This is a genomic window from Actinomadura meyerae, from assembly GCF_900188445.1.
Taxonomy (GTDB): domain Bacteria; phylum Actinomycetota; class Actinomycetes; order Streptosporangiales; family Streptosporangiaceae; genus Spirillospora; species Spirillospora meyerae.
This window is the reverse complement of sequence record NZ_FZOR01000040.1, coordinates 1-55436: the sequence shown is the minus strand read 5'-3', so window position 1 is coordinate 55436 and position 55436 is coordinate 1. Positions and strand designations below refer to the sequence as shown.

At 71.5% G+C, this 55436-nt stretch carries 56 protein-coding genes (1 of these 56 running past the window's edge); 20 read left to right on the top strand and 36 right to left on the bottom strand.

The window, feature by feature from the left end; genetic code table 11:
* Both CHF16_RS31195 and CHF16_RS31190 read left to right on the top strand, forming a co-directional pair.
* Positions 1 to 502 carry the 3' portion of an HAD-IIIC family phosphatase gene (locus CHF16_RS31195; RefSeq protein WP_089329744.1) on the top strand. It extends 1400 nt beyond the left edge of the window, so only the last 502 of its 1902 coding nucleotides appear in the window; the start codon falls outside the window, past its left edge; its stop codon occupies positions 500 to 502.
* The gene (locus CHF16_RS31190) at positions 499 to 1008 is read left to right on the top strand and encodes a flavin reductase family protein (protein WP_089329743.1); all 510 of its coding nucleotides are present in this window, start codon (positions 499 to 501) and stop codon (positions 1006 to 1008) included. Before CHF16_RS31195 ends, CHF16_RS31190 begins: the two co-directional genes overlap by 4 nt.
* A gap of 35 nt (positions 1009 to 1043) precedes the next feature.
* On the opposite strand, the gene CHF16_RS31185 is transcribed toward CHF16_RS31190, so the two are convergent.
* Positions 1044 to 2501 (bottom strand): MFS transporter, encoded by a 1458-nt coding sequence (locus tag CHF16_RS31185; RefSeq protein WP_089329742.1) that lies wholly within the window; start codon positions 2499 to 2501, stop codon positions 1044 to 1046.
* A 145-nt stretch (positions 2502 to 2646) separates the two neighbouring features.
* Positions 2647 to 3132 (bottom strand): carboxymuconolactone decarboxylase family protein, encoded by a 486-nt coding sequence (locus CHF16_RS31180; protein ID WP_089329768.1) that lies wholly within the window; start codon positions 3130 to 3132, stop codon positions 2647 to 2649.
* A gap of 48 nt (positions 3133 to 3180) precedes the next feature.
* On the opposite strand from CHF16_RS31180, the gene pdxR reads away from it, so the two are divergent.
* The 3 genes from pdxR to CHF16_RS31165 all read left to right on the top strand — a co-directional run bounded on the left by pdxR (position 3181) and on the right by CHF16_RS31165 (position 6321).
* Complete coding sequence (gene pdxR, locus CHF16_RS31175) at positions 3181 to 4611, top strand: MocR-like pyridoxine biosynthesis transcription factor PdxR (protein ID WP_089329741.1); 1431 nt, start codon at positions 3181 to 3183, stop codon at positions 4609 to 4611.
* Between the two features lie 258 nt (positions 4612 to 4869).
* Positions 4870 to 5529 (top strand): SMI1/KNR4 family protein, encoded by a 660-nt coding sequence (locus tag CHF16_RS31170; protein ID WP_089329740.1) that lies wholly within the window; start codon positions 4870 to 4872, stop codon positions 5527 to 5529.
* A gap of 141 nt (positions 5530 to 5670) precedes the next feature.
* Positions 5671 to 6321, top strand: coding sequence for a hypothetical protein (locus tag CHF16_RS31165; RefSeq protein ID WP_089329739.1), 651 nt, complete (start codon positions 5671 to 5673; stop codon positions 6319 to 6321).
* Positions 6322 to 6432: 111 nt separating this feature from the next.
* Here the strand turns inward: CHF16_RS31165 and purU are convergent, their stop codons facing one another.
* From purU to CHF16_RS31135, 6 genes are all read right to left on the bottom strand, one after another.
* On the bottom strand, positions 6433 to 7293 hold the full coding sequence (purU, locus tag CHF16_RS31160; RefSeq protein ID WP_089329767.1) for a formyltetrahydrofolate deformylase: 861 nt from the start codon (positions 7291 to 7293) through the stop codon (positions 6433 to 6435).
* 26 nt (positions 7294 to 7319) lie between these two features.
* Positions 7320 to 8234: a bifunctional 5,10-methylenetetrahydrofolate dehydrogenase/5,10-methenyltetrahydrofolate cyclohydrolase gene (locus CHF16_RS31155; protein WP_089329738.1), complete on the bottom strand. Its 915-nt coding sequence runs from the start codon at positions 8232 to 8234 to the stop codon at positions 7320 to 7322.
* Between the two features lie 57 nt (positions 8235 to 8291).
* Positions 8292 to 9641, bottom strand: coding sequence for an aminomethyltransferase family protein (locus CHF16_RS31150; protein ID WP_089329737.1), 1350 nt, complete (start codon positions 9639 to 9641; stop codon positions 8292 to 8294).
* Between the two features lie 90 nt (positions 9642 to 9731).
* Positions 9732 to 10571, bottom strand: a complete 840-nt coding sequence (locus CHF16_RS31145; protein WP_089329736.1) for a methylenetetrahydrofolate reductase — start codon at positions 10569 to 10571, stop codon at positions 9732 to 9734.
* Positions 10564 to 11532 (bottom strand): thioredoxin-disulfide reductase, encoded by a 969-nt coding sequence (gene trxB / locus CHF16_RS31140; protein WP_089329735.1) that lies wholly within the window; start codon positions 11530 to 11532, stop codon positions 10564 to 10566. Before trxB ends, CHF16_RS31145 begins: the two co-directional genes overlap by 8 nt.
* Positions 11522 to 12724 carry a homogentisate 1,2-dioxygenase gene (locus tag CHF16_RS31135; protein WP_089329734.1) on the bottom strand — a complete coding sequence of 401 codons (1203 nt, stop codon included), beginning with the start codon at positions 12722 to 12724 and terminating at the stop codon, positions 11522 to 11524. The genes trxB and CHF16_RS31135 overlap by 11 nt, the downstream gene beginning before the upstream one ends.
* A gap of 171 nt (positions 12725 to 12895) precedes the next feature.
* On the opposite strand from CHF16_RS31135, the gene CHF16_RS31130 reads away from it, so the two are divergent.
* Genes CHF16_RS31130 through CHF16_RS31120 form a run of 3 tightly spaced genes read left to right on the top strand, consistent with a single transcriptional unit; the run spans position 12896 to position 17186 of the window.
* Entirely contained in the window at positions 12896 to 14032 is a 1137-nt protein-coding gene (locus tag CHF16_RS31130) for an alpha/beta hydrolase (protein ID WP_089329733.1), read from the top strand.
* A complete protein-coding gene (locus CHF16_RS31125) occupies positions 14029 to 15105 on the top strand; it encodes a mandelate racemase/muconate lactonizing enzyme family protein (RefSeq protein WP_089329732.1) in 1077 nt (358 codons plus the stop codon). The genes CHF16_RS31130 and CHF16_RS31125 overlap by 4 nt, the downstream gene beginning before the upstream one ends.
* Positions 15106 to 15158: 53 nt before the next feature.
* The gene (locus CHF16_RS31120) at positions 15159 to 17186 is read left to right on the top strand and encodes an aminodeoxychorismate synthase component I (RefSeq protein WP_143228182.1); all 2028 of its coding nucleotides are present in this window, start codon (positions 15159 to 15161) and stop codon (positions 17184 to 17186) included.
* A 57-nt stretch (positions 17187 to 17243) separates the two neighbouring features.
* Here the strand turns inward: CHF16_RS31120 and CHF16_RS31115 are convergent, their stop codons facing one another.
* From CHF16_RS31115 to CHF16_RS31085, 7 genes are all read right to left on the bottom strand, one after another.
* Positions 17244 to 18257, bottom strand: a complete 1014-nt coding sequence (locus tag CHF16_RS31115; RefSeq protein WP_089329730.1) for a branched-chain amino acid ABC transporter permease — start codon at positions 18255 to 18257, stop codon at positions 17244 to 17246.
* 136 nt (positions 18258 to 18393) lie between these two features.
* A complete protein-coding gene (locus CHF16_RS31110) occupies positions 18394 to 19293 on the bottom strand; it encodes a branched-chain amino acid ABC transporter permease (protein WP_089329729.1) in 900 nt (299 codons plus the stop codon).
* Positions 19290 to 20096, bottom strand: a complete 807-nt coding sequence (locus tag CHF16_RS31105; RefSeq protein WP_089329728.1) for an ABC transporter ATP-binding protein — start codon at positions 20094 to 20096, stop codon at positions 19290 to 19292. Before CHF16_RS31105 ends, CHF16_RS31110 begins: the two co-directional genes overlap by 4 nt.
* A complete protein-coding gene (locus CHF16_RS31100) occupies positions 20077 to 20847 on the bottom strand; it encodes an ABC transporter ATP-binding protein (protein WP_089329727.1) in 771 nt (256 codons plus the stop codon). Before CHF16_RS31100 ends, CHF16_RS31105 begins: the two co-directional genes overlap by 20 nt.
* Positions 20844 to 22109: an ABC transporter substrate-binding protein gene (locus CHF16_RS31095; protein WP_089329726.1), complete on the bottom strand. Its 1266-nt coding sequence runs from the start codon at positions 22107 to 22109 to the stop codon at positions 20844 to 20846. Before CHF16_RS31095 ends, CHF16_RS31100 begins: the two co-directional genes overlap by 4 nt.
* 47 nt (positions 22110 to 22156) lie before the next feature.
* The gene (locus CHF16_RS31090; protein WP_089329725.1) at positions 22157 to 22831 is read right to left on the bottom strand and encodes a peroxiredoxin-like family protein; all 675 of its coding nucleotides are present in this window, start codon (positions 22829 to 22831) and stop codon (positions 22157 to 22159) included.
* Between the two features lie 244 nt (positions 22832 to 23075).
* On the bottom strand, positions 23076 to 23765 hold the full coding sequence (locus CHF16_RS31085; protein ID WP_179271784.1) for an IclR family transcriptional regulator: 690 nt from the start codon (positions 23763 to 23765) through the stop codon (positions 23076 to 23078).
* A 191-nt stretch (positions 23766 to 23956) separates the two neighbouring features.
* On the opposite strand from CHF16_RS31085, the gene CHF16_RS31080 reads away from it, so the two are divergent.
* From CHF16_RS31080 to folP, 3 genes are read left to right on the top strand one after another with little or no spacing between them, the layout of a single operon-like run.
* Positions 23957 to 24436 carry an OsmC family protein gene (locus CHF16_RS31080; protein ID WP_089329723.1) on the top strand — a complete coding sequence of 160 codons (480 nt, stop codon included), beginning with the start codon at positions 23957 to 23959 and terminating at the stop codon, positions 24434 to 24436.
* The gene (locus tag CHF16_RS31075; RefSeq protein ID WP_179271783.1) at positions 24433 to 25065 is read left to right on the top strand and encodes a cyclodeaminase/cyclohydrolase family protein; all 633 of its coding nucleotides are present in this window, start codon (positions 24433 to 24435) and stop codon (positions 25063 to 25065) included. Before CHF16_RS31080 ends, CHF16_RS31075 begins: the two co-directional genes overlap by 4 nt.
* A complete protein-coding gene (folP, locus tag CHF16_RS31070; RefSeq protein WP_342750148.1) occupies positions 25062 to 25979 on the top strand; it encodes a dihydropteroate synthase in 918 nt (305 codons plus the stop codon). Before CHF16_RS31075 ends, folP begins: the two co-directional genes overlap by 4 nt.
* Before the next feature lie 175 nt (positions 25980 to 26154).
* On the opposite strand, the gene CHF16_RS31065 is transcribed toward folP, so the two are convergent.
* From CHF16_RS31065 to CHF16_RS31015, 11 genes are all read right to left on the bottom strand, one after another.
* Complete coding sequence (locus tag CHF16_RS31065) at positions 26155 to 26973, bottom strand: N-acyl homoserine lactonase family protein (protein ID WP_089329722.1); 819 nt, start codon at positions 26971 to 26973, stop codon at positions 26155 to 26157.
* Positions 26970 to 27956 (bottom strand): ABC transporter permease, encoded by a 987-nt coding sequence (locus tag CHF16_RS31060; protein ID WP_089329721.1) that lies wholly within the window; start codon positions 27954 to 27956, stop codon positions 26970 to 26972. The genes CHF16_RS31065 and CHF16_RS31060 overlap by 4 nt, the downstream gene beginning before the upstream one ends.
* The gene (locus CHF16_RS31055; RefSeq protein ID WP_089329720.1) at positions 27953 to 30496 is read right to left on the bottom strand and encodes an ATP-binding cassette domain-containing protein; all 2544 of its coding nucleotides are present in this window, start codon (positions 30494 to 30496) and stop codon (positions 27953 to 27955) included. The genes CHF16_RS31060 and CHF16_RS31055 overlap by 4 nt, the downstream gene beginning before the upstream one ends.
* A gap of 131 nt (positions 30497 to 30627) precedes the next feature.
* A complete protein-coding gene (locus CHF16_RS31050; protein WP_179271782.1) occupies positions 30628 to 31728 on the bottom strand; it encodes a substrate-binding domain-containing protein in 1101 nt (366 codons plus the stop codon).
* Between the two features lie 92 nt (positions 31729 to 31820).
* Positions 31821 to 32591, bottom strand: a complete 771-nt coding sequence (locus CHF16_RS31045) for an SDR family oxidoreductase (protein ID WP_089329718.1) — start codon at positions 32589 to 32591, stop codon at positions 31821 to 31823.
* Positions 32584 to 33765: a beta/alpha barrel domain-containing protein gene (locus tag CHF16_RS31040; RefSeq protein ID WP_218826927.1), complete on the bottom strand. Its 1182-nt coding sequence runs from the start codon at positions 33763 to 33765 to the stop codon at positions 32584 to 32586. Before CHF16_RS31040 ends, CHF16_RS31045 begins: the two co-directional genes overlap by 8 nt.
* Positions 33762 to 34928 (bottom strand): CaiB/BaiF CoA transferase family protein, encoded by a 1167-nt coding sequence (locus CHF16_RS31035; protein ID WP_089329717.1) that lies wholly within the window; start codon positions 34926 to 34928, stop codon positions 33762 to 33764. The genes CHF16_RS31040 and CHF16_RS31035 overlap by 4 nt, the downstream gene beginning before the upstream one ends.
* Positions 34928 to 35683, bottom strand: coding sequence for an N-acyl homoserine lactonase family protein (locus CHF16_RS31030; protein ID WP_089329716.1), 756 nt, complete (start codon positions 35681 to 35683; stop codon positions 34928 to 34930). Before CHF16_RS31030 ends, CHF16_RS31035 begins: the two co-directional genes overlap by 1 nt.
* Before the next feature lie 8 nt (positions 35684 to 35691).
* Positions 35692 to 36852, bottom strand: coding sequence for an acyl-CoA dehydrogenase family protein (locus CHF16_RS31025; RefSeq protein WP_089329715.1), 1161 nt, complete (start codon positions 36850 to 36852; stop codon positions 35692 to 35694).
* Positions 36853 to 36879: 27 nt separating this feature from the next.
* Complete coding sequence (locus CHF16_RS31020; protein WP_089329714.1) at positions 36880 to 37692, bottom strand: enoyl-CoA hydratase/isomerase family protein; 813 nt, start codon at positions 37690 to 37692, stop codon at positions 36880 to 36882.
* Positions 37689 to 38618 (bottom strand): hypothetical protein, encoded by a 930-nt coding sequence (locus tag CHF16_RS31015; protein WP_089329713.1) that lies wholly within the window; start codon positions 38616 to 38618, stop codon positions 37689 to 37691. The genes CHF16_RS31020 and CHF16_RS31015 overlap by 4 nt, the downstream gene beginning before the upstream one ends.
* Before the next feature lie 247 nt (positions 38619 to 38865).
* On the opposite strand from CHF16_RS31015, the gene CHF16_RS31010 reads away from it, so the two are divergent.
* The 3 genes from CHF16_RS31010 to CHF16_RS31000 all read left to right on the top strand — a co-directional run bounded on the left by CHF16_RS31010 (position 38866) and on the right by CHF16_RS31000 (position 41738).
* The gene (locus CHF16_RS31010; RefSeq protein WP_089329712.1) at positions 38866 to 39642 is read left to right on the top strand and encodes an IclR family transcriptional regulator; all 777 of its coding nucleotides are present in this window, start codon (positions 38866 to 38868) and stop codon (positions 39640 to 39642) included.
* Between the two features lie 26 nt (positions 39643 to 39668).
* Entirely contained in the window at positions 39669 to 41123 is a 1455-nt protein-coding gene (locus CHF16_RS31005) for an aldehyde dehydrogenase (NADP(+)) (protein ID WP_089329711.1), read from the top strand.
* Between the two features lie 285 nt (positions 41124 to 41408).
* Positions 41409 to 41738: a hypothetical protein gene (locus tag CHF16_RS31000; RefSeq protein ID WP_089329710.1), complete on the top strand. Its 330-nt coding sequence runs from the start codon at positions 41409 to 41411 to the stop codon at positions 41736 to 41738.
* A 2-nt stretch (positions 41739 to 41740) separates the two neighbouring features.
* On the opposite strand, the gene CHF16_RS41030 is transcribed toward CHF16_RS31000, so the two are convergent.
* Positions 41741 to 42712, bottom strand: coding sequence for a hypothetical protein (locus tag CHF16_RS41030; RefSeq protein ID WP_218826926.1), 972 nt, complete (start codon positions 42710 to 42712; stop codon positions 41741 to 41743).
* Between the two features lie 232 nt (positions 42713 to 42944).
* Here CHF16_RS41030 and CHF16_RS30990 point away from each other — a divergent pair, with 232 nt between their 5' ends.
* Positions 42945 to 43712: a hypothetical protein gene (locus CHF16_RS30990; RefSeq protein WP_089329709.1), complete on the top strand. Its 768-nt coding sequence runs from the start codon at positions 42945 to 42947 to the stop codon at positions 43710 to 43712.
* Positions 43713 to 43742: 30 nt separating this feature from the next.
* Here the strand turns inward: CHF16_RS30990 and CHF16_RS30985 are convergent, their stop codons facing one another.
* The 8 genes from CHF16_RS30985 to CHF16_RS30950 all read right to left on the bottom strand — a co-directional run bounded on the left by CHF16_RS30985 (position 43743) and on the right by CHF16_RS30950 (position 51098).
* A complete protein-coding gene (locus tag CHF16_RS30985) occupies positions 43743 to 44348 on the bottom strand; it encodes a dihydrofolate reductase family protein (protein ID WP_089329708.1) in 606 nt (201 codons plus the stop codon).
* A gap of 142 nt (positions 44349 to 44490) precedes the next feature.
* On the bottom strand, positions 44491 to 44874 hold the full coding sequence (locus CHF16_RS30980) for a DoxX family protein (RefSeq protein WP_089329707.1): 384 nt from the start codon (positions 44872 to 44874) through the stop codon (positions 44491 to 44493).
* Positions 44875 to 44985: 111 nt separating this feature from the next.
* Positions 44986 to 45912 (bottom strand): RNA polymerase sigma factor SigJ, encoded by a 927-nt coding sequence (gene sigJ / locus CHF16_RS30975; protein ID WP_089329706.1) that lies wholly within the window; start codon positions 45910 to 45912, stop codon positions 44986 to 44988.
* 5 nt (positions 45913 to 45917) lie between these two features.
* Entirely contained in the window at positions 45918 to 46862 is a 945-nt protein-coding gene (locus CHF16_RS30970) for an NAD-dependent epimerase/dehydratase family protein (RefSeq protein ID WP_089329705.1), read from the bottom strand.
* A gap of 116 nt (positions 46863 to 46978) precedes the next feature.
* Positions 46979 to 47779, bottom strand: a complete 801-nt coding sequence (locus CHF16_RS30965; protein ID WP_281259419.1) for an SAM-dependent methyltransferase — start codon at positions 47777 to 47779, stop codon at positions 46979 to 46981.
* A 248-nt stretch (positions 47780 to 48027) separates the two neighbouring features.
* Positions 48028 to 48873 (bottom strand): SMI1/KNR4 family protein, encoded by an 846-nt coding sequence (locus tag CHF16_RS30960; RefSeq protein ID WP_143228181.1) that lies wholly within the window; start codon positions 48871 to 48873, stop codon positions 48028 to 48030.
* Between the two features lie 54 nt (positions 48874 to 48927).
* Entirely contained in the window at positions 48928 to 50592 is a 1665-nt protein-coding gene (locus tag CHF16_RS30955) for a sigma-70 family RNA polymerase sigma factor (RefSeq protein ID WP_089329702.1), read from the bottom strand.
* Positions 50593 to 50900: 308 nt separating this feature from the next.
* Complete coding sequence (locus CHF16_RS30950; RefSeq protein ID WP_089329701.1) at positions 50901 to 51098, bottom strand: hypothetical protein; 198 nt, start codon at positions 51096 to 51098, stop codon at positions 50901 to 50903.
* Positions 51099 to 51341: 243 nt separating this feature from the next.
* Here CHF16_RS30950 and CHF16_RS30945 point away from each other — a divergent pair, with 243 nt between their 5' ends.
* Positions 51342 to 52496 carry a hypothetical protein gene (locus CHF16_RS30945; protein ID WP_179271781.1) on the top strand — a complete coding sequence of 385 codons (1155 nt, stop codon included), beginning with the start codon at positions 51342 to 51344 and terminating at the stop codon, positions 52494 to 52496.
* 220 nt (positions 52497 to 52716) lie between these two features.
* The gene (locus CHF16_RS30940) at positions 52717 to 53055 is read left to right on the top strand and encodes a hypothetical protein (protein WP_089329699.1); all 339 of its coding nucleotides are present in this window, start codon (positions 52717 to 52719) and stop codon (positions 53053 to 53055) included.
* 24 nt (positions 53056 to 53079) lie between these two features.
* Here CHF16_RS30940 and CHF16_RS30935 read toward each other — a convergent pair whose 3' ends face one another.
* On the bottom strand, positions 53080 to 53277 hold the full coding sequence (locus CHF16_RS30935; protein ID WP_089329698.1) for a hypothetical protein: 198 nt from the start codon (positions 53275 to 53277) through the stop codon (positions 53080 to 53082).
* A 161-nt stretch (positions 53278 to 53438) separates the two neighbouring features.
* On the opposite strand from CHF16_RS30935, the gene CHF16_RS40550 reads away from it, so the two are divergent.
* From CHF16_RS40550 to CHF16_RS30925, 3 genes are all read left to right on the top strand, one after another.
* Positions 53439 to 53606, top strand: coding sequence for a hypothetical protein (locus tag CHF16_RS40550; RefSeq protein WP_179271780.1), 168 nt, complete (start codon positions 53439 to 53441; stop codon positions 53604 to 53606).
* A 114-nt stretch (positions 53607 to 53720) separates the two neighbouring features.
* Positions 53721 to 54353, top strand: a complete 633-nt coding sequence (locus CHF16_RS30930; RefSeq protein WP_089329697.1) for a TetR/AcrR family transcriptional regulator — start codon at positions 53721 to 53723, stop codon at positions 54351 to 54353.
* A 37-nt stretch (positions 54354 to 54390) separates the two neighbouring features.
* Positions 54391 to 55299, top strand: coding sequence for an alpha/beta hydrolase (locus CHF16_RS30925; RefSeq protein WP_089329696.1), 909 nt, complete (start codon positions 54391 to 54393; stop codon positions 55297 to 55299).
* The last annotated feature ends 137 nt before the right edge of the window (positions 55300 to 55436 follow it).

Below are 55436 nucleotides of genomic sequence, written 5' to 3'. Positions count from 1 at the left end.
CGAGGCGCAGATCCCCCGGATCTCGCAGCTCACCCTGCGGACCAACCAGTTCAACCTGACGACCCGGCGGCTCCAGCCCGCCGACGTCGCCGCCCTGACCGCCGCGCCCGGAACCCTCGTGCTGGCCGTCCACTCCGCCGACCGGTTCGGCGACAACGGACTCGTCGGCGCGATCCTGCTCCGCCGCGAGGGCGCGGCCGTGCACATCGACGACTTCCTGCTGAGCTGCCGCGTGTTCTCCCGGGGCATCGAGCGGGCCTGCCTGCTCGCCGTCCTGCGGCACGCGGCGGCGACCGGCGCGGACGCCGTGCTCGGCGAATACCGCCCGACCGCGAAGAACGGCAAGGTCGCCGACTTCTACCGGCGGAACGGGTTCGCCCCGGTACCGGGCGGCGGCCACCGGTTCCGGCACGACCTCACGGAGATCGCCGAGCCGCCGCCCCATCTCACCCTGGTGGACGAACTCCCCCTCGACGCGCCGCTCGCCGGGGGCCGCTCGTGACGGCGCATCCCGTCCAGCCCGCCGAACCGTCGGCGCGGGACGCCTTCCGCAAGGTCCTGGGGCACTTCGCGACGGGCGTCACGGCGGTGACCGGCCTGGTCGAGGGCTCGCCGACCGGCATGATCGTCAACGCGTTCAGCTCGGTGTCCCTGGACCCGCCGCTGGTGTCGGTCTGCGCCGCCCACTCCAGCCGGACCTGGCCCCACCTCCGCCAGGACGGCCGGATCTGCGTCAACATCCTGGCCGAGCACCAGCAGGCGACCTCCTGGCGGCTGAGCGCGTCCGGCAGGGACAAGTTCGCCGGGGTGCCCTGGACCCCGTCGCCGTCCGGGCTGCCCGTCCTGGACGGGACGCTCGCCTGGCTGGAGTGCGAGATCCGGGACCTCCACCCGGCCGGCGACCACGAGATCGCGGTGGCCCTCGTCCGGCACATGGAGATCGCCTCCACCACCGCTCCCCTCGTGTTCTACCAGGGCCGCTACGGCACCTGCGCCTTCCCGGCCTGACCCGCCCTTCTCTCCGGGGATCCGGCGGAACGGGATCAGGCGGCGACGCGCTCGACCGTGTCGTCAGTCGTCCGCGTCGGGTTCGGCCGCGGGCGGCGGGTGAATCCGAGGGCGGCCAGGGCGGTGAGGGCCATCCCGGCGGCCGCGGCGAACACCGCGGTGCGCAGCCCGTCGGCGGTGGCCGCGCGCAGGGCGGGCCCGGTCACGTCCGCGGTGGGGGCGTTGGCGATGGCGACCAGGAAGGCCAGGCCGACGGCACCACCGATCTGCTGGGTGGTGGAGGCCACCGCGGAGGCGATGCCCTGCTGGTGGGCCGGGGTGGCGGCGGTGGCCGCCCCGAACATCAGGGTGTAGCCCGCGCCCTGCCCGACGCCCAGCACGATCAGGCCGGGCAGCAGGCTCAGGTACGAGCCACCGGTGCCGAGGCTCGCGCCGAGGACGAGGGTGCCGGCGCCGCCGACGGCCAGGCTCGCGAGCATCGCGGTGCGCGGGCCGCGGGCCGTCGCCAGCCGCCCGGCGAGCTGGGACCCGGCGACGATCGCGGCCATCGGGACCAGGAAGGCCAGCCCGGTGCGCAGCGCGTCGTACCCGCGTACGACCTGGAAGTAGACGGTCAGGAAGTACAGCAGGGTGCCGAAAGTGGCCATGTACAGGAACGTGACCAGCGCGCCGGTGGACAGGTCGCGGCCGCGCAGCAGCCGCAGCGGCAGCAGCGGGTCGGCGCTGCGAGCCTCGATCGCGACGAACGCCGCCAGCAGCACCGCGCCGAGGCCCGCCGCGCCCACCACGGACGGCGCGCCCCAGCCGGACTCGGGCCCCTGCACCAGCGTGAACACCACCAGCGTCGTCCCGGCCGTCGCGGTCAGCGCGCCGGCCACGTCGAACCGGCGGCCCGCCCGCCGGACGGCGTCGCGCGGGATCAGCGGCAGGGCCAGCAGCGCCGCGGCGACGGCCAGCGGCACGTTGACGTAGAACACCGCGGCCCAGCCGAACGCCTGGGTGAGCACGCCGCCGAGCAGCGAACCCAGGATCATGCCGCTGCCGCCGGCGGTGCCCCACACCGCGAACGCCCGGTTGCGTTCGCGTCCTTCGGCGAACCCGGTGGACACCAGCGTCAGCGTGGCGGGGAACAGCAGCGCCCCGCCCAGGCCCTGCACCGCCCGGGCCGCCACCAGCGGTACCGGGGAGCCGGCCAGCCCGCCCGCCAGGGATGACACCGCGTACAGCGCGAGCCCGGCCATGAAGATGCGGCGCGGGCCGAACAGGTCCACCGCGCGGCCGCCCAGCAGCAGGAACCCGCCGAACGCCACCGCGTAGGCGCTGATCACCCATTGCAGGGTCTGCGCCGAGAAGCCCAGCTCGGAGCCGATCTCCGGCAGTGCCACGTACACGATGTTGTAGTCCAGGGAAATGATCAGCTGGGCGAAGGCCAGCAGCGCCAGCGCCGCGGCCGGCCGGCGGAACCGCGCCGGTCCGTTCCGGTCGTCTGCCATGGGGAGGACACCTTTCATCAGAGGGGAGGACGGCGGGCGCGGAGGCGGCCCGGCGTCCGAGTCAGGGGCGTGCGGATCGGTCCGGACGTCCGGACCGGCACTGTCAGAGGAGGCGATGGCCGGTGTTCGCGCGTCGCGGCGGCGGTCACGGGCGGGGCGCCCGCTCGTCGGTGCCCGGCACCTTCGCGGTGCTGATGGCGATGCGGTTCCAGGTGTTGATCGTGAAGGTCAGGGCCAGCAGCCGCGCCAGCTCGTCCTCCCCGAACAGCTCGGCGGCGCGGGCGTAGACCGCGTCGGGGACGCCGTCCCGCGAGACCAGGGTGACGGCCTCGGTGAGGTCGAGCGCCGCCCGCTCACGGTCGGTGAAGAAGCCCGCCGCCTCGCGCCAGACGGCGATCATGTGGAGCCGCTCCTCGCTCTCGTCGGCCTTGCGGGCGTCGGAGGTGTGCATGTGCAGGCAGTAGGCGCACCCGTTGAGCTGCGAGGCGCGGATCTGGACCAGTTCGACCAGTGCGGGGTCCAGGCCCTCGCGCGCCGCGGCGTCGAAACCGATCAGAGCCTTGAACGCCTTGGGGGCGGCCTTGGCGAAGTTGACCCGGGCAGCGGGGACGGTGATGTTCTCGTGCGTCATGACCAGCACGCTAAGGGCCCCGGAAGACCTTCGATAAGGTGCATTTCCGTGGCGGAATCTTGGGTCAATCCGGCGGAACGGCTCGGCAGTGACCTGCATCTGGACCTGTCCGGCCCGGGCAGCCGCCGCGCCGTCCTCAGCAACGCGCTGCGCGAGGCCGTGCGGGACGGACGCCTGGCCCCGGGCACCCGGCTGCCCCCGTACCGGTCTCTGGCCGCCGACCTCGGACTGGCCCGCAACACCGTCGCCGGCGCCTACGCCGAACTGGTCGCCGAGGGATGGCTGATCGCCCAGCAGGGCTCGGGCACCCGCGTCGCGCCCCGCACCGAACCCGTCCGCTCCCCGCGGGTGCCGAAGCGGACACCGGCCCGCCCCGCACCGCCGGCGCACGACCTGCGGCAGGGGCAGCCGGACGCCTCCGCGTTCCCGCGTTCCGCTTGGCTGTCCGCCGCCCGCCGCGCGTTGAACGCCGCACCGAACGAAGCCTTCGGCCCGGGCGATCCGCGGGGCCGCCCCGAACTGCGCCGCGCGCTCACCGAGTACCTGGCGCGCGCCCGCGGCGTCCGGACCGCACCGGACCGGATCGTGGTGTGCTCCGGGTTCGCCCATGCTCTGCGGCTGCTCTTCGGCGGCCGGGTCCTGCGCGGCCCACTGGCCGCGGAGTCGTACGGGCTCGCCTTCCACCGGTCGATCCTGGCCGCCGCCTCCGTCCGGACCGTCCCGCTCACCCTGGACGCGCACGGTGCCCGGACCGCCGAGCTGGCGGACCTCAAGGGGGTGCGGGCGGCCCTGCTCACCCCGGCGCACCAGTTCCCGACCGGGGGGCCGCTGCACCCCGAGCGGCGCGTGACCGCGCTGGACTGGGCCCGGACCTGCGGAGGGGTGATCCTGGAGGACGACTACGACGGCGAGTTCCGCTACGACCGCGAACCGGTCGGCGCCGTCCAGGGCCTCGACCCCGAACGGGTCGTCTACATCGGCTCGGTCAGCAAGAGCCTGTCACCGGCGGTGCGGCTGGGCTGGATGGTGCTGCCCGAGCACCTCGTCCCGGCCGTCCTGGCCGCCAAGGGAGAGCGGGAGGCATGGGCCGGCGTGACCGACCAGCTCACCCTCGCCGACCTCATCGACTCGGGGCACTACGACCGGCACGTCCGCCGCATGCGCCAGCGCTACCGCGCTCGCCGCGACCGGCTCGTCGCCGCCCTCGACGCCCGGGCCCCGCACATCGCGCCCACCGGCATCGCCGCCGGGCTGCACGCGGTCCTGAGTCTGCCGCCCCGGACGGAACGCTCCACCGTCAAGGCCGCCACCTGGCATTCCGTCGCCCTGGACGGGCTCGCCGACTTCCGCCACCCCAACGCCACCATGCCCGCCAGGGACGGACTGGTCGTCGGCTACGCCACCCCTCCCGACCACGGCTACGCGCAGGCCATCGAAGCGCTGTGCCGGATCCTCCCGCCCGACCCCGCCGAGCACTGACCAGCACACCCCCCGAAACAGGGCACCGCGATCGCCGGCTACATGCGCCGGCGCAACACCCGGGCAACGTTGCCTGAGAAGGGGCTGGCTCGAGCGCACACAACGCTGCGTTCTACTCCGACGCCTCGGTCCAGACGGGTGAACCCCAATAGCTGAAGGTCAGTCGCGGCCGTTCGTCAGCGAGCTGAGCCGTCCGCCCCTGTTCTCAGCGCGCAACCGCGCCAACTCCTCAGACTTGGCACTCTTTAGCATCAGCGTATGAGTACTGATGCTGATGGGGTGGAGCTTCTGGTGGCGGCCTGGGGGCGGATCGAAGCCTGGCTGCAGGCGCACGCCCCGGCCTCTGCCGCGTTGCTGCGCCCGCCGGCCGGTGGCGCTGACATCGCCGCCGCGGAGGCGGCCATGGGCGTGGAACTTCCCGCCACGCTGGCGGCCTGGTATCGCATCCATGACGGGGTGGACGAAAACCGGGCGCCGTCCGGCGCGGGCCGGATCGCCGGGATCCTCCCGAATGCCAAGGCGGTTCTGCCACTCGACGAGCTTGCCGCTGAGTACCGGTTGCACACCCGGCACTGGGAGCACGAGCCAGGAATTCTGCCGTTTGCGCGGACGGCCGGGGACACCTGGTCGGGTTGGCACATCGACGCCCGCAAGGACGTACCCTCCTACGGCAATCTCGGTACCTGGTCAGCAGATGAGGGAGACAATCCCTATCCGTACCACTCGGATGGGTGGCCGCTGCCCGACTGGCTGGCCGAGATCGCTGCCGCGCTCGAACAGGGACGTGCGCTGATTCTCCCGAACGGCACCGAGGAAACGTGGACTCGGCCGGCGCTGGAGCGGGGTGGGCTCACCTGGGTGGACGCGCGGGATCCGCGTCTGGTCAGGGACGCGGTGGTGCTCGACGGGCCCAGGTGAGCGTGTTGTCCGGAGCCCCCGGAGTACACGCTGGCTGGTGCTCGGGCAGGAGGGCATGAGGAGCGTCCGCAGAGCTCCGTGAACGTCGGCGCCTGCTCCCGTTGACACCTGCCGCCGCTGGAAGTAGGGCAGTCTTCCGGCATGGCTATGTTCTGGTGGTCGTTAGACGCGGCGACAGTGGCGGTGATGTGCGGTCTTGCCGAGTCCTCCTGGCAACCCGAAGATCTCGACGCGACCTGGGCGCGTACCGGGTGGCCGACGCCGGGCGATGAGCCCATCTCGCGGCTGGTGTTCGAGCGGTGGGACCATCGGTTCCACTCCGGCGACCGACCGATCGGTGTATGCATGGCGGGCGCGGCCGATCAAGTCATCGGCTTCTTTGCCGACTTCGCGACCTTCTACGACACCACCGACAGGACGGCCCCTGAAGTCAAGGCCCTTCGGGACGCAGGTGCCTCTTACCCGCACTGGACGTTCGATCTTGACGCGCCGCGAGCGGATTTCGACGAGGTGTGGCGGCAGGGCCGCCAGCAGGTGGCGGAGCGGCTGGGCCGGCCCAGTGTGGAGGGACGGCATTCCGGCGCGGGCTGGTGGCACGCGGTATGGCGCGTCGGATCGCGGCTGATCGTGGTCGCCCAGACCGAGAACTTCGAGTCCTACTGCGTCTATGACGCCGCCGCCTTGTGGGTCGTAGAGCACCCCCTGGACGCCGAGATCCCCACCGGGGCCGACGTGTACGCCCTGTTCTTCGAGGATCAGCCTCGGGTTGCTGATCGCGAATTCGGTGCGTAGGTGTGAGCGAGAGCGGTGGTCCCGTTCGGCATGCAGCTCCCCTTGGGGCTGACCGCTTGCCGAACGGGACCCACCTGTCTACAGGCATCAGCGATTACTCGATTGAGAGATTCACACGAGTACGACGGTGCGTTGACCGTCCAGAAGGATGCGGTTCTCCGCGTGGTATTGCACCGCACGCGCGAGGGCCCGGCATTCGTTGTCCTTGCCCAAGCGCGTGATCTCGTCGGCGGACATCGCGTGGTCGACCCGGGCGATCTCCTGCTCGATGATCGGCCCCTCGTCCAGGTCCGCGGTCACGTAGTGGGCCGTCGCCCCGACCAGCTTCACCCCCCGTTCGTGGGCCTTGTGGTACGGCTTCGCCCCCTTGAAGCTGGGGAGCATGGAGTGGTGGATGTTGATCGCGCGGCCTTCGAGCGTCTTGCAGAGGTCGGCGCTGAGGATCTGCATGTACCGCGCCAGCACCACCAGTTCCACGTCGAGGTCCTCGATGAGGCGCAGGAGCCGCGCCTCCGCATCCGGCTTCGACTCGGGGGTGACGGGGATGTGGTGGAACGGTACGCGGTAGTTGTCGGCCAGCGGCCCCAGGTCGGGGTGGTTGGAGACGACGCCGGCGATGTCGAGACGGAGCCGGTCGTGATGGGCCCGGAACAGCAGATCGTTGAGGCAGTGCGGGATCCTGCTCACGAGGATCAGGACGCGCAGCCGGTGCGAGACCCTGCTGAGGCGCCAGTCCATGGCGAACTCGGACGCCAGCGGGCGGAAGTCGTCCCGCAGTCCGTCGATCACGTCCTCCGCCCGGCCCTGAGCCCGGAACTGGACGCGCATGAAGAACCGCCCGTTCACGCGCTCGTCGAACTGCCGGCTCTCCACGATGTTGCAACCGTGGTCGAGCAGGAACTTCGAGACCCCGTGCACGATTCCCATGCGGTCGGGACAGGCGAAGGTGAGGACGATGTCCTCCTTGTCGATGTCCTCTTCGCCGATCGGCGTGCGGCTCACTGCGCTTCCCTCCTCTGGACGGCGAGCTCCCTCGCGGCGTGGATCGTGTTGCGGATCAGCCACAGGTCCGTGACCGGGCCCACCCCGCCCGGCACCGGCGTCAACGCGCGGGCCCGGTTCACCACGCTGCCGAAGTCGACGTCGCCCACCAGCGTCGTCCGCCCGGACTCGTCGCGCACGGGGTTGATCCCGACGTCGATGACGACGGCGCCGTCGTTGACGTGCTCGGCGCGGATCAGGCCCGCCCGGCCGGCCGCCACGACCAGCACGTCCGCCCTGCGCGTGTGCCACCCCAGCGTGCCCGCACGGCTGGCCCACTCGTCCACGGACTGGACCGCGGCGTTGCGGTGGGCCGCGAGGGCGAGGCACGGTCTGCCGACGTTGTCGGACCTGCCCACGACCGTGATCGACGACCTCCGGTAGAACTCGGCCCTGTCCACGCCGGTCTCCTCCAGCCAGTGGTCGAGCAGGTAGAACACCGACGCGGCGGTGGACGGCACGAAGCGCGGGACGCCGAGGACCAGCAGCCCGGCGTTCTCCGGATGGACCGACTCGATGTCCTTCTCGGGCGCCAGGCCCGCGAACGCCCGTGCCTGCGAGATCCGCGCGGGCAGTGGACGGAGCAGCAGGATGCCGCTGACGTCCGGGTCCTCGTTCAGGGCGCGGATCCGCTCCATGAGCGCGCTCTCCGACGTCTCGCCCGGGAGCTTGATCTGGCGGACCGGGACGCCCAGCCGCCCCGCCACCGTGCCGAGGCGGCGCTGGTAGACGCCGGCGGCGAGATCGTCGCCGACCAGCACCGTCGCCAGGCCGACGTGGAGGCCGGCCTCGCGCAGGGACGCGGCCTCCGCCGCCACCTCGTGCGACAGCCTCTCCGCGGCCTTCCTGCCATCGATGACCTGCGCCGTCATCTCGCCTCCCGCAGTGCGGAGGCGTCCCGCTGCTCGTTCACTCCTCTGCCCCCGCGATCAGAAGTGGCGGGTGACCGTGGCGCGGATCGACGCCTGCACATGGGACTCGAGGTGGGGCTTGGCGGCTCCGCCGTCCGGCTCGCCCCACGTGACGACGACCTCGCCGCCGATCTCGGCGGCGGCCTCGTCCAGCATCGCCAGGGAGCTGAAGCCGCGGACGTTGGAGTTGTATCCCGCGCGGGTCGAGATGCCGACGACGGAGTCCTTCACCTGCACCATGTCGTACTGGAACGTCGAATACGGGATGCTCGGCAGCTCGAAGTACCGCGTCCGGGTCCCCTCGCGGAGGAGGCCGTCGAGCATCACCCTGGCGGCGTCATCGGCGTTCCAGGCCAGCGAGACCTTCACGCGGTGCGGCTCGTGGACGCGGCTCCGCAGGGCGTCCCGCCCGAGGAACTCGTGGTCCCAGTGGATGAGGCGCCCGTAGCCGAGGTCCCAGGGGGTGAGGTAGTAGTCCTCGATGTCGTCCGACAGAAGGCTCCCGCCGAGCGCGGACGCGCCCTCGTAACCGTCGCCCGGAAGGTACTCACGGTAGGGCTTCAACGACTCCTGCGTGTAGATCGCGGGGACCGTGAGACCGATCCAGCCCGATTCCAGGGTGGTGCTCGCATAGGCCAGTGCCCCACCGCGGCGCATCCCGAACTCCTCCCCCGCGGCCACGATCGCCTCTAGGACGCGGGGGCCGTGCTCGACGGGGCCCCACAGTTCGAGTCCCGTGTGCTCCTCGCCGGGGATCCCGGTCATGGTGTGGTTCAGCGCGCGGACCGGGGTTCCGGCGATGGTGAACGTCCCGATGTTGAAGAACCGGATGTCCGGCAGCGATCCGCCGCTCGCCTTCTCGATGATCTTGAGGGCGAGCGGTCCCTGGATCTGGTACCGGTACGTGGACCGCCCCTCCTGCTCCACCGTGCTGGAACGCTCGTCCCGGCGGACCTCGACGTCGTAGCCGCCGGTCTCGGCGTTGTAGGCGATCCAGTTCGGCAGCGTCGGGGTGCCGACGAGGCTGAACTCGTCGTCGCCGAGGCCGAAGAGGATGGCGTCCCCGATGAATCCGCCGTCCTCGTTGCAGGCGACGAACTGCTTGCCCTTGTTCGGGCCGAACTTCGTGAAGTCGTTGACGCCGAAGTCCGACAGCAGGCGGCGGGTGTCCGGGCCTTTGAAGTAGATGTCGGTCATGTGGTGCGACTGGTCGAAGAGCGTCGCGGTGGTCCCCCACGCCTCCTGCTCGTCGCGCCAGTTGGTGTGTTCGCGCGGGACGGGGAACGGGTACGACCCCCGGCCGGCCGAACGGAGCATGTCGACGGGATTGCCGATACGCGCGATCTTGGCTTCCAGCGATTCGGTCATCGTGATGTCACTTTCCTGCTTGCGGGAGTGGACGCCGGACGACCCGGCGTCCTCGGTGCGGGAGGTCTGGCGGAGGGTCCGGCGGGAGGTCTAGGCGGGCAGCGCGGAAGTCTGGCCGCGCTGCCACTGGAGCGTCCGTTCGACCTGGTTGAAGGAGAAGAGATGGAGCCCGGCGATCCCGAGGTCCTCGAACGATTCCTGCCGCGCGATCTCGGCCACGAGTTTCTCCGGCTCGTAGTCGCGCCCGAGCACGAGGCTGTTCACGAGGCCGTGCTGCTTGCCGAGGAACCTCACGGACGAGCCGACCCCGATGCGGAGCGACAGTTCGAGCAGCTTGCGGCTGTTCAGGGGCGCCGCGAGCCCCAGGTTGAGGGGCAGGGCGACCCCGGCCGCCCGTACCGACCGCAGCCATCCGACGAGGGCGCCCGGGTCGAAGCACAGCTGGCTGACCATGTAGTCGGCGAGCTCCTGCTTCGCCAGCAACGACTCCATCAGGGCCTCATCGGGGATCTGCCGATGCCCTTCCGGGTAGCAGGTGACGCCGATGCTGGTGAACGGATGGTCGAGGCCGGCGAGCGCGGACAGCAGCTGCGTCGCGGACTCGAACGGCCCTTCCGGCACTTTCGCGTCGCCGCCGACGACGAAGAGGTCGGTGACCCCGAGGTCGGCCAGGCGCTCGGCGATCTCGCCGAGGCCGCGGCGGCCGGTGACCTGGCGGGCGGCCAGATGCGGCACGACCCGGTGGCCGGCGCGGGCCGCCTTCGCGACGTGCTCCAGCGTCCGGTCGAGACCGAACTTCGGGGAGCAGGTGATGGTCACCTTCGTCGCCGGCGGTATCGCCGCGACCGCGCGCTCGGCGCCCTTGATCGGGATCACTTCGATGGCGGCGCCGCGGATCAGTTCCCGCGCCGCCTCGACCGGGTCAGTCATGGAATCCGCTCCCCTGCCGGGCCGCGGCCAGGTGGCGTTCGGCGTCCAGTGCGGCGGCGCAGCCCGAGCCCGCCGCGGTGATCGCCTGCCGGTACCGCGAGTCGACCAGGTCACCGCACGCGAACACGCCGTCGAGGCTGGTCCGCGTCCCGGGACCGGCAACGCGGACGTAGCCCGCGCCGTCCACGTCCAGCTGATCGCGGACCAGCTCGGACCGCGGGTCGTGGCCGATGGCGACGAACACGCCGCCGGCCTTGAGCTCGCGGGTCTCGCCCGTCCTGGTGTCGACCAGTTCGACGCCCGTCACGCCGTCGCCGCCGAGCACCTCCGTGACCCGGGAGTTCCACACCGGCTCGATCCTGGCGTCCGCGCGCGCACGGGCCTGCATGGCCTTCGACGCCCTGAGCCGGTCGCGCCGGTGGACCAGGTAGACGCGTGAGGCGAACCGGGTCAGGAACGTCGCCTCCTCGACCGCCGTGTCACCGCCGCCGACCACGACGACTTCCTTGCCGCGGAAGAAGAAGCCGTCGCACGTCGCGCACCAGCTCACGCCGCGGCCGGACAGGCGGGTCTCGGACTCCAGCCCGAGGCGGCGGTAGGCGGAGCCCATCGCCAGGACGACCGTGCGGGCGCGCAGGACCCGGCCGTCGCCGAGGACCACCCGCTTGACGGGTTCGCCGAGGGCCAGCTCCACCGCGTCCTCGCGGAGGAGCGACGCGCCGAACCGAGCGGCCTGGCGCCGCATGGAGTCCATGAGGTCCGGACCCATGACACCGTCGGGGAAGCCCGGGAAGTTCTCGACCTCCGTGGTGTTGACCAGGGCGCCGCCGGCCGTCACCGACCCCTCGACGACGACCGGGGCCAGCTGGGCGCGAGCCGCGTAGACGGCCGCGGTGTAGCCGGCGGGCCCCGACCCGACGATCACGACGTCGTGCGGCTCGCCCGCCGGGTCAGCGGTCACTGCCGGCACCCGTGCCCGCGGCCCGCCCGGCTCCGCGCGCCCACGACCACGCGTAGGCGTCGTCCTCGACGCCCAGCGCCGCCTTGCCGATCCGGAGCGGCCGGAAGGTGTCGATCATCACGGCGGTCTCGTCGGTCGAGGTCATGCCGAGCGTCTTCTCGTGGCTGCCGGGCTGGGGGCCGTGCACGTGGCCGGCCGGGTGCAGCGACACCGACCCCGGCTCGATCCCGCTGCCGGCGCGGCTGAGGAAGGCGCCGGTGTAGAAGAGGACCTCGTCGGAGTCGACGTTCGCGTGCGCGTAGGGCACCTTGACCGCGTCCGGGTGGTAGTCGAACATCCGCGGGACGAAGGAGCAGACGACGAAGCCGGGGCCCTCGAACGTGATGTAGGTCGGCGGCGGCAGGTGCAGTGCTCCGGTGGTGGGCAGGTAGTCGCCGATGTTGAACGCGTACGGGTAGTTGTAGCCGTCCCAGCCGACGACGTCGAAGGGGTGGAACGCGTAGCGGTACCTCGTACAGCCCGTGCGCGTCCGCACCAGGACGTCGGCCTCGCCGGTGCGCGGCGCGGGAAGCACCTCGGGAGCCCGGAGGTCGCGCTCGTTGTACGGCGCCCCGTCGAGGAACTGCCCGACGGGCGACATGAACTTCCTGGGCGGGCGGATGTGCCCGGTGCCCGTGGCCTCGACGACGAGCAGGCGCAGCTCGTCCGAAGTCAGCGCCCACCGATGCGTCGTGGACGCCGGAATCACGACGTAGTCGCCCTCGCCGACCGTGAGGTCGCCGTACGACGACTCCAGGACGGCGGTCCCCGACTCGACGTAGCAGAGCTCATCGCCGATCGCGTTGCGGTACAGGCCGCTGCTCCGGTTCGCGGCGACGTAGGAGACCGTGAGGTCCGGGTTGCCGACGATCACCTGCCGCCCGGTGACGGCGTCCCCCGTCACGCCCAGCTTGTGGGTCAGGACGTGGCGCGGGAGAAGAGGCGCGTTCGGCACCGTCTCCCGGTCGTCGAGCTCCACCGCCTCCGCCGCCGTGATCACCGTCGGCAGCTCCCGGTGGTACAGGAACGACTGGGTCCAGGAGAACCCCTCCTCTCCCTGCATCTCCTCGTAGTACAGCCCGCCGGACTCGGGGTCGCGGAACTGCGTGTGTCGGCGGCGCGGGATCCGGCCCATCTGCCGGTACATGACCATGCGGACCTCTCGATAATCGGTGACTAGGTTCGGATAACGGTGAGTATGGCGGGCCGATTCCGCGACTGTCAATGCACCCGAAGGCGTCCGGCGGCGCGTTGACGTCCCCCAGCGGCCGCCTTAGGCTGCTCGATTAACGAACTCAATCATCGATAATCGAGGATGGATCGCATGCGGGAGCTGCTGACGGTGCCCATGGGCAGCGGTGCACGCGCGACCGAGGTGTACTCGGGCGTGGCGCGGATGGCGGGCGTGCTGTGGTGCACGCGCGTGCGGGCCCGATCAGGGGAACGGGCCGCCACGGCCGTGGTCGTCGTCCACCCGTCCTCCAACTTCCTCGGGCACTACGCGCTGGACGCGTGGGCGAAGCGCGGCGTCGACGCCATCGCCATGACGACCCGGTACATCGGCAACGACAGCGCCCTGCTGCTGGAGAACTGCGTGCTGGACGTGGCCGCCGTCGTCGGCCGGCTGCGCCTCGAGGGATACGAGCGGGTGGTGCTCGTCGGCAACTCGGGGGGCGGCGGGCTGGTGGCCCTCTACCAGGAGCAGGCCGCGCACGCCACGATCCGGTCCGCCCCGGGCGGGGCCGGGCCCGACCTGACCCGGGCCGACCTCCCGCCGGTCGACGCCATCGTGACCCTGATGGCGCATCCGGGCCGCGCGAGCCTGCTCGCCGAGATGCTGGACCCGTCGATCCTCGACGAGGACCGCGTCGACGACCGGGACGGCGCGCTGGACATGTTCAACCCGGAGAACGGCCCCCCGTTCCCGCCCGAATGGCTCGCGGCCTACCGCAAGGCACAGATCGCACGCAACGAGCGGATCACCGACCTCGCGCTCCGCGGGATCGAGCGGCTCCGCGAGCGGACCGGCGGGCGGATCACCGACCTGCCGATGGCCGTCCACGCCACCTGCGCCGATCCCCGCAACCTCGACCTGAGCATCGACCCCTCCGACCGCGCGGCCGGGACGCTGTGGGGGCCGGCCGACGTCGCCAACCTGATCCCGACGACCCTGGGCCACTACACGTCGTTCCAGTCCTGGCTCTCCCAGTGGTCGGTGCGGACGTCCCACGGCGACGGACCCGCCAGGCTGCGCTCGGTCGACGTACCCGTCCACGTCATCTACGGCACGGCCGACCAGGCGTGCTTCCCTGAGCACGCCCGGCAGCTCTACGAGGCGGCGCCGTCCAGCGCGCGGCGGATCACGGCCATCGAAGGAGGCCGCCACTACCTCAACGGCCAGCCGGAGCTCATCGAGCACATGGCGGACGTGCTGGTCGGCTGGACGGAGGACGTCCTGTGAGCACGATCGCGCACCTCACGACGTCACACCACGCGATCCCCCTGGGCGCCGGCAGGGGCGGCTCCGGCGCGACCCGGGTCGACCTGGTGATCGTCACCGTCGAGGACTCCGACGGCGGCACCGGGACCGGGTTCACCTTCGGCCTCACCGGCGGCGCCGGAGCGGCGCGGCACCTGCTCGAGAACGACCTGCGCGCCGCCGTGACCGGCACGCGCCTCGACCACTGGCCGGCCACCTGGGAGGCGTTGTGGAACGTCACCCACCGGCTGGGGCGCGGCCATGCGCTACCGGCCGTCTCGGCACTGGACATCGCCGTCCACGACCTGCTGGCGGTCGAGCGGGGCCTGCCGCTCTACCGGTACCTGGGCGCCCACGCCGACAGCGTGCCGATCTACGGCAGCGGCCGGGCGACGCACGCGATGAGCGACGCCGAACTCGTCGAGGGCGCCGAGCGGTACGCGGCCGACGGCATCCACGCCGTCAAGCTGCGTGCGGGAGTCCTCGGACTCGAACGGGACGTCGCCCGCGTCGCGCGGGTGCGCTCGGCTCTCGGCGACGCGACCCGCATCATGGTCGACTGCAACGAGCGCCTGGGCCTGGCCGACGCGATCTGGCTCGCCCGGCGGCTGGCCGACCTCGGCGTCTACTGGATCGAGGAGCCGCTCCGCTCGGACGACGTCGAGGGGCACCGGCAGCTGGCCGCCCGCGGCGGGCTGCCGGTGGCCGTCGGGGAGCACCTGCTGGGCCGGTTCGAGTTCGCCCAGTACCTCCAGCGGCGGGCCGCGTCCGTCCTGCAGCCCGATCCCCCGCTGTGCGGCGGAGTGACCGAGTGGCGGCGGATCGCCGCGATCGCGGAGGCGGGGTCGGCGGTCCTGTCCCCCCATTTCCTTCCCGAGCTGAACGTGCACCTGGCGCTGTCGGCGCCGAACTGCTCGTACATCGAGCACTTCCCGCTGCTCGACGGGGTGCTGCTGGAGACGATCGAGATCAGCGACGGCCGCGCCCGCCCGCCGGACCGGCCCGGGCACGGACTGAGATTCGACCCGGACGCACTGCGCGCCCACCGCGTCTGACCTGAGCGAGGAGCACTGATGGACAGGGCCGGCCGGTGCCCGGCGAGGCGCTGATGGAGTCCGCTGCCGAGGTGTTCCGCGTGCACCTCGATCTGGACCTCGAACCGGTGGACGTGCTCCGCAGGTTCCGTGACCGCGATCGCCTGGTGGGCCTGCTCGGCGACTGGCACCACGGCGAAGCCGTCATCGCGTTCGATCCCGTACGCGTCGCCGAGGACCCGTTCGCGGCCGTCGACGTGCCGCGCCGGGAGAAACCGGCGGCGGGGTTCGGCGGCGGATGGATCGGTGTCTGGGGATACCGGATGGCTCATGTCCTGGAGCGGGTACCCGAGCCGCACGCGCGGCCGGTCCCCCAGCCGGACCACCGCGTCGGGTTCTACGACCGCGTCCTGCGCCGCGTCGACGGCGAGTGGTGGCTCGAATCGCTGGGGCCCACCGATCCCGCCGACGTCCTCGCGGCGCTGGCACGCGCCGCCGAGCCGCGGACCTTCGGCGTCGGCGAGTTCGCCCTCACCCCCGACCCGGCGTCCCACCGGGCCGCCGTCCGGCGAGCCCTCGATCACATCGCGGCCGGCGACATCTTCCAGGTCAACCTCTGCGCACGACTCGAAGCCCGGTTCGACGGCGATCCGCTTGAGCTGTTCTGCCGGGGGTACCGGACGCTGAAGCCGGCGTACGCCGCCTACGTCGCGGCCCCCGAGGGAGCGGTCGCGAGCTTCTCCCCCGAACTGTTCCTGCGCCGGACCGGCGGCACCGTCATCACGTCGCCGATCAAGGGCACCGCGCCTCTCGGCACCGATCCCCGGGAGCTGCTGGACTCGGGCAAGGACCGGGCCGAGAACATCATGATCGTCGACCTCATGCGCAACGACCTCAGCAGGGTCTGCGCGCCGGGCAGCGTGCGGGTACCGGCTCTCGTCCGCCCGGAACGGCATGCCGTCTGGCATCTCGTCTCCGACGTCACCGGCCGCCTCGCGGACGGCGCCACCGACGCCGGCCTGCTGCGCGCGACCTTCCCGCCGGGCTCGGTCACCGGCGCGCCCAAGCCGCGCGCGATGGAGATCGCGGCACGGCTGGAGGCCACCGGACGCGAGGCGTACACCGGCGCGATCGGGCACGTCGGTCCCGCGGCCGGGGTCGAGCTCAACGTCGCCATCCGCACCTTCGAGATCGCCGGAGGGCGCGTCTGGCTCGGCGTGGGCGGCGGGATCGTCGCCGAGTCGACACCGGAGGGCGAGTACGCCGAGCTTCTCACCAAGGCCGCACCGCTCATCCGCGCGATCGGCGGGACGCTCGATCATCTCTCCCCTGCCGCCGGCGCCGGGCGGCCCTCCGCCGGGAGCACGGGCACCGCGTCCTCGGGCACCGCGTCCTCGGGCACCGCGCCCTCGGGCACCGCGCCCATGAGCACCTCGCCCTCAGGCCCCGTGCCCACCGTCCGGTGCCGCCGGCCCGCCGCCGCGCCGGCCCGGCGGGCGGCGGCCCCGGCGCGCGTGCTGTTCATCGACAACTACGACTCGTTCGTCTACAACCTCGTGCACGACGCGCGCGACCTCGGCGCGGCCACCGAGGTGATCCGCAACGACGAGACCGGTGTCGACGACCTGGTCCGCGCCGCCCGCGACGGCGACTTCACCCACCTCGTCATCTCTCCGGGCCCCGGTGCCCCAGCCGAGGCCGGCATCAGCGTCGAGGCCGCCAGGGTGCTGGGGCCGAGCGTTCCGGTCCTGGGCGTCTGCCTCGGGCACCAGGCGATCGCCGAGGCGTACGGTGCCCGCGTCGTCCGCGCCCGGAGGATCGTCCACGGCAAGCCGTCGCTGCTGCACCATGCCGGGAGGGGGCTCTTCCGCGGGCTGCCGAGCCCGGTCTCGTGCGCCCGCTACCACTCTCTCGTCGTCACCGACGACGGGCTGCCCGGCGAACTCGAGGTCACCGCCCGCACCGCGTCGGGGACCATCATGGGTCTGCGCCACCGCGAGCACCCGACGCACGGCCTCCAGATCCATCCCGAGTCGATCCTCACGCCCCACGGCCGCGGGATGCTCCGGAACTTCCTCGCGATCGGCACCGCCGCCGGGTGAACCGGCGGAAGCGCGCACCGGGGGACGGTGACGCGCTGCCGCCGGTCGTCTGAACCGTCAGCGCGCCCGGCGCAGACGTCCCAGCGTGTGCGCCAGTCCCCTGGGATCGGCCCAGAGCACCGCGACGATCAGGATCCCGAACACGAGCTGCGCCACCACCGACGGGGGAAACGCCGCGCCGGGCCCGGTGCTCAGGCCGGGGATGACGGCTCCGTACCTCTGCAGCAGCAGCGGTATCGCGGTCACGAACGCGGCGCCGCCGATCGCGCCTCGCACCGAACCCAGGCCGCCCAGGATCACCATCGCCAGGTACTGCAAGGACAGGGTGAGCGTCCAGTAGTCGGGGACGGTGCGGCGGAACGCGACCGCGAGCAGGATCCCCGAGATGCCCGCGAGCACCGAACCGAACATGAAGCCGCTCGACCGGACGCGGCTGGGGTTGATGCCCAGCGCGGCGGCATGCGACTCCCCGTCCCGAACGGCCGCGTAGGCCCGGCCGATACGGCTCTCCAGCACCCGCGTCGTGAAGGCCGCGGTCGCCATCAGGACGAGCCCGCACAGGATCCACAGCCGTTCCGGACGGCCGAACTCCACTCCCGCGAGGACGATGCCGGGGTCGTCTCCGACGATCTCGAATCCTCCGACGGCGAGGTCGGGCACGGTCCGGCCGTTGTAGCCGCCGCTCAGTTCGGGCAGCGCGTAGAAGACGTGCTCGCCGATGAAGATGAGCGCCAGGGTGGCGACGCCGAGACTGATCCCCTTGAGCCGTCGCGCGACCGGGCTGAAGGCCAGGCCGACGACCGCCGAGAAGCAGACGGCGGCGACCGCGGCCGGCAGGGGCGGGAGCCCCGCGCCCCATGCCCCGTCCTCGGGGTCCGAGGCGAAGAAGATGTACCCGTACGCTCCGACGGCGAGAAAGAACGAGTGGGCCAGCGAGAGCTGCCCGACCCGTCCGTAGAGGACCGTCAGACCTATCGCGCCCACCGCCGCGGCGAAGGCGAACGCCCCCATGTTCAGCCAGAACGCGTCGACGTACAGGGGCAGCACGAGCAGCATCGCGAGCAGGAGCAACGCCGCGACCGGCTTTCTCCACGCTCCGGGACCATGCCGACGCCGGCTCCGGCTCCGGCTCCGGCTGGTTCCGGAACCCGCCACCGGCGTGGACGCATCCGTTTCCTCGGCCTCTTCCCGCGTCCTACTCGGACTCTCAGACACGATGCAGCTCCTGACTCCCGAACAATCCGGCCGGTCTCCAGACCAGGACCAGCAGCATCACCAGGTAAGGCGCGACGATCTCGAGCCCCTGCCCGAACGACGCCAGTTCCGTGTGGTAGCCGAGCACCAACGCCTCCGACAGGCCGACCAGCAGCCCTCCCGCGATCGCGCCGGACGTGGAGTCCAGACCGCCGATGATCGCGGCCGGCAGCGCCCGGAGCGCCACCTGTTCCAGGCTCGTGTCCAGTCCCGGACTGGGGAACCCGACCAGGAAGACGCCGGCGACGACCGCGAGCAGCCCGGACATTCCCCAGGCGACCGCCGCCACCACGGGCAGCCTGACTCCCATGAGCGCGGCCGTCTCGGGGCGTTCGGCGGTCGCCCGCATCGCGACCCCGTAACCGGACCGCTGGAGCCACAGATAGAACGCTCCGAGAAAGGCCAGGCTGACGGCCAGCGCGACCACCCGGATGGCCGGGACGGTCACGCCGAGCACCGACAGGGTGCCGGCGCCCCACGGGTCCCCGGTGGGGATGATGCGCGGGCCGATCCGGCGGTCCACCTCGGTCACCAGGGCGAAGTCCAGCCCGATCGTCATCACGCTGGCCGCGACGACGGCGTTGCGGCGGGTGAAACGGCGGACGAGAACGATCTCGACGAGCACCGACATCCCCGCGGTGAACAGGATGCCCAGCAGCAGCGCGATCCAGAACGGCACGCCGTGGGTGGTGGTCGCGCTGGCGACGACGTAGGTGCCGAGCATGAGCATCGACGGCTGCGCCAGGTTCACGACCGCGGACGCCTTGTAGACGATCACGATTCCCAGTGCCACGAGCGCGTAGAGCGAGCCCACGGAGACACCGGTGATGAGCACGGTGGCCAGGTAGTTCACGCCGACTCCTCCGCGGTTCCCAGGTACGCCGCGATGACGCGCGGATCGCCGGACACCCGCAGCGGATCCCCGTCGGCGATCACGGTCCCGAAGTCGAGCACGGTGATGGCGTCCGCGACGCTCATGACCAGCTTCATGTCGTGCTCGACGAGGACGACGGTCAGCCCGCGTTCCACCGCCAACCTGGTGATCAGCGTCGTCAGCTCCGCCTTCTCGTGGGTGTGCAGGCCGGCCGCGGGCTCGTCGAGCAGGAGCAGCCGGGGGGAGGTCGCGAGCGCGCGTCCGAGGTCGACCCGCTTCTGCAGCCCGTAGGGGAGCTCGGCGGCCATCTCGTCCAGGTGCTTCCGGAGGTCCAGGTACTCGGCCACCTCGGCGGCCACCGCCCGGGCGACGCGCTCGGCCCGCCGCTCCGCGGGCAGCCGGAGCCCGGCGGCGATGACGCCGGCCGTGCCGTGCCGGTACTGCCCGATCATCAGGTGCTCCTCCACCGTGAGGCCGTCGAACATCGACGCGTTCTGGAAGGCGCGCCCCACTCCCATGCCGGTGATCTTGTGGGGCCGCTTCCCGACGAGTTCGCGGCCGTCCAGCCGGACGGACCCCTCCTGCGGCGGGTACAGGCCGCTCAGCACGTTGAGCAGGGACGACTTGCCGGCGCCGTTGGGGCCGATCAGGGCGTGCACCGAGCCCGCCGCGACGTCCAGCGACACGCCGGACAGCGCCGCGAGCCCGTTGAAGCGGAGCGTCACGTCCCGGACGGTGAGCCCGGCCGGGGCGTCCGCCCGGTCATGCGCGTGGGTCGTCATGGATCTCACCTCCCAGGTATGCCGCTTGGACGGCGGGACTGGACCTCAGCTCCGCCGCGCCGCCCTCCAGGACGATCTCGCCGACCGCGAGGACGTAGGCGCGGTCCGCGAGTTCGAGCGCGACGTGGGCGTTCTGCTCGACGATCACGACCGAGGTCCCCCCGCCGTTGATGTCGCGGATGATCCGGCTCACCTGGTCGACGATCCGCGGCGCGAGGCCGAGCGATGGCTCGTCGAGGAGCAGCAGGTCGGGGTCGGCCATCATGGCGCGCCCGAGAGCGAGCATCTGCTGCTCTCCGCCCGACAGCAGGCTCGCCGGCCGGGCGCGCCGTTCGGACAGGATCGGGAACGTGTCGAAGGCCCGGTCCAGGCGCCTGCGCAGCTCGGCGCGCGTGCCGCGCCGGGCGTGGCCGCCGATGCGGAGGTTCTCCTCCACGGTGAGCGTCGCGAAGATCTGCCTGCCTTCGGGGACCTGGACGATGCCCCTGCGGACCCGCTTGTCGGCCGACCGCGCGCCGAGCCGGGTGCCGCGGTGGAGCACCGAGCCGGCGACGACCCGTCCTCCGTGCGGCGTCAGCACCCCCGAGATCGTCCTCAGCAGCGAGCTCTTTCCGGCGCCGTTGCTCCCCAGGATGGCGACGACCTCGCCCTGCCCCACCCGGACTCCCACGTTCTTCAGCGCCGTGGAGGAGCCGTACTGGACGGTGAGTCCTTCCGCCGCGAGGACCGGCGGTCCGCTGCCCGCCGTCACTTCTGCGGTGACTCGTCGGCGAACCGGGCCACGGTCGGGCCGGCGTAGTCGGTCTCGACGACGTCGAGGCCGCCCGGTACGCCCTTCGCGGGACGGAGCACGATGATCTTGTCGGACGGGCCGGCGCCCGGCTTCGAGTAGTCGAGCGGCACGGTCGCGCCCTGGGTGTCGATCGTGAACTTCCCGTGGAAGACGTCCCACAGCGCCCGCCGGTCGAGGTCCTTCCCGCCGTCGCAGGCCTTGGTCATCGCCTGGTCGAGCACCGCGGAGATCGCGAAGCCCAGGACCACCATCTGGCTCGGCGGCACCCTGGACCCCGACTTCTCGTACAGCGCCCTCACCTTGGTCGCCGCCGCCCCGTCCCCGGAGTAGGCGGTCACGCTTCCGACGACCAGCGCGCGCTTCTCGAGGATCGAGGCCACGTTGGTGTCGAGCAGCTGCGGCGCGTAGGCGCCCATGGACGCGACGATCGGGACGTCCATCCCGGCGGCCTCACTGAGACCGGCCAGGGAGGCGAGCTGCGGCGGGGCCGCGTTCACGAAGACCGCCTTCACTCCGGCGTCCTTGAGCGCGGTGACCTGGGACGTCAGGTCGGTGATGCTGGGATCGACCTGGACCGCCTCGACCGTGACGCCGTTCCGCCGGCCGGCGTAGCGCAGCCCGGCCAGGGCCGGCTCGCCGAAGTCGCCCTGGAAGTAGACGTGCCCGACGGTGTCGCCGCGCTCGATGTCGCCCCGCTCGACGAGGTAGTCGAACGCGTCGACGGCCTCCGCGTCGAAGTAGGTGCCGGGCACGACGAGCGCGGGCGACCGTCCGAGCTCCGGGGACCAGCTCATGGCGATCGCCATGATCCGGTCGTCCTCGAGCTCGGACCTGATCGCCAGCGAGGTCGGCGAGCCGACGCTGATCTGGTAGGCCAGCACCTTGTCGTTCAGCTCGCCGGCCAGGGAGATCGCCTTCTGCGGGTCGTACCCGTGGTCGCGGGTCTCCAGGACGATCCGCCGGCCGCAGGTGCCGCCGGCGGTGTTCTTCTGGTCCCAGTACAGCTGGATCCCGAGGTTCTGCTGCTCGGCGGGCGCCTTGAACGGGCCGGTCAGGTCGCTGAGCACGCCGAGGTGGATCTCGCCGTCGGTGACGCCGACGGCCGCGGTGCCCCCGCCGCCCTTGGTCGAGCACGCCGCCGCCGTGCCGAGGAGCGCCGCGCAGAGGAGGACGCGCCCCGCCTTCGCCGCGCCGGAGCGGATGATGCCGCCTGCGTTCATGGGCTTCCTTAAGTCCGGTGGTTTCGAGATGGGGTGGGTGCGCGCCCTCAGCGGGCGGCGTTGATCTCGCGGATCGCCGCGAGAGCCTCGTCCGGCTCCATGCGGGTCCGGTAGGCCATCGAGACGTGGCGGGCCCGCACGGTCCCCTGGCGGTCCAGCACGAAGGTCGCCGGGACGGGGAGGCTGTAGTGCCCGTCGGGCTGCTGCTTTGCCAGCGCCGCCAGCGTGGAGTCGAGCATGTGCGCGGTGATCCCGGCCGGAAGGTCGAACCGGATGCGGTAGGCGTCGAGCACGTGCTGGTCCACATCGGACAGGACGTCGTATTCGAGGGCGTTCTTCTCGCTCATCGACATCGCGTCGTCCGGGGCCTGCGGGCTCACGGCGATCAGAGAGGCGTCCTGCGCTGCGAACTCGTCCAGCCGGCTCTGGTACGCGCGCAGCTCCAGGTTGCAGTAGGGGCACCACGAACCGCGGTAGAAGGTCAGCACGACGGGCCCCGTCGCTAGCCGGTCGGCCAGCCGCACCCGGCCGCCCCGGGCGTCGGGGAGCTCGAAGTCGGGGGCCCGGTCCCCGATCGCGAGTCCCGGCACGAGGCCCTGCTCCTCGATGTCCGCGAAGGCCCGGTTGATCGCCGCCTTGGCGTCCTCCGGTCGGTTCACCGACGCGGCCAGTTCTTCCAGTTGCTCCCTGAGGGACGTCCTGCGCGACGCGGCATCCGCCATACTCGCCTCCACCGATTAACGGCACTTGTGTTCGATAAACGGAACAGTGGCATCGGCGTTCGGAGATTGTCAAGAGTGCGCACTTCGACTGGTGAGGGCGCATGCGCGGACGGAGACACAGGCGAAGAAGGCATGCGCGAGCGCGCGATGCGAGGAGGGGCGCACCTGGTCCGAGCACGGACGGGCGATGGCGGTCACCCGCGCAGCGGGTGGTCCGCTCCCGGCGCGAACCGGAACGGGAAGATCAGCCGCCGGCGAGCGACAGCGCCTTGGCGAGCGCCATCACCTCGGTGGCGAGCGCCGGCACCTCCGAGATGCGCTCGGCCGGTATGACGAGGCCGACGCTGCCCATGGCCTCGCCCCCCGCGGTGAAGATCGGGGCGGCGATGCCGGTGTAGCCGGGCACCACCTCACCGGTCGTGACCGCGTATCCCAGCGAGCGGGCCTCGGCCACCTCCGGCCGCTCCCCCGGACGCGGCGGCCGCCCCGAGAGGATGGCGATGCCGTACGCCGCGAAGGCCGGCAGCGGCCCGCGGGCGCCGACGCGGAAGTTGGCGGCCGACGGCTCGATGGACAGCACGGTCACCACTTCGTCGCCGTCGGCGATGTGCAGGACCGACGTGGCCACCACCCGCTCGGTCGCGTCGCGGAGCAGCGGCGTCGCCATGGAGATGAGATCCCGCGAGACCATCCGGGCCAGGCTGAAGACCCCGCTCCCCACGACGTAGCGGCCGTCGTCCAGGCGGGTCGCGAACTTGCGGGCCGTCAGCGTCGCCAGCAGCCGGGCGACGATGGACCGGTGGACGCCGACGTGCTGGGCGACCTCGGTGGCCGTGAAGCCGTCCGCCGACGTACCGAGGAACTCCAGCACCTGGAGCCCGCGATCGAGGGTCTGGGCGATCTCCCCGCCCGCCGGCTTTCCGCTGGCCCCCACACCGGCCTCCTTGATCCTCGCATCGCGTGCCGCAACCGCCACTTTTACCAGAATCCGGCACCTCTCCCGGCACCGACACGACCGGCGGCCGGGTCCCCCGAGGCCGGGCACCGGATGCCGCTCACCGTTGACAGGCTTTCAGGTTACCCGATATACGAGTCTAACAACCGATTATCGCACATTGGAGTCTCATGGCCGAGAGCGACGATCTGGAGACGATCCAGATCCCCGAAGTGACCGTGCGGCCGGCCCCGGGCCGCGCCAAGGTCGTCACGGTCCCCGTCGACGGAGACGTGGTGATGGGGATGCGCGCCGAGATCGCGGAGCACTACGGCGTCCCCGGCCACGAGCTGGAGCCGCACGCGACGACGCTCGACTACCTGATCGGCGCCGCCGCGGGATGCCTGACCGGCACCTTCTCCGGGATGCTCCTCGCGCTCGGCCAGGACACCGGTGGCGGCAGCCTGGTGGCGAAGGCCGCGGGACGCATCGTCAAGGAGAAGGCCGTGCTCCGCGTGGCGGGCGTCCACGTCGTCTACGAACTCCGCCGCGACGCGGGGGTGGCGGAATCGGACATCGTCCGCGCTCATGCCGTCCATCAGCGCCGGTGCCCCATCGCCCGGTCGATCGGCACGAGCGTCACCCTGACCACGGAACTGCGGTTCCGGTGACGGCCGGGAGCCCGTCCGCCGCCGGCATTCCCCGGCTGCGGCTCAACGAGTTCGTCGAGCGGCTCGCGACCAGGACCCCCACGCCGGGCGGAGGCGCGGTCCTCGCGGTCTCCGCCGCCATGGCCGCCTCCCTCGTCCAGATGGTCATCGGCTACACCGGACCGGAGCGCCTCGGAACCGCCTTCCCCCCGTCCAGGCTGCGCGGCCTCGAAAGGCTGGGCGCTCGGGCGCTGCGGCTCGCCCAGCAGGACGCCGCGGCCTACGCGGACTACGTCCGGGCGTCACGGGACACCTCGTCGGACGCCTCCGCCCGGCGGCACCGGGCCGGTGCGGCCATCGTCGCCGTCCCCCTGGCCGTCTGCGAGATCGCGGCCGCGGTCGCCGCCGCGGCCGCGGACCTCGCGTCGTGCGGCAACCCGCACCTGGCGGGCGACGCCGCGATCGCGGCGCACCAAGCGGCCGCGGCCGCCACCGGCGCGGCGCACCTGGTGTCGGCCAACCTCGGGGACGGCGCGGCCGACGACATGCGCGCGTCCCGTGCCGGCCGCCTGGCCTCCCGGGCACGGGCCGCAGCCGAGTCGTTGCCGACGACGGGAGCCGCCACCCGGTCGGCCGAGGAACACCGATGACGACCACGGCCGCGGACTCTGTCCACCGCGGCCCGCTCACCGGCCGCGGAGGGAACTGCTCGGTCATGGGGGTCCTCAACGTCACCCCGGACTCGTTCTCGGACGGCGGCAGATTCGCCACCCCCGCAGCCGCGATCGCGGAAGGCATCAACCTGCGCCGGGCGGGCGCCGGCATCGTGGACGTGGGCGGCGAGTCGACACGCCCCGGCGCCGCCCGGACCACCGGCGAGGAGGAGCTGCGGCGGGTCCTGCCCGTGATCGAGGGACTGGCCGCGGCAGGTGTGGTCGTCAGCATCGACACCATGCGCGCCTCGGTCGCCAGGAAGGCCGTTCGCGCGGGCGCCGTCCTCGTCAACGACGTCAGCGGCGGCAGAGCGGACGCGGCCATGCACCGCACGGTCGCCGAGCTCGGCGTCCCTTACGTGCTGACCCATTGGCGCGCGCCTTCGCGATCGATGAGAAGTCACGCGCGCTACGACGACGTCGTCCGCGAGGTGAGGGACGAACTTCGGGTGCAGATCGATCGTGCGCAACGGCTGGGGGTCCGACAGGAGCAGATCATCCTCGACCCGGGTCTGGGTTTCGCGAAGAACCCCGACCACAACTGGATCCTCCTGAGGAACCTGGCGCACATCGCGATGGGCTACCCGCTCCTTGTGGGCGCCAGTCGCAAGAGCTTCCTGGGCGAACTGCTCGCCGCGCCGGACGGGCGCCCCCGCAGCGCTGCCGACCGGGACGCGGCCAGCACCGCCATCTCCCTGTGGGCGGCGGTGCAGGGCGCCTGGTGCGTAAGAGCGCACGACGTGCACAGCACGGCTGACGCATTGAGAGTCGCCGCCGAACTCCGCCCGTCCAGCGGTGTGAAGGCAAGAACCCGAGCGCCCGGCCCAAGCCAGGCCGAGCACCGGCCATGAGGCGATGAAACAAGCAGCCGCGAAACGAGCGGGCCGCCGGTCCGTGGTCCGGCCGCCCGGCACCGGGCTGCGTCGTGGTCGGCCGCCGGACGGGCGCCGGACGGCCGTCCGGCGGGCCGTCCGGCGCCCGGGCCGGGTGCTTCAGCCCTGTGATCGGGCGGAAGCTCAGGTGACGTCAGGTCAGTTCGCGGCCGTTGCCGGTGTAGTGCTCCCAGTCCTGCGGGTCGTGGCCGATCCAGATCTCGGCCGGCGTCGAGGCGGCGAGGCGCTTCATGCGCCGGATCGAGCGGACGGATTCGGCGGTGTTCCAGTCGGTCCCCATCGGCATGGTCTTCTCGATCGCCGCGCGCAGGTGGACCGCGTCGCCGGTGAGGATCAGGTTGCGCGACGGCAGGCGCACCAGCAGGCCGCTGCTTCCGGGCGTGTGGCCGGGGAACCTGAGGACGACGATGCTGCCGTCGCCGAACAGGTCGTGGTCGCCGGGCAGTTCGTGCCAGGTGAAGTCCCGGGCCGGGTCGATGTCGCGGTAGCGGAACAGGTCGCGCTGGGGCGGATGCGGCCAGTAGGCGTGCGGAAGCTCGCCCTCGCCGATCCAGATGTCGGCGTGGGGGAAGAAGCGCAGGCCGCCGGTGTGGTCGTCGTGCAGGTGCGACAGGACGACGTGCTTGACGTCCTCCACGGTGTACCCCAGCGCCTCGATCTGGCGGTCGACGCGCTGCGCGGGGTCGTAGCGGAGGTGGTTGAACTCCAGCGTCTCGGGCCTGTAGACCGACAGCGGGTCCTCGCTGGCCTCCGGGATGATGCCCGTGTCGAACAGCACCAGCCCCCGGGGATGCTCGATGAGGAAGCACGGCACCGGAATGGTGACCCGCCCCTCTTCGTGCACGACGAGGAAGTTCGCGGGCAGGGTGAAGGTGGGGCCTTCGAGCGCCCAGAGCCGCGTCGCCACACCGGCGGGCGCTCCCGCCAGGGCCTTGCTCGATGCTTCGGTCATGCCGACACCGCCTTTGCTTGGGTGGGAATGAGACGTCGCCGCACGGCGCTCGCGAGCGCGCGTCCCCTGGCGCTCTGGAAGACGGCCGCGACGGCGATGACGGAGCCCTGGACGATGAGCTGCATCGCGGACGGTGCGCCCACCGACAGGACGAACTGGTTGAGCTGGCTGAGCAGCACCGCCGCGACCAGCGTCCCGACCATGCGGCCGCGGCCGCCGGACAGCAGCGTCCCGCCGAGGACGACCGCCGCGATCGACGGCATCACGTAGCCGTCGCCGACCTGGAGGTTGGGCACGTTGACGTAGCCGGCGAGCACGATCCCGGCGATGGCGTAGCATGCCGAGGCGCCCACGTAGGCGGACCAGCGGATCAGCGAGACCCGCAGGCCGGACGCACGGGCGGCGTCGATGTTGGCGCCGACCGCGACGAACCCGCGTCCGAACCTCGTCGACGCCATGACCAGCGCGGCCACCAGCACCAGGACGACGGCCAGCCACACCAGGTTCAGCACGCCGAGCGTCCGCCCGGTCGAGAACGCGCTCAGGCCGGGCGGCACCCGGTGCGTCGTGCCGCCCGAGTAGGCCAGGACGAGCCCGCCGATGACCGCGTTCATGCCGAACGTCGCGATGAGCGGGGTGACCTTCAGGTAGGTGACGAGCAGGCCGACCACGCCGCCGATGACGGCGCCCGTGACCAGGACGGCGGGCACGGCCCAGAGCAGGTCGCCGTCGCCGTGCGGGAGCTTGCTGACCATCACGGCGGACAGCGTCACGGTGCCGGTGACCGACAGGTCGATGCCGCGCTGCTGGACGACCAGCGTCTGGCCGATCCCGCAGACGGCCAGGACGGCGGCGAAGGGGAGCATCGCGTTGAGCGAGGCCCCGTTGACGCTGCTCGGCGCGACGAGCAGGCACACGATGAACAGCAGGATGGTGGCGTACAGGACCGGCATCGCCGGTAGCCGCCGGGTGACCCGATTCATGACGAGCTCCTCGCTCCCGCGCCCTGGAAGCCGAGCTTGGAGTAGAAGGCGGTGGCGGTGATCACCAGGGCTCCGAGCAGGAACTGCTGCCAGTAGGCGGTGAGCCCGAGGAATGACACCACGGTGTTGATCTGCAGGATGACCGCGGCGCCCAGGAGGGCGCCGACGAACGACCCGCGTCCCCCGAAGAGGCTGGCGCCGCCGAGGACGACGGCACCGATGGTCGACAGGGTGTAGACGTTGCCGACGGTGGCGTTGCCGGAGCCCGCGACCGGCAGGAACACCAGGGCGCCCACCATGGCGAACACCGAGGCGCCCACGTAGGCGAGGAGGTTCATCCGGCCGACCTTGACGCCGACCTCGGCGGCCACGCCCGGGTTCGAACCGGCGGCGCGCAGGCGGACGCCGGTCTCGGTCCGGGTGAGGGCGAGTTCGAGCGCGACCGCCACGACGATCGCGACGATCACCGTGACCGGGATGAAGGCGACCGTGCTCTGCAGCTGGTAGACCAGGCCGGGTTCGAACGAGCCGCCCGGGGTCTCCCGCATGATCAGCGCGACGCCCTGCAGCGCCGTGTAGGTCACCAGGGTCGCGATGATCGGCCCGATCTGGAACAGGCGGACCAGCCCCCAGTTGACGACCGCGACGGCGATGCTGACGGCCAGCAGCGCCAGGCAGCCGAGCACCATGCCGGCCGGGCCGGTGCCGGGGGCCAGGACGAAGGACGCCGTCACCACGACCACGCTGATCAGCGGGCCGATGGACAGGTCGATGCCGCCGACGAGCAGCGCGAACTGCTGTCCCATCGAGGCGAACACCATGATCGCCAGCATCGGCAGGATGAGCCCGAAGTTGCGGCTCGACAGGTAGAACTCGTTCTGCGACGCCGCCACCGCGCCGAGCGCGAGGATGGCCACCCCGAGAACGGCCCAGGGGAGCACGTTGGGCGGCAGCAGGGCCTTACCGCGCCCCTTCCCCGCCGCCTGGTCCTTCTGCGTGCGGGAGGCGGTCGAGGTGGTGACGGCCGCCTCGGTGATGCCGCGCTCGACGACCTCGTCGCCGTCGAACTCCTTGACGATGCGCCCCCGGGAGAAGACCAGCACCCGGTCGCACAGGCCGGCCAGTTCGGAGTTGTCGGAGGAGAGCACGCAGACGGCCTTGCCCTGCGCGGTCGCCTCCCGCAGCAGCGCGTAGATCTCGGCGCGGGCTCCGACGTCGACGCCCTGGCTGGGCTCGTCCACCAGGATCAGCGCGGCGTCCGACAGCAGCACGCGGCCGATCATGACCTTCTGCTGGTTGCCGCCCGACAGCGACTCGATCGGCGCCTCGCCGCCGACGGTGCGGATGCCGAAGTCGGCGATGGCCCGGTCGGAGCGGCGCCGCTCGGCGCTTCCGCTCAGCAGGCCCAGGCGCGAGAGCGGCGCCAGGGCGCGCAGCATCAGGTTCTCCCGCACCGACAGCCCGGTGAGGGCGCTCTCGCGGTGCCGGTCGTTGGACAGGTAGGCGACGCCGGACGCGGCGGCGCGGGCGGGGCCGCGCACGTCGATCTCGGCGCCGTCGAGCCGCACCGTCCCGTGCGAACGCTCCAGTCCGGCCAGGGCGCGCAGGACCTCGCGCTGCCCCTGCCCCTCGACCCCGGCCAGGCCCAGGATCTCACCGCGGCGCAGCGCGAACGACACGTCGTCGAAGCCCGCGCCGCGCAGCCCCCGCACGGTCATGATCTCCGCCGCGTCCCCGGACGCGGCGAGCTTGGCGGGGAACCGGGCCGACAGCCGCCGCCCGACGATCAGCGTGACCAGCTCGTCCTCGGTCAGCTCGGGGCCGACGGGACGGGTGCCCCGCAGCTCCCCGTTGCGCAGCACCGACACGACGTCGGCGATCTCGATGACCTCGCGGATGCGGTGCGAGATGTAGACCACCGCCACCCCGTCGGCCGCGCAGCGCCGGATCGCCTCGAACAGCACGGCCACACCCGCCTTCAGCAGGTGCTCGGTCGGCTCGTCCAGGATCAGGACGGACGGCTCGCACGCCAGCGCGCGGGCGATCTCGACGACGAAGCGCTCGTCCGGCCGCAACTGGCGGGTCGGCACGTCCGGCGCGATCCGCGCCACCGCCTCCCATGCCGCCAGGTGCTCGCGGGCCCAGGCGTTCTGCCTCCGGATCGACGGCCGCAGCCGCGCCGGGACGGCCATCCGCATGTTCTCCGCGACCGTCAGGTCCGGCAGCAGCGCCGGTTCCTGGTGGACGATGGCGAGCCCGCGTTCACGCGCCCAGTTCGGGTCGCCGTGCTCGCCGACCTCGCCGCCGAGCGCGACCGTGCCCTCGTCCGCGCGCACCGCGCCGGACGCGATGGCCATCAGCGTGGACTTGCCGGCGCCGTTCTCCCCCACCAGCCCGTGCACCCGGCCGGCGCGGAACGACAGCGAGACGTCGTTGAGCGCCCGGACCCCGGGATAGGACTTCGATACACCGCGAAGCCCGAGAACCTCGGCGGCTCCCACGCCGGACGCCGCGGCGTCCGACACCTTGATTGGTTCCATTGGTAATTCTCCTCGCCGGCGATGGGCGGGCGGCGCTCCCGTGCGCCGTGCCGCCGTCCGGGGACCGCCGTACTCCGGGACCGCCGTCCTCCGGGGAGCGGGGCGCCTCCCGGAGAACGGCGGTGCGGCTGCTACTTCGCGAAGATCTCCGCGAGCCGGGTCGCGTCGAACGTCGACGCGAGAGGGGCGTCCTGCGGCAGCTTGTCGTCGCAGGCCGGGATGATGTCCTTGGTCGTGTCGATCCCGACCGCCCGCTCGAAGACCCAGCTCTCGCCGTTCTCGACGCCCTGGACCGCCGCGACCGCGTGGCGCAGCGCGACGCGGCCGATGGACACGTCGCCGTCGGACGAGAACAGCTGGAAGTCCGGGTTCTTCTCGTGCAGGTCCCGCCACATGCAGACGAGCTCGTTGGTGGACGAGCCGCCGGCGACGGGCGGCAGCGGCTTGCGCGCGTTCTGGTAGGAGCGCACGATGCCGGGCCCGGTGCCGCCGAGGTAGTCGGCGATGAGCGCGGAGGTGTCCGGGTACTGGGCGAAGGTGCCGCTGACGACCTTCTGCGACTCGGCGGGGTCCCAGTTGGTGGTGATCGGCCCGCTGCCCTGCATCTTCAGCGCCGGGTTCTCGGCCAGCACCGCCTGGAAGTCCTTCCAGTATTTGGCGCTGAGCGGGTTGCCCGCCGTGCCGCCGAGGTAGGCGAGCTTGCCGCCCTTCGGCAGCGCCCGGCTCAGGAACTCGCCCCAGGCCTGGGTCTCCTTGGCCAGGGCGAGGTCGACGAATCCGGTGTAGTCGGTCCCGGCGGTGCCGCCGGGGTCGGCCTCGAAGGGGACGACCGTGACGCCGCTCTCGAACGCCTTGCGCAGCGCCGGGACGGCCGCCTTGCCGAAGTCGTCGTAGGTGATGATCGCGTCGAACCCCTGGGCGGTCGCCGAGTTGATCATCGAGATGTACTGGTTCTGGTCGTTGTTGGCGTCGAAGTACTTGACGGTGACGTTGCCGCACTTCTCGGCCTCGTCCTGGACCTCGGCGAGGGCCACCTTGCGCCAGGAGTTGTCGCCGAAGCCGACGACGTAGGCCACCTTCGCGTTCTTCTCGCCGCAGAACTGCGACAGGCTCGGGCGGCCCTCGCGCCCCTGCGGGGTCTTGTTCTGCTCAGCCACGGTGGTCTTGTTCTGCACTGCCCCCGAGTTGCCGCACGCGGCCGTGAGGGCGGACGCGAGAGCGAGCCCGGCCACGGCGGCACCTCCTCTCGCCCAGCGACTGTTGACCATGTGAACTTCCTTTCGGGTGGGGTGGGGATGGTCCCCGGGGTGGCGGGGGGGCGCGGCTACTGGATGCTCCGGCCGCCGTCGACGTCGAGGCAGACGCCGGTCAGGAACTCGGCGGCGGGGCTGGCCAGGAACGTCACGGCCGCGGCGACGTCGGCGGGGACGGCCTGGCGGCCCATCGGGATGCCCGCGACGATCGCGGCCTCATCCTCGGGGGTCATCTCCGCCGCGCCGGTGGCGAGCTTGACGAACCCGGTCGGGGACGCCACCGGGTTGACGGCGTTGACGCGGATGCGCGGCGCCAGCTCGGTGGCGAGGGCGCGGGTGAGGGTCTCGACGGCGCCCTTGCTGGCGTTGTAGGCGAGGCGGCCGGGCCGGGGGCGGATCGCGCTGATCGACGCGGTGTTCACGATCACGCCGCCGTCGGGCATGTGCGGCACCGCGTACTTCGTCGCGGCGAAGACGCTGCGCGCGTTGATGGCGAACTGCCGGTCCCAGGTCTCGATGTCGATGTCGAGGGCGTGGCAGATGCGGTGCGGTGCGCCCGCGTTGTTGGCCAGCACGTCGATCGAGCCGAACTCCGCGACGGTGAAGTCGATCAGGGCCTTGATCTGGTCCGGCTCCGCGACGTCCACCGTGAAGGGCAGCGCGCGGGGGAGCCGGCCGGCCACGGCCGCGGCGCCTTCGGCGTTGATGTCGGCCACCACGACGTTGGCGCCGCCCGCGGCGAACTGCTCGGCGATCGCCGTGCCGAAACCGGACGCGGCACCGGTGACGATGACGTTCTTTCCCTCGAAGGCGGCGGGGTTCACCGAGGACGGGTTAGTCATGGCTTTGTTCCTCTGTTTCTTTGTCGGAATCGGTCTCAGGCCGCTGCCACGACCTGATGGGGTTCTTCCAGGGCGAGAGCGCTCCCCGGTGGACCGCCGGCCCGGATCGGAAATGCTGGGCCTGCTCCAGGGTTTCGATGAAGGGCAGGTCCATGGGGTAGAGCGCCGCGTCCGAGACCCGCGGGCCGGCTTTGGAGACGTGCCCGTAGAGCCGGTGGCCGACGATCTCCTCGGCCAGCGCGACGGTGTCGATGAGGCGGTCGATGTCGACCCCGGTGTCGTAGCCGAGCGCGTCCAGCATGACGACGAAGTCCTCGGTCGGGAAAAGCGTCGCGGCCCTGCCGTTGCCGCAGTACGGGCAGCCGGCCATGCCGCCGATGCTGGTGTCGGTGGTGACCGTGAACGTCTCGTCGAGGCAGCGCAGCGCGGTGTAGAGGGAGATCCCCGCCATGCCGCGCGTGTCATGCAGGTGAAGGTGGATGTCGCGCACCTCGGGCCACCTTCGGCGGATCTCGGTGAGGTCCTCCTCCAGCTGCCAGGGAACGTTCCAGCCCATGGGGTCGGCGAAGAAGACCTTGCGGACGGTGACGCCCGCTTCCGTCCACAGGTCGTGCTGGCGTCGCAGCATCTCCATGCGCTGGGCGTGGCTGAAGGCACCGACCCAGTTGGAGCCCCAGGCGGCCCCCACTCCGATCTCCGCCTCGGTCTGCCCGGCTTCGACGGCCGCCGCGATGATGCCGGGCCAGGAGGCGATCTCCTGTTCCTGCGTGCGGTTGGTGTTGCGCTGCGCGAACACGTCGCAGAGATGCGCCCTGGTCGCCGGGCGCGATTCCACGAGGGACAGCCGCTCGGGAATGTACGCCGCTCGCCATTCCACGCCGCGCTGGTTGAGCGCGAGCGCCGTATAGATGACGCCTTCGGCAGGGGTGAACGACTGGACGAGTTCGTCGATGCCGGCCATTTGCGGCGTCCACTTGGGACTGACGAAGCTCCCGACGACGATGTTCCGCAGGCCGGTCTGCGACAGCGAGTCGAGCAGCCGCACCTTCTCCTCGACCGGAATCGCGCTGTCCTCGATCTGCAGCCCCTCGCGCATTCCCTCCTCAAGGAGGGCGACGCGCGGCAGATCCGCCCGTGGGGCGGGCATGGCGTGCAGGCCCTTGGCGTCGGTCACGGCCGCGCCCCGTTCGCCGTCCCGCGGATCTCGGCGAGCACCTCGTCGGTGTGCTCCCCCAGATCCGGTGCGGGGCGCAGCTCGGTGATCGGCCCGTTCTCGTCCGCCAGGGGCGTGACGACGGCGCGATAGCCGTCGATCTGCGGGTGCGGGATCGGCGGGACGGCCCCGATGCGCTCCACCTGCTCGTGCGCGAGGACCGTGTCGAGGGTGTTGATCGGTGAGCACGGGACACCGGCGTCCTCGAGCTTGGCCAGCCAGGTGTCGCTCCCCTCGCCCCTGAGATGGTCGGACAGGATCGCGCCGAGCGTCGCGCGCTCGCTCACCCGTGCCGGGTTGGAGGCGAAACGCGCGTCCTGCGGCAGTTCCGGGCGCCCGATGGCTTCACAGAGCGCGACCCAGAGCCGCTGGTTCCCCGCCGCGATGACGATGTCGCGGTCGGCGGTCGGGAACGCGCCGTAGGGGTAGATTCCGATCGTCCCGGAGCCGAGCCGCTGGGGCAGCTCACCGGCCGCCAGGTAGTTGGCGACCTGGACGGGCTGCCACATCAGCGCGGTGCCGAGCAGGCTGGTCTGCACGTGGGAGCCGCTACCGCTGCGCTCGCGCGAGCGCAGCGCGTCCAGGACGCCGATCACCGCCCACATCGCCGAGCCCTGGTCCAGGATCGACACCGGGATGCGGGCCGGTTCGCTGCCCGGGGCGCCGACCATGCCCATCAGCCCGGAGAACGCCTGCATCAGCGGGTCGTAGGCCGGCTTCTGACGCAGGGGCCCGGACGGGCCGTAACCGGTGATGCTGCAGTAGACGAGCCGCGGATTGTCCGCGCGGAGCGCCTCGTACCCGAGGCCCTTGCGTTCGAGCGAGCCCGGACGCAGGTTCTCCACCAGCACGTCCGCGGTGGCGGCGAGCGCGCGCAGATCCGCGATGCCCTCCGGGGACGACAGGTCGAGCGTCACGCTGCGCTTGTTGCGGTTCAGCGCGTTGAAGTGGCAGCTCTGCCCGTCCCAGGTGGGCGGCCCCCAGTGCCGGGTGTCGTCGCCCGTCCCCGGACGCTCGATCTTCACCACGTCGGCGCCCAGATCGCCGAGCACCATCGTCGCGAACGGCCCGGCGACGCTGGTGGTCAGGTCGACGACCCGCACTCCGTCCAGTGATCCGCGCATCAGCCGAACACCCCGCGTTCGAGAACCAGGGGGTCGTGCGACGGGATCACCTCGGCGCCCAGCCCCTCGATCCTGGTGAAGCTGTCGAGGTGGGCGCGCAGGTCCATGAGCGACCCGCCGACGATGTGGCGCAGCGTCCCGTCGCCCTCCCAGTTGCGGTAGAGGTTCACGCAGTCACCGGCGATCAGGAAGCGGCCACCGGCACCGGTGTCGACCAGCACGCCCTGCGAACCGGGCGTGTGGCCGGGCAGCCGCACCACCGACAGGCCGGGCGCGACGTCGGCGTCCCCGTCGACGGCGTCGATGCGGTCCTCGACCGGCATCCACGGCGGATCGATCACGTTGGTGTTCTCGAAGGCGACGCGAGTGGGCTCCAGCGGGTTCCGCGCGTACTCCAGTTCCGCCTTCTGGACGACGAACCGGGCGTTGGCGAACAGGGCGTTGTTGCCGCAGTGGTCCCAGTGCAGGTGGGTGTTGATCACCAGTTCCACGTCGAGCGGGTCGACGCCGATCCGGTCGAGCACGGCGCGCGGATGCTGGTCGTCCGGCCGCTCGAAGTCGTAGCCGTGGTGCTCGCGGACGAACCCGGCGTCGGGCGTCCCGGTGTCGACCACGACCGGGCGCGGGCCGCCGGTGATGACGAACATGATCTGCGGGACGTCCTGCACCTGTCCCCAGCCGCGCTGGTAGGTCAGCGCGGCGGTGGGGAAATTGTGCAGGACCCCGACGGGCAGTGCGTGGATTCGTAGTGACATCAGCGGCCTCAGTACGACTTCGGCATTCCGAGGACCTGGTGCCCGATGTAGGCCAGGACGAGGTTGTTGTTGATGGGCGCCACGACGGGCAGGCGGGCCTCGCGGAACTTGCGTTCGATGCCGTACTCCTCGGCGAGGCCGAAGCCGCCGAAGGTGTCCATCGCCGCGTTGGCGGCCTCCCAGTTCGCCTTCGACCCGAGCAGCTTGGCGGCGTTGGCCTCGAAGCCGGGGTTGAGCCCGTCGTCGAACATCGCCGCGGCCTTGAAGCGCATCAGGCTGGCCGCCTCGAGGTTGGCGTACGCCTGCGCCAGCGGGAACTGGACGCCCTGGTTCTGCCCGATCGGACGGCCGAAGACCTCGCGCTCCCTGGCGTACTGCGTGGCGCGGTCGATGAACCAGAAGCCGTCCCCGATCACCTCGGACGCGACCAGGATCCGCTCCACGTTCAGGCCGGACAGGATGTAGCGGAAGCCGCGTCCCTGCTCGCCGATGCGGTTGGCGACCGGGACGCGCAGGTCGGTGATCGTCAGCTCGTTGGTCTCGTGCGCGGTCATCGTGCGGATGGGCCGCGCAACGATGGAGTCGCCCGCCTCCCGCAGGTCCACCAGAAGGACTGTCAGGCCGTCGGTCTTCTTCTCGACGTCCTCGTAGCGGGTGGTCCGCACCAGCAGCAGCATGTAGTCCGAGTGCTGGAAGCGGGACGTCCAGATCTTGCCGCCGTTGACGACGTAGGTGTCCCCGTCGCGCTCGGCGAAGGTGCGGATCCGCGTCGTGTCGGTGCCGGCGTCGGGTTCGGTGATGCCGAACGCCTGCAGCCGCAGCCGGTTCGCGGCGATCTCGGGGAGCAGCCGCTTCTTCTGCTCCTCGTTGCCGTGCCGCAGGATCGTGCCCATCGTGTACATCTGCGCGTGCGCCGGGACGCCGGTGCCGCCGGAGCGGCTGATGGTCTCCAGGACGATCGCGGCGTCGGTGACCGTGCCGCCGCCCCCGCCGTACTCCTCGGGGATCAGCACCGACAGCCAGCCCGCCTCGCCCAGGGCGTCGACGAACTCCTCGGGGTACTCCAGCTTCTGGTCCTTCTCGGTCCAGTACTCCTGCGGGAAGTTGCGGCACAGGTCGGCGACCGCGTCCCGGATGCTCGCCTGTTCGTCGGTGAGCTGGTAATGCATGGGGAGTTCTCCTCGAATCTCAGAAACTCAGCGTCCGCGCCACCGGGGTGGGCGCTTCTCAAGGCGCGCGCGGATGCCTTCGGCGCGGTCTTCGGAGAGATAGGGGTTGGGCCCGGCGTTGAGCCGCAGGGCCGACGCGACGGGAAGCTCCCACCCCTTGCCGAGCATCTCCTTGTAGCGGCGCAGGCTGAGCGGGGCGTTCCCGGCGATCTCGCGGACGAAGGCCTCGGCCTCCTCGGCCAGCCGGTCGCGCGGGAAGATGTGGTTGATCAGGCCCAGTTCCCGCGCGCGGACGGCGTCGATGTACCGGCCGGTGTAGAGCAGTTCGAACGCGATCGCCCGGGGCACCATGCGGGGCAGCACGACGGTCGCGAAGTTGGCCCCCATGCCGATCTTGGCCTCCGGCATGCCGACGACGACGTGGTCGGCGGCGACGCGCAGGTCGCAGGCCAGCGCGAGCTCGAAACCGCCGGCGACGGCGGGGCCGTTGAGCACGGCGATGGTCGGCTTGGGCACTTCGAGCAGCGCCTCGTAGACGTTGCGCTGCACGCCCCGCATCGGGACGGGGATCTGCCGTCCGGCCGCGGCCATCTCGTCGAACTCCTTGAGATCGCCGCCCGCGCAGAACGCCTTCTCGCCCGCGCCGGTGAGCACGACCAGCCAGACGTCGTCGTCGCCGGTCACCCGGTCGAAGGCGTCCAGCAGGTCCGAGATCAGCCCGGTGCTCAGCGCGTTCCGGCGCTCGGGGCGGTTCAGGGTGAGGTAGGCGACGTGCTCGCGGACCTCGTAGCGCAGCCCCGCGCCGCTCTCGCTCACGGTCTCGCTCCCGGTCTCGCTCATGCGGGCTCCGCGAAGCGGCGCAGCGAGGTGGTCACCGGCGCGCCGGCCGGCGACATGTGCTTGAGGTAGCCGATGCGGTCGAGGTGTTCGAGCATCAGCGCGGCGCGGCGCACCCGCTCGCGGGAGGAGGAGATGCTGAGTGCGCGGGTGTGCTCGCCGCTCGGGTACATCTCCGGGGCGTTGCGCAGCCCGAACTTGAGGTAGACGGGCGCCACGTGGTCGATGAACGCGGGCGCCTCGTGCTGGCGGACGTACCCGCCGAGGGCGTCCGGCGACTCGATGTAGATGTCGATGGGCGTCGCGCTCGCCCTGCGCATGGCGGCGAGGTCGGCGACGGGAAGGTCTCCGGGCACGTTGATGGAGTCGGCGCCGAGCATCTCGATGACCGCGAACGACGCGGGGTTCGCCGGGCCGGCGAGCGCGGACAGCTTCAGCTTCACGTCACCGGGCAGGTCACCGGAGAGCCGGGCCTTGTGCAGTTCCCAGAGCACGCCTTCGTCGGCGACGAGCAGGCAGCGAACGCCGAGCTCGACCACGCGGGCGGCGTCCTCCAGGCTGTAGCGCAGCTGCGCCTCGCCGCGCACCCGCGGGCCCGCGCCACCGGAGGGCGTACGGGTGCCGGCGCCGATGTCCCACGTCCCGCGCGGGCCGAGGAAGAGGCACAACTCGATGCGCGCCGCCCGGGTCCTGTCCACCATGGCGCGGATCTCGGCGTCGCTCAGCATCGCGACGCCGCTGCCCTGGCTGATCCGGTGGACCGTCACGTTGAGCCGTTCCGCCTCTTCGAGGACGGCGTCCAGCGCGTCGGGACCTTCGACGGAGGGGATCTCGATGCGGAACAGCCCCCCGTCCTCGAACGGGAGCGCTCTTGACTGAGAGGGTGAGGATCCGGTGTCAAGTCCGACCGGCGGGTTGTGTACAGCCATGGCGACCTTTCGAGCGCGGGAGACCCCGGGGAGAGACACCGGGGGCCGCCGCCGGTACGGATGGACCGCGGGGCCGCCCGGGCGATGACCACCTGGGGGGCGATTCGATATTTCGAACTGCTGGTTGATATCTCGAACTTGGGCTACATTAAGCACTGCGCCGAGCCGAGGTCAAGACAGACCAAGGTGCGGACGACCAGGCAATCCGCCCCCCCAGCGGCTGCAGCGAGGAGCCGAAGGAGACGCCATGCCCCGACTGAACACCGCGGTGACACGGGCCCTCGACGTACTGGAACTCCTGATGCGCGAGGACCAGCCGACCCTGCGCGAGCTGACCGACGAGCTCGGCTTCCCGCGCACGACCGTGTTCGAACTCCTCAACACGCTCGTCGCGCGCGGCTACGTCACCAAGTCCGCCGACGAGCCGGCGCGCTACTCGCTCGGCGTGCGCACCTTCCAGCTCGGCAGCGCCTTCGCCGACCGCCTCGACTTCGTGACCCTGGGGCGCGCGGCGGCCGACGCCCTGTCCGAGCAGGTCAACGAGACCTCGCACGTCGCCGTCCTGGACGGCACCGACGTCGTCTACATCGCCAGGGCCGAGAGCCGCCAGAAGGTGCGCATGGTCTCGGCCGTCGGCGCCCGGCTGCCGGCGCACTGCACGGCGATCGGCAAGGCGCTCCTCGCGCAGCTGAGCGCGGACGAGCTCCGCGAACGGTACCCGCCCGGCTCCGAGCTGGCACGCCTCACCGACAAGACGATCTCCAGCGTGCAGGCGCTGGAGAAGGAGCTCGAACTCATCCGCGGCCACGGCTACTCGATCGAGGAGTGCGAATCCAACGTCGACGTCTGCTGCGCCGGCGCACCCGTCCGCGACCACACGGGCGACACGGTCGCCGCCATCAGCGTCTCGGTGCCCGAACCGCGCTGGACGGCCAAGTCGCGCGAGCAATGGGCGGCGCTGGTCGTCGGCGCCGCCTCCTCCTACTCCCGCCGCCTCGGCTACCAGGCCCCCGGCCGGCCCTGAACGTTCATCGCACCACGGAGGAACACATGCACTCGATCGACCCGCGTACGGCGCAGCCCTTCGGCGCCTCCTGGCCCGACACCACCGCCGATGAGCTCGACGCCATCTGCGCGGCGGCCGCCAAGGCGGCCACCTCCATGCGCCGCAAGACGACGCGGGAGCGCGCCGACATGCTGGAGCACATGGCCGCCGCGCTGGAGGAACGCCGCTCCGATCTGGTGGCGCTCGCCGACGCCGAAACGGCCCTCGGCGAGCCGCGGCTCAACGGCGAGCTCACCCGGACCGCCTTCCAGCTGCGCTTCCTCGCCGAAGCGATCCTCTCCGGCGACCACCACCGCGCGACGATCAGCCCGCCGACCGACAGCCCGATGGGGCCGCTGCCCGACCTGCGCCGCTCGGTCGTACCGCTCGGCCCCATCGCGGTGTTCGCGGCCAGCAACTTCCCCTTCGCGTTCAGCGTCCCGGGCGGTGACACGGCCGCGGCGATCGCCGCCGGATGCCCGGTGGTGGTGAAGGTCCACCCGTCCCACCCGGCGCTCTCCGCGGCGGTCGCCTCGGCGCTCACCGACGCCCTCGACAGGGCGGGCGCTCCCGCCGGGACGTTCGCCGCCGTCAGCGGAGTCGAAACGGGCGCGCGGCTCGTCCAGCACCGGGCGATCGCCGCCGTCGCCTTCACCGGTTCCCTGCAAGGCGGGCGGGCCTTGTTCGACCTCGCCTGCGCGCGTCCCGACCCCATCCCCTTCTACGGCGAGCTGGGCAGCCTCAACCCCGTCGTCGTCACCCCGGCCGCCGCACGTGCCCGGGGCGCGGGCATCGGCGCCGACTGGGTCGCGTCCGTGACGCTGGGCGGCGGCCAGTTCTGCACCAAGCCGGGCCTGCTCCTGGTGCCGGCGGACGGCGCCGCCCCCGTCATCGAGGCGATTGGTACGGCGGTCGGCTCCAGCCCCGCCGCCGTCCTGCTGAACGAGCCGACACACCGGCGTTTCGGTTCCGGTGTGGAGCGGCTCACCGAACACACCACCCTCGTCGCCTCCTCCGCGGCGGACGCCTCGACCGGCTTCAGCGCGTCCCCCGTGGTCGTCCGCACCACCGTCGCCGCCGCTCTGCAGGCCCCGGGCGTTCTCGACGAGATCTTCGGGCCCGTCGGCATCGTGCTCGAATACGCCACCCTCGCCGAGGTGGACGAACTGCTCGACCACCTCGGCGGCACGCTGACGGCCACGATCCAGGGCGAGGACCGGGATCCCGACGCCCCGGCTCTGGTGGAGCTCGCCGCCGGTGTCGCCGGCCGCGTCATCTGGAACGGCTACCCGACAGGCGTCGCGGTCTCCCCCTCCATGCAGCACGGCGGTCCCTGGCCCGCCTCCACCGCCCCCCGCGACACCTCTGTCGGCACCGCGTCGATCGAACGATTCGTCCGACCCGTCAGCTACCAGAACCTGCCGGAGCCTCTGCTACCGCCCGAACTCCGCACCCCGTAGCGACACCGATATCCGCGCGCTGGGCCCCCAAAGGCGAGCCCATCGACGGACGTATCCATGCCGGGCACATCCAGGGCCTTGTCCGCACCGACGATTCGCTGTGGTCGAGCCCCGACCGAATCGAATCCTCGGTGCTCATCCGCCGAACGGTAGAACATGACCATCAGCGGAGATCTCGGGCGGGCGAGGTAATAGCATGCCGATCATCGAGCTTGGTGACCGGGGAGGCTGATCATGACGCGTCCGCCTCCACCTCCCGGGGGTCGCCCGCGGGCGATCGCGGCGTTGCTGCTGTCCGCGTTCTTCTTCCTGCTGATCGGGTGCGGGGCGGTGATGGTGTTCATCGGTGTCCATGACCTTTATGTGGCCGGCCGGCCGATCAAGTGCGGCGGCAAGGTCATGGACCCGGACGGCCCGTACATGTGCTTCACCGGTCACGGTCCCCGTGACTACGGCGACCTCGTGCGGGAGAGACGCGCCGGACAGGATCGGGCGCCGTACATGCTCGCGTTCGGGGCCCTGACCGTGGCCATCGGTGTGCCCGGCTTCAAGCGCGCTCTCCGTTATGTGGGGCGCGTCCAGCGTTGGGCGATCACAGGTGAGTGGACCGAGTAACACTAGGGCGAGGGGCGGGTTCGGCGCCAGTAGGAGCGGGCGGTGACGGTCAGCGCGATCCCGTACACGGCGAAGGCGACCATGCCGATGCAGCCGACCAGCAGCGCGTCACCCGTGGTGTGGAAGTCCCCGCGTGGCACTGTGACGATGCCGGCCGTGGCCAGAGTGAGGTAACCGATCCCGACCACCCCGTACGGGGCGAGAGTGGCGGCGCCGAGCAGGGCCGGGGTCAGAGGGAGCCAGCGCGGAACACGGCGGCCGTGCAGCAGCGGCACCCAGCGCGGGAAGACCTGGCCCCATGGGCGGACCAGCCCCCAAAGCAGGAGGACGCCGAGCGCGGCCAACAGCGCGGTGCCGTCGAGTCCCCACGACTCCAAGGTGAGCCAGAGGCCCGAGGCGCCGTTGCGCTCGGAGATCGCGATGATCTCCTCTCCGGTCGTCCCGGCGAAGGTACCGCCGGACGCCCAGATCAGCTTCATCACCGCGTAGGGGAGGAACGCCGCCGTCCCGGCGCAGGCGGCGAGGTGGGTCGTGCGGGAGGCGGCTGAAGGCACCGGGACGGAGACCGCGGCGGGCGGGGCGAGTTCGGAGGCGGTGGCCGGACGGCGGTCGGAGCGGGCCGTGGCCGCCAGCAGGAGCGCCCCGATGGCGGCAAGGCCGTGGTTCGCGGCGGCCACCGCGCTGTCCACTCCCTGGCCGAACACCAGCGTGATGGTGTCCATCAGCAGGCCGAACGCGGCTGTCACGGCCAGCCCGCAGACCGCCCACAGCCACACGCGGAGCGTTGGCCGTAGCCCGTACCGCCCCGCTGCGGCACAAGCCGGCAGCGCGAGAGAGCCCACCGCTACGACCGCCCAGCCCAGCGCGGGAGGCGCCGGGGTGTCGCCGCGGTAGAGCAGCGGGGTCCGGCTGAGGGCACACGCCAACCCGAAGGCGGCGTACACCACGGCCCAGGCCATCGCTGCCGGGCCCACCCATCGAGGCCATCGCCGCCACCATGTCAGCCGGGACGCCCTCATCCCGTGTCTCGAACCCGTCATGCGGTTGAACATCGCACCGACCGCGGCGGCGATGCCTCGCCCGGCAGGGCGAGGCCGTTCCCTCTAGCGGGTGAGGTGTCGTTTCCGCAGGACGGTTCGTTCGGGGTTGTGGTGGTGGTCGGCGGACGGGAGGATCCTGCCCTGTGGCCGCGAGGAAAGGGCAGCAGTGGGGAACATCGGGTGGCTTGGCCAGACCGTCCTGATCGGGGCGGGGACCCTGGCCGCGGCCGGTGCCGTGACGGCGCTGCTGCTGGTTTCGGCTGATTCGTCCGGGCCGACGGAGGCGGTGGCCGAGCGCAAGGCAGGGGCACGGGTGCTGCCGCGCAACAGCCCCGCACAGCTTGCCCTGGTTCGCGCCTGCATGGTCGGCGACCCTCTCGTCCAGGCACCGGTCGACGGCGATCCGGTGAACCCTCAGCGGGTGTCGGGGCCGGGGACGGCCGTTTCCGACTTCCGGGTTCTGGCCGAGTCCGCTCGCGACGCCCGTGGTCGGACGGTCTGGCTCGGCAGCGGCACGGCGCACCGGCTGTGCGCGCTCGACCGGTCCGGCAAGCCGTCGCGGAACGACCGAGCTCCCAACCAGTCCGCCGGTGTCTGGGGCGTTCCCTTGACGATGGCCCCCGACCGCGTGATCTACGACCACACGGGCAGCGGTGATCTGCGCTTCGACGATCCCGCCTCCGGGAGGGGCTGGGAGCTGCACATCGCCGGACGGGTCGCGCCGGGTGGCACGCGCATCACCTTCACGGGTTCGGACGGCCGCTCGGTGCAGGCTCCGGTGACCGATCGCTTCTTCGTGCTCAGGAGAAGCGGTGACGGCACCGACGTCCCCACACCCGGTGGTGGGGTGGTCGATGTGACCGTCAAGGTCTACGACGGCGACCGGGTCGTGAAGGAGTACTCCACCCAGGTCGACGCGGCCATCATGGGGTAGCGCGGCCGGCGGCCGTCCGGACCGGCGGCGTCAGGCGGGAGCGCCGAGCGGCGGGTGCTCGAGCACGCGGGGCTTGTACTCGACCAGCTGGATGCGGCCGTCGAAGGTGCGGTGATCGGTCATCTCGAGGGCGACGTCCGGATAGCCGTCGTAGATGCGCTCCTCGCCCGTCGCCCCGGTGATCACCGGGAACATCACGACCCGGAAGCGGTCGACGAGTCCGGCTCGCAGCAGGGAGCGGGACAGGCTGAGGCTGCCGATCGTGCTGAGGAGCCCCGAGCCGCTCGACTTCATGGCGCGGACCGCCTCGACGGCGTCGTCGCGGACGAGGGTGGAGTTGGCCCACGCCAGCGGCTCCTCGAGCGAAGAGGAGAACACCACCTTGGAAGCCCGCGTGAGCTCGCCGACGCTCTCCTCTTCCTCGGGCCTGAACTCGTCCTGGCCGGCCGGGACCTCACCTGCGGCGAAGCCCGACATCAGGCGGTAGGTGTTCGCTCCCATCAGGTACGTGACCTCGGGCTGCTCTCCGAGCCACGCGAGGTACTCCGGGCCCTCGAGCCCCCAGAACCCGGGCCATCCCTCTCCCGACGCGTAGCCGTCGAGGGACGTGATGAAGTCGACGAGAAGCTCCGACATGGCGGTGTCCTTTCCTTGGGCGTCACGAGCTTGGACCAGCCGGGAGCCGCGAACTCATCGGTGCCTCAGCCGACGGTGTTCTTGTGATCGTCCCAGGACCTCTGCGGCGGTGCGCCCGCCGGCTCGAGGGCGCCCCGGCCGGTCAGCCGGTGAAGGACTCGGGACCGAAGCGGCCCCAGGCGATGAACGCCGCGAGTACGAGGTAGATCAGGTTCAGTGCGGCGAACTGGAACTCGCTGCGGCGGCCGTGCACGATCGCCGCGCCGACCATCAGCAGGACCCAGCACAGGGCGGTCACCGGCACCAGAACAGGTGCGACGTCGACCACGGCCGGCAGGATCAGGCCCGCTGCGGCCAGGATCTCCAGGACGCCGAGCGCCTTGACGGAACCGGCGCCGACGTCCTGGGTCCATGCCCCACCGGGGGATGCGGCCAGCTTCTCCCGTGGCGTGGACGCCTTGATGACGCCGCCGGCCAGGGCCACCACGGCCAGGAGTCCGGCGCCGATCCATAGTGCGAGGTTCATGAGGGACATCTCCAATAGTGATCTTGAGCGCGCCGAGGCATCGCTCGTGGTTGCGTGCTGCCGCCCGCGGGCCGCTCCATTGGTCGCGGGTGGCCAGTGGGAAAAGGTGGTTCAGGCGCCGTCGGCCGGGCCTGGACCGGCCTGCACCAGGTCGCCGAGGTTGCCGACCCGGCCGAAGTGCCGCAGCTTGTCGGGGTTGACGACGGAGTGGATCTCCTGGACGTGCCCGTCGGCGACCTCCAGCCCGATCACTGCGACCAGCAGGTCGTGCGAGTCGAACACCTGAGCGCCCGGCTGGCCGTTGACCTTGGTGAGGTGGAAGCGCACGCCGCCCGCCCGCCGGAGCAGGGGCGCCGTCGCCGCCAGGACGCGCGCCACCGGCCGCCGCCCGTTGAGCGGCCGCCCGAGCGCGGGCACTCGGCCTCCGCCGTCTCCGTGCATGGCCACGTCCTGCGCCAGCAGCTCTTCGAGCGCCCGCAGGTCGCCCTCCTCGACGGCGGCGAAGAAGCGTCCGGCCAGTCGCCGCTGCTGCCGCCGGGTGGCGTGGTAGCGCGGTCGGCGCCGCCGGAGGTGTTCGCGGGCCCGCGCGACCAGGTGCCGCGTGGTGTCCACGTCCGTGCCGACGATCTCGGCGACCTCCGGATACGGGTACTGGAACACCTCGCGCAGCAGGAACGCGGCCCGCTGCCGCGGGGTCAGGCTCTCCAGCAGCACCAGGACGGCGAGCGACAGCGAGTCGGCGGTCTCGGCGTGCTCGCCGGGCGACGGATCGCCGGCCAGCGGTTCCGGCAGCCACTCGCCGACATACGCCTCCCGCCGCACCCTGGCCGAGCGAAGCTGGTCGATGGCGAGCCGGGTGACCAGGGTGGCGATGTAGGCCCGCGGCGAGGCGATCGCTTCGCCTCCCCGCCGGGTCTGGTGCAGCCGCAGGAACGCCTCCTGGACCACGTCCTCGGCTTCACTGACGCTGCCGAGCATCTGGTAGGCGATGGCGAAGGCCCGCGGCCGCAGTTCGCCGTACAACTGCGAGGTGGACATGCCGGTCAGCTCAATCCGTCGGTGAAACCGGTGCGCCAGCTCGGGAACCGGGGCTCCCAGTCCAGCTCGCGCTTGGTCTTCCCGGTGGAGATACCGCGGGCCCGGGTCATCATGTCCACCGCGCCCGCGCCGGCCAGCGGCCGGACCAGCCAGGCCGGGACGCCGCGCGGCGGTCCGGCGCCGAGCGTCCGGGCGAGGTGGGGCAGCCAGTCGCGCAGCGGCACCGGGTCGTCGTCGGCGACATGGTAGATCCCGGGCCGGCCGCGCTCGACGGCCGCGACCGTGGCGGACGCGGCGTCGGCGATGTGCACCAGCGACCACACCCCGCCGCCGCCCCCGACGATCGGGAACCTCCGCTTGCGGATCTGCCGGGTCATGACCGCGTCCGGCGCGGCGCTGAGAGCGGTCCCGGGACCATAGAAGGCACCGTAACGGAGCACGATGCCATCGGCCCAGGTGATGCCGGTGACGGCGTCCTCCAGGTGGCGCAGCGCGGCCACCGCCGGCGCGGCGTCCGCAGGCGGATGCGGCTCGATCCGGCCGCTCTCGTCGGCGACGGGCCCGCCGGTGCGTTCCATCCACATGGCGTTGCTCTGCGCCACGAACGTCCGGACACCGACCGCGCGCGCGGCGGACAGCAGGTGGTCGGTGCCCTCGGTGCGGAGCCGGTTGGTGGCGGCCGCCATCCGCTTCACATTCCGCATGCTGGTCTCGCCGCCCAGCGCGGTGAGCTGGTGGACGATCACCTCGGGCTCGGCCTTGGCCACCATGTCGGCCACCGCGTCGGGGTCGAGCGCGTCCACGACGACCGGCTCGGCGCCCAGCGCGCGCAGCATGCCGGTCTTGGCCGGTGAGCGGGTCGTGCCGACGACCTCGTGCCCGCCCTCCACGAGCTGGGATACGAGCCTGCCGCCGATCGCGCCGGACGCTCCGGCGATGAGAATTTTCATGACGTCTCCGTTCGTCGCTCACCAACAAGGACGAAACGGTTCCGCCGAACATGAACGGCAGTAACCCAGATCACACGGCCCAGGTCGCCTGGAGGACGGCCGAGGCAGGACCCGGGTCAGCGGACGCGGGCGACCCCGCCGAGGTAGGTGGCCCTGGTGAAGTCGAAGGAGCCCGTGGCGCCGGGCTTCCAGTCCTCGACGGGAGCCAGGCCGGGAGGCAGCAGCTCGGCCCCCGCGAACAGCGAAGTGATCTGTGCGCGGCTGCGCAGGGTGAAGTTCCCCGCCGAGGTGCGGCTGTAGACGCCGTCGACCTCCGCCAGCTCGTCGTCGTGTCCCTCCCCCGGGAAGACGTGCGAGATGACCAGGTGGCTGCCGGACGGCAGGCTCTCGCACAACCGGCCGACGATCCGCTGGGCCTCCGCGTCGTCGGAGATGAACTGCAGGATCGCGCACAGGATCAGGACGACGGGCTGGCCGAAGTCGATCCGGGCGCGCAGCGCGGGGTCGGCGAGCAGAGCGTCCGGGTCGCGCAGGTCGCCCTCCAGAACCAGGGTCTGCGGGTTGTCGGCGAGCAGCGCCCGCGCGTGGACGAGCACGATCGGGTCGTTGTCGACGTAGACGACCTGAGCGTCGGGAGCGCTGCGCAGGACGACCTGGTGGACGTTCTCCTGGGTGGGCAGCCCGGTGCCGATGTCGAGGTACTGCCGCATGCCGAGGCCGGTCATCATCTCCATGGCGCGGCCGAGGAAGCCGCGGTTCGCGCGGGCGGCCAGCCGGACGTCGTTGCCGACCTCCCGGCTGATGGCGATGACCTTGTCCGCCGCCTCCCGGTCGGCGAGGAAGTTGTCCTTGCCGCCCAGGTAGTAGTCGTACATCCGTGCCACGCTCGGAACACTCGGGTCGATCCCCGAAGGCACCTGCTCGTCAGTACTCACACGCCCACCTTTTCAGTCCAAGGAAAGCGAACCACATACGGACGCTCCAGCCGGTTCTTTTGTAACCGGAAATATGCGTCGTGCCCGCGCGCGGACGTCGCCGGGCGGCCCTCATGAGGGCAGATGCGCCGGGTGCACCGGAGGGCCAGTTGGCGATGTGACAAGAATCACCTGGCTTCACGGTGAACCCTCGGGCACCAGCGGTCTCGGCACGGACACCCGAGGCGAGGTCAGTCCAGTTCGGGCCAGTGCGCGGTGCCGTGCACCGGGAGGACGCCCTCCACGCGGCAGCCCATGGCATCGATCGCGGCGAGCAAGGCGGTGCGTACGCGGGCGTCCGCACCTGGCGGGTAGGCCACCCGGATCTGATGCCCATAGGCCGTCTCGTAGGTCAGCGTCCATTCGCCGTCGGCCGTGGCGAAGTGATCCTGCCTCGCGCCGTCCGCGCCCAGGAAACCGCCCCGGGCGCTGGTCGGTGCCAGGCTGCGGCGCAGGACGCGGAGTCGTTCCTCGTAGGGCGGTGCGCCTGCTGCCTCGTCCAGTCGCAGGTACACGTGGACGTCCCTGCGATAGGGGTCGAACCAGGGGCCGTCGACGTCCGGACCGTCTTCCCTCTTCTTCGCCACCACGGTGCCGACGAGCCCGGTGAGGACGGCCGCCACACCGCCTTCGAGGTATTCGAACTCGTCGTCGCGCGTCCAGTAGACGGTCTTCCAGCGGTCCGGAGAGCCTGCGGGCTCGGTCAGCCAGCACAGCGTCCCGCCGATCGAGTCCGATCCCCACAGCACCAGTCCTCCGGGCTCGGGGTGGACGGGATGCGGGCACTCGCCGACGGTCTCCTGGAGCATGAAGCGCAGGTCCTCCAGCCGACCGGGGTTCTCTTCGAGCATCTGCTCCGGGGTGTGGCAGGAGAACTCGTCGCAGAACGTGCCGCGCCCGTACAGCCGGGCGATCTCGGTGAACTCGCGGGGCAGGGCCAGCCCGAGCCCATCCTCCACCTGCGTCCAGTCGGCATCGGCGTCCACCGGCGCCGCGGGCGGCGGGACGAGCGCCAGCAGCCGTTCGAGGTCCGTCATGATCGCAGACACTAACGGCGGCACCCGGCGGCCGGGGCAGACGGACCATCAGGGTCAGCCGGGCTCGTACTGCAGCCTGAGGGGCACTGCCACCGGTGCGGTGACGGTGAAGACGCAGGTGGTCTGCCATGGCTCGCACGGCACCTTGCTGCCCCAGGAAAGGGTCTTGCCGTTCCCAGGCAGGGTGACCTCGACCGTGGCCCCGTGGGGGACGTTGTAGATGCATTGGGTGATCCCTTTGCAGCGCGGTGCGGGCGCACCGGCCACCGTGACGCCTACGCCGTAGTCGGCCACCAGCGGGTCGGACCCGTACTTGATGAGGACCCCCACCGGGTGTTCGGCCGGCGGCTCGGGCTTCACGGACGGACCGGTGACGCCGGGTCCTTCCGGCTCGTCGCCCGGCTTGCCTTCATCCGCGCCGTCGTCTGCCCCGCCGGGGCGCCCCTGCCGGGCGCGGTGCCCGCCGTCCCGTCCACCGGCTTCCTTACCGCCGGGGGTGCTGCCCATGGTGGTCCTCTGGCCGCCGTCGCCTTCCCGCCGGGGAGCGCCGCCGCCCTTGGCGCCGCTGGGGCGCCTATTCCCGGCTCTCGGGGAAGGGGCGTCCGCTCGTCCGGGACCATCCGACATGACTGATGGCTTGGCGCCGGACGGTTCCTTGACCAGCGTGCCGGTCTCGGCTCGGCGGGACGCCCCGCCGAGCGCCAGCACACCGCCCAGCAACGCGCCCACGAGGAGCACCGCCACGACGGGACCCCACTTCGCGCGCTCCCGCCCCGGCCCGGATGATGGGCCCCGGCCGCCTCCTTGGCCGAAGCCACCGGTGTCGAGGGTCTGGGTGTGGGCCACCAGTTCGATCCGCTCCATCACCTCGCGCTGGAGGGCCGGCGCGAACAGGAACGGGACCAGTCCGGGCGTCCACGAGAAGACGCATTCTCTGCACTGCCGCCGGCATTCGTCGCAGCCGAGGAAATGCGGCGCCGCCTTCCGCCGAAGGGCAGGCGGAGGGATCCTCCCGCGGAAATCGGCGATGCCGTCGATCTTCTTGAAGGCGTCGCATCCCTTTCCGGCCCGGATCAGCATGGTGATGCCCAGTGCTTCGAGCAGGCTCTTGCGATGCTTGTGGAGTCGCCGGGACGCCGTGGGCGTGGGGATGCCCAGCTCCCGCGCGATCTCTGCGGCCGTCAGGTTCCGCCTGATCGCCAGGTCGTAGGTGCGCTGCTCCGACGGGGGCAGTGTCCGCACCAGTTCATCGAGCAGGCGCTTGAGGTCTTCCCTGCGGGCGGTGAACCCGACGTCCGGCTCGGGCTGACTCAAGCTGTCGCGCGCGTGGTCGTGCTCGAGGTGCTCCCCGAACTCCGCGGTCGGGCGTTCCCGGCAGTGCTGGGCGGCCTTCTTGTAGCACGCGATGACCTTCCGGTGGGCGATCTGCCGCAGGAAGCTCACGGCGGCACGGGGTTCTTTGAGGGTGTACAGCGAGGTGTAGGCGTCGAAGAGCGTGTCCGCGGCCGCTTGCTGGGCGGCGTCGGGATCCGAGTCGAGCCTGGCCGCGCAGAAGCTCAGCACGGCCGGCCCGAACCGGTCCACGATCGCCTCGAACGCCCGGTCCCGCTCTCGCTTCGATCGTCCCCGGGTGGCCTGGTACGCGACGACCAGGTCCCGGTCGCGACGCCACCCCTCCTCGCGCGACTGGTCGTCGTCCGCCCGCGTCAGTCCGCTCATGCCACCGCCCCGTGCCCGGTCCGCCCGTGCCCGCACTCTGACACATCGCGCATGTGCTGCGACACAGGGTGACCGATTCCGGCATCGTTGCCGTCCTGGCGAGCCACATGGGCCGGACGCCTCGCGTGGGCAACCGCCGGCCGTCCATGACGGGCTCCTGCCTCCAGTTCCACAGCTCCCCCTTTCACCGACCGGCCCCAACGCCGGCTCCACAGGACAAGGGCGGGTCCGCCCGCGCGGGCGCGGGCGGACCCGACGAGATCACCGGACCGCGCGGAGACGAGTGCGGCCGGTGCGGGTGAGGTGGGTCAGTGGTGCGACTGGAGGATCGCGACCAGGGTGAAGAAGATGATCAGGCAGATGACGATCTCGCCGACGCCGGGGTAGCCGTTCTCCTCCCAGTGGCGCCGCAGGTCGTCGGAGCGCTGCCGGCTGCGCCGCTGCCGGTCGTAGTCGTCCATGCTCCTGCGCACCCGGTCGAGGTGGCGGTCCAGGTCACTGCTCATGTCCGTGCCAGGCCTTCCTGTGTCTCGTTTGACCGAACCGGTCCCCCGGGCCGGGAGAGCCGGTCGCCGTACAAGTGGTGGACCCGAGCCCGGATCTCCCCCTCCCCGCGCGAAAAAAATGGCCGGACGGACGATCAGGGCGGGTGGTTGACGCGGTGACCGTTTCCGGTACCCACTGCCACCGACAGAACGAGCGAAGTGTCCTATATGTAACGACTTCGACCTTTCCCGATCGGGGGAATGATGCGGGATTCATGCGTCACGTCCATCTCCAAGCTCCGCCACCTCATGGCCGTGCCGGCGTTAGCACTGGCACTCCTGTTCGTGGGAGCGGCACCTCAGGCGCAAGCCGCACAGCCGCAGCCCTGGCAGGTGGTGAAGACCTCCGACTTCGCCCAGTACGACACGATGTCGGCGGTCACGGCCGCCGGCCCGCGCAACGCCTGGGCGTTCGCCGGCAACGACCTGCACGACCAGGTCATGGCACAGCACTGGAACGGCAGGACCTGGCGGGACGCGGCAGTGCCCGCCGGGCTTCCCGGAGACGTGCGGGAAGCCAGTGCCACCTCCGCGTCCAACGTCTGGGCGGTCGGCGACAGCGACAGCGCTTCCAGGGGCTCGTACGCGCTGCGCTGGAACGGCCGCGCATGGGTGGTCGCGCACCGATGGGACACCGGCGTCGTCAGCGGCGTGACCGCGGTGGGCCGCGACAAGGCATGGGTCTTCAGCGACAACCGCCGCGACGCCGGCGTGGGCACCTGGTACTTCAACGGCCGCCGGTGGACCGAGGTGCGGTTGCCGTACAGCCTCGAGCGGGCCGGCGCTGTGTCACCCCGCGACATCTGGGCCATCGGCAACGACTCCTCGAACAGCTTCAAGGTGGTCGCGCATTACGACGGCACGGCCTGGACCCGGGTACCGACCGGCGACGCGTTGCCCGACGACATCTGGGGCGGCGAGGGGGAGCCCTCCCAGCAGGTCTTCCTGACGGACGTGGTCGCGGTGTCGGCCACGGAGGTCTGGGTGACGGGGACGGTGTGGCGCAGCGACGACCTCGGTGCGACGCCCCTTCCGGTGGTCGCGCGCTGGGACGGCGAGCGCTGGCAGAAGGTGGACGCGCCGGGGAACTGGCAGCCGCGGGTCGCCGCGTCCGACGGCCGCGGCGGGCTGTGGATCTCCGGAGACGGCGCCCCCCGGGAGTCGGGCCGCGACACGCCCGTGCTGATGCACCGCTCGTCCGACGGCACGTGGACGAGCTCGGCCGTCCAGGCCGGGGACCGTACCGCCTACGTCGACGGCCTGGCCCTGGTTCCGCGGACCACCACCCTGTGGGGCGTGGGCCAGCTACGACCCGCTGACGAGTCCTCGTCCGACGGAGCGATCTTCCGTCAGGGGTAAGCACCGCCGACCCTAGTGAATCGCGTCTGGGCGATCTCCCCCGGGAGGTCGCCCACGCCACATCCCCACGGCCTCTGCCGCCTTTGGCATCGGTTCACTGGCAATTCGATGGCGAGTGAGCAGAGGTATACGTATCGCGCTCGGGGTCGTACCGCGGATTCGAGTATCTTCAGGATCCACAGGAATGTGACCTGCGGCGCGTCCACACTTGGGGAGAATCGTGACCACGACGGTGACCGACGAGCAGATTCAGGCGCTGGCTTCGACCGCTAAAGCGTTCAGCCTGGCGATCCTTCAATGGACCCCGGAGCGGACCATGGACGGCGCGGACGCCATAGAGCTCGAGCACCAGCGGCGCATGGTGTCGCTGCGCGCCGACGGGGTGATCGCCATTCTCTGCCCGGTCGCCTCCGACACCGTGGCGGGCATCGCGATCATGACCGTGCCGGCCGAGGAGGCCGCCGAGATCATGGCGGAAGACCCCTGCGTCCGAGCCGGGATGATGCGCTGCGATGTCCATCCCTGCCACGGCTTCCCCGGAGACGCCCTGCCCGCCTGAACACCGCCGCGCGGCATTCGCGCCCTACGGGGCCACTCTGGCGAGGTAAAGGTGCTCGTCTTCGCCGGTGTAGGCGATCCAGTACCTGTCCCAGAACCTGGTGGAGAGCGTGCGCTTGGTGGCACGGTCGAAGACCGGGATGTACGGCGGCGGGTCCACCCAGCTCCCTCCCTGGCAGTACATGACGTTCAGTTCGCCCTCGCCTTCCCCGGTCCACGCCATGTACAGCCGGTTGGGCGCGGGCCGCCACGCGAGGTCCGGCTCGTATTCGCTGGGTGAAGAGCTCTCTGACCCACCAGCACAGCGCGGGCGCGTGCCGCGTCGTGTTGCCGAGCACCACGAGATCGTCGACGACCTCCATGCCCTCGTTGAAGAAATTGCCGATGATCGTCGGCGGGCCGGATCCGTCCGGCCCCACCGTCGCCGCGATGCGGTCCTTCTGCCCGAGGGCCATTCCGGCGCCCACGGTGCCCGAGAAGATGATCTTTCTTTCGGTGTCGAACCAGACCCGGCCGTCCGGGTTCTGCCGGATGGGCATGACGTTCGGATAGCCGTTGCCCATGGATGACCAGCCTCGGCCATGCCGGGAGCAGCGGCCTGCGGTGGCTGTTAATGCAAAAATTTTCGTGTTAACTTGTGGCGGGTCTCACAGAGAGGGGCGCCGTATGGACGCGAAGCCGCGCGCGACCGGGGCCGTACGGCCCGGCGGCCGGACGGCGCGCACGCGTGCGGCGGTGCTGGCCGCGGCACGGGACGAGCTGGAAGCCGCCGGGTACGCCGGGCTCACCCTGGAGCAGGTGGCCGAGCGTTCGGGCGTGCATCTGGCCACGCTGTACCGGCGCTGGCGGACCGTCGAGGGCCTCGTCGTCGACCTGCTGGGCGAACTGGGCAAGAGCGAGATCCCGATACCGGACACCGGTTCGCTGCGGGACGACCTCCGGGCGCTCGCGCTGGAGATCGCCGCCCTCTACCGGCAGCCCAGGGCCCGGGCGCTCGTCGAGGGCGTCGTGGCCGCCGCCGTCCGGTCCCCCGAGGCGTCCACCGCCTGGGCGACGGTGATCGCCGAGCGCAACCGCCTCGCGTCCCGGATCGTCGAGCGGGCCGTGGAGCGAGGCGAGCTGCCGCCCGGCACCGACGGCATCGCGGTCATCAGCGCCGTCGGCGCGCCCATCTACTACCGCCTGCTCGTCGCCCGCGGGCCGGTGGACGACGAGATCGCCGAGAGCGCCGCAGCGGCCGCGCACGTCGCCGCCCTCAGCGGTGTCTTCACCCCGGGCTTCACCCCCGGCCCCCCATAAGCGGCATCCCGCGCCGCACCAGCGAAAGGACCCGCACATGCGCCAGGACATCGAGTTCGTCTCGGCCGGGACGACCCTCCGCGGATGGTTCTACACCCCCGACGGCGGCTCCGGCCCGCACCCGGCCGTGGTCGTCACCCACGGGCTCGGGGCGGTCAAGGAGCAGTACACCGACGACATCGCCGAAGCACTCGCCGCGGCCGGGCTGGCGGTCGTCCTTTACGACCACGCCTCGTTCGGCGCGAGCGACGGCGAGCCCCGCCAGGAGGTCGACCCCTGGACGCAGATCCAGGGGTACCGGGACGCCATCACCTTCCTGTGCACGCGTCCCGAGGTGGACGCCGAGCGCATCGGGGTGTTCGGGTCGAGCTTCTCGGGCGGGCACGTGCTCGTCGTCGGGGCCGTCGACCGGCGGGTCAAGGCGGTCTACTCGCAGGTGCCGGTGATCAGCGGCGGGACGACCCTGTCGCGGTTCATCCCCAGCGAGGCGCTCGCCGAGGTGCGCAGGAGCTTCGACGCTGACCGGATCGCCCGGTTCAACGGCGAGGCGCCGGCGATGATCCCCCTCGTCACCGCGACACCCGGGGAGCCCGCCGCGATGGCCGACCGGGAGACCTACGAGTGGTACCAGACGATCGAGCCGGAGCGCCTGGCGACGTGGCGGAACGAGGTCACGCTCCGGTCGGTGGAGGCGATCGCCGGCTACGAGCCGGGCGACTACATCGCCCGCATCTCCCCCACGCCGCTCATGCTCGTCGTCGCCCAGCACGACATCCTCACGCACAGCGACCTGGCCTTCGCCGCCTACGAACGGGCCCTGCACCCCAAGCAGCTCGTCACCCTGCCCGGCGGCCACTTCGCGGTCTACAACGAGGAGTTCAAGAACACGCTCACCCTCATGACCGAGTTCTTCCTCCAGCATCTCGGTCCCCGGAGGGCCGCCTGACCGGCGATCCGGCAGGCGGCCGAGCAGCCTGGACCACGGGGGCTAGCCCCAATGCCGGGAAGTTAAGGTGACGCCGGAGGTGTCAAGGGTTCTCGGCTGGTGGCCGGACATGAGAACGGAGATCCAGTAGAACGGGT

What these genes read in the sequence shown, in the direction of transcription:
- CHF16_RS31185 (WP_089329742.1), bottom strand. Translation starts at nt 2,501, where the DNA reads ATGGCAGACGACCGGAACGGACCGGCGCGGTTCCGCCGGCCGGCCGCG.
- CHF16_RS31180 (WP_089329768.1), bottom strand. Translation starts at nt 3,132, where the DNA reads ATGACGCACGAGAACATCACCGTCCCCGCTGCCCGGGTCAACTTCGCC.
- CHF16_RS31170 (WP_089329740.1), top strand. Translation starts at nt 4,870, where the DNA reads ATGAGTACTGATGCTGATGGGGTGGAGCTTCTGGTGGCGGCCTGGGGG.
- CHF16_RS31165 (WP_089329739.1), top strand. Translation starts at nt 5,671, where the DNA reads ATGGCTATGTTCTGGTGGTCGTTAGACGCGGCGACAGTGGCGGTGATG.
- CHF16_RS31155 (WP_089329738.1), bottom strand. Translation starts at nt 8,234, where the DNA reads ATGACGGCGCAGGTCATCGATGGCAGGAAGGCCGCGGAGAGGCTGTCG.
- CHF16_RS31150 (WP_089329737.1), bottom strand. Translation starts at nt 9,641, where the DNA reads ATGACCGAATCGCTGGAAGCCAAGATCGCGCGTATCGGCAATCCCGTC.
- CHF16_RS31145 (WP_089329736.1), bottom strand. Translation starts at nt 10,571, where the DNA reads ATGACTGACCCGGTCGAGGCGGCGCGGGAACTGATCCGCGGCGCCGCC.
- CHF16_RS31135 (WP_089329734.1), bottom strand. Translation starts at nt 12,724, where the DNA reads ATGGTCATGTACCGGCAGATGGGCCGGATCCCGCGCCGCCGACACACG.
- CHF16_RS31130 (WP_089329733.1), top strand. Translation starts at nt 12,896, where the DNA reads ATGCGGGAGCTGCTGACGGTGCCCATGGGCAGCGGTGCACGCGCGACC.
- CHF16_RS31120 (WP_143228182.1), top strand. Translation starts at nt 15,159, where the DNA reads ATGGAGTCCGCTGCCGAGGTGTTCCGCGTGCACCTCGATCTGGACCTC.
- CHF16_RS31105 (WP_089329728.1), bottom strand. Translation starts at nt 20,096, where the DNA reads ATGACGACCCACGCGCATGACCGGGCGGACGCCCCGGCCGGGCTCACC.
- CHF16_RS31095 (WP_089329726.1), bottom strand. Translation starts at nt 22,109, where the DNA reads ATGAACGCAGGCGGCATCATCCGCTCCGGCGCGGCGAAGGCGGGGCGC.
- CHF16_RS31090 (WP_089329725.1), bottom strand. Translation starts at nt 22,831, where the DNA reads ATGGCGGATGCCGCGTCGCGCAGGACGTCCCTCAGGGAGCAACTGGAA.
- CHF16_RS31080 (WP_089329723.1), top strand. Translation starts at nt 23,957, where the DNA reads ATGGCCGAGAGCGACGATCTGGAGACGATCCAGATCCCCGAAGTGACC.
- folP (WP_342750148.1), top strand. Translation starts at nt 25,062, where the DNA reads ATGACGACCACGGCCGCGGACTCTGTCCACCGCGGCCCGCTCACCGGC.
- CHF16_RS31065 (WP_089329722.1), bottom strand. Translation starts at nt 26,973, where the DNA reads ATGACCGAAGCATCGAGCAAGGCCCTGGCGGGAGCGCCCGCCGGTGTG.
- CHF16_RS31060 (WP_089329721.1), bottom strand. Translation starts at nt 27,956, where the DNA reads ATGAATCGGGTCACCCGGCGGCTACCGGCGATGCCGGTCCTGTACGCC.
- CHF16_RS31055 (WP_089329720.1), bottom strand. Translation starts at nt 30,496, where the DNA reads ATGGAACCAATCAAGGTGTCGGACGCCGCGGCGTCCGGCGTGGGAGCC.
- CHF16_RS31045 (WP_089329718.1), bottom strand. Translation starts at nt 32,591, where the DNA reads ATGACTAACCCGTCCTCGGTGAACCCCGCCGCCTTCGAGGGAAAGAAC.
- CHF16_RS31035 (WP_089329717.1), bottom strand. Translation starts at nt 34,928, where the DNA reads ATGCGCGGATCACTGGACGGAGTGCGGGTCGTCGACCTGACCACCAGC.
- CHF16_RS31030 (WP_089329716.1), bottom strand. Translation starts at nt 35,683, where the DNA reads ATGTCACTACGAATCCACGCACTGCCCGTCGGGGTCCTGCACAATTTC.
- CHF16_RS31025 (WP_089329715.1), bottom strand. Translation starts at nt 36,852, where the DNA reads ATGCATTACCAGCTCACCGACGAACAGGCGAGCATCCGGGACGCGGTC.
- CHF16_RS31020 (WP_089329714.1), bottom strand. Translation starts at nt 37,692, where the DNA reads ATGAGCGAGACCGGGAGCGAGACCGTGAGCGAGAGCGGCGCGGGGCTG.
- CHF16_RS31015 (WP_089329713.1), bottom strand. Translation starts at nt 38,618, where the DNA reads ATGGCTGTACACAACCCGCCGGTCGGACTTGACACCGGATCCTCACCC.
- CHF16_RS31010 (WP_089329712.1), top strand. Translation starts at nt 38,866, where the DNA reads ATGCCCCGACTGAACACCGCGGTGACACGGGCCCTCGACGTACTGGAA.
- CHF16_RS31005 (WP_089329711.1), top strand. Translation starts at nt 39,669, where the DNA reads ATGCACTCGATCGACCCGCGTACGGCGCAGCCCTTCGGCGCCTCCTGG.
- CHF16_RS30985 (WP_089329708.1), bottom strand. Translation starts at nt 44,348, where the DNA reads ATGTCGGAGCTTCTCGTCGACTTCATCACGTCCCTCGACGGCTACGCG.
- CHF16_RS30980 (WP_089329707.1), bottom strand. Translation starts at nt 44,874, where the DNA reads ATGAACCTCGCACTATGGATCGGCGCCGGACTCCTGGCCGTGGTGGCC.
- sigJ (WP_089329706.1), bottom strand. Translation starts at nt 45,912, where the DNA reads ATGTCCACCTCGCAGTTGTACGGCGAACTGCGGCCGCGGGCCTTCGCC.
- CHF16_RS30970 (WP_089329705.1), bottom strand. Translation starts at nt 46,862, where the DNA reads ATGAAAATTCTCATCGCCGGAGCGTCCGGCGCGATCGGCGGCAGGCTC.
- CHF16_RS30960 (WP_143228181.1), bottom strand. Translation starts at nt 48,873, where the DNA reads ATGACGGACCTCGAACGGCTGCTGGCGCTCGTCCCGCCGCCCGCGGCG.
- CHF16_RS30955 (WP_089329702.1), bottom strand. Translation starts at nt 50,592, where the DNA reads ATGAGCGGACTGACGCGGGCGGACGACGACCAGTCGCGCGAGGAGGGG.
- CHF16_RS30950 (WP_089329701.1), bottom strand. Translation starts at nt 51,098, where the DNA reads ATGAGCAGTGACCTGGACCGCCACCTCGACCGGGTGCGCAGGAGCATG.
- CHF16_RS30945 (WP_179271781.1), top strand. Translation starts at nt 51,342, where the DNA reads ATGCGGGATTCATGCGTCACGTCCATCTCCAAGCTCCGCCACCTCATG.
- CHF16_RS30935 (WP_089329698.1), bottom strand. Translation starts at nt 53,277, where the DNA reads ATGGCGTGGACCGGGGAAGGCGAGGGCGAACTGAACGTCATGTACTGC.
- CHF16_RS40550 (WP_179271780.1), top strand. Translation starts at nt 53,439, where the DNA reads ATGATCGTCGGCGGGCCGGATCCGTCCGGCCCCACCGTCGCCGCGATG.
- CHF16_RS30930 (WP_089329697.1), top strand. Translation starts at nt 53,721, where the DNA reads ATGGACGCGAAGCCGCGCGCGACCGGGGCCGTACGGCCCGGCGGCCGG.
- CHF16_RS30925 (WP_089329696.1), top strand. Translation starts at nt 54,391, where the DNA reads ATGCGCCAGGACATCGAGTTCGTCTCGGCCGGGACGACCCTCCGCGGA.